This window comes from Roseomonas gilardii, assembly GCF_001941945.1.
Lineage (GTDB): Bacteria > Pseudomonadota > Alphaproteobacteria > Acetobacterales > Acetobacteraceae > Roseomonas.
The window spans coordinates 3,992,501-4,049,687 of sequence record NZ_CP015583.1; the positions used below are offsets into that span (position 1 = coordinate 3,992,501).

Annotated in this window: 48 protein-coding genes (2 of these 48 cut by a window edge); 20 read left to right on the forward strand and 28 right to left on the reverse strand. The window is 72.0% G+C overall.

Annotated features, from left to right (window positions below; all coding sequences use genetic code 11):
- The 5 genes from RGI145_RS18075 to RGI145_RS18095 form a co-directional block, all read right to left on the reverse strand.
- Positions 1-896, reverse strand: the 5' portion of a protein-coding gene (locus tag RGI145_RS18075) for an ABC transporter permease (RefSeq protein WP_075799459.1). 4 nt of this gene lie to the left of the window's left edge; only the first 896 of its 900 coding nucleotides appear in the window; it begins with the start codon at positions 894-896; its stop codon lies beyond the left edge, outside the window.
- Positions 893-1,819, reverse strand: a complete 927-nt coding sequence (locus RGI145_RS18080) for an ABC transporter permease (RefSeq protein ID WP_156878597.1) — start codon at positions 1,817-1,819, stop codon at positions 893-895. Before RGI145_RS18080 ends, RGI145_RS18075 begins: the two co-directional genes overlap by 4 nt.
- 27 nt (positions 1,820-1,846) lie before the next feature.
- Positions 1,847-3,133 (reverse strand): ABC transporter substrate-binding protein, encoded by a 1,287-nt coding sequence (locus RGI145_RS18085; protein ID WP_075799460.1) that lies wholly within the window; start codon positions 3,131-3,133, stop codon positions 1,847-1,849.
- 130 nt (positions 3,134-3,263) lie between these two features.
- The gene (locus RGI145_RS18090) at positions 3,264-4,577 is read right to left on the reverse strand and encodes an ABC transporter substrate-binding protein (RefSeq protein WP_075799461.1); all 1,314 of its coding nucleotides are present in this window, start codon (positions 4,575-4,577) and stop codon (positions 3,264-3,266) included.
- A gap of 110 nt (positions 4,578-4,687) precedes the next feature.
- The gene (locus RGI145_RS18095; protein ID WP_075799462.1) at positions 4,688-5,734 is read right to left on the reverse strand and encodes an ABC transporter ATP-binding protein; all 1,047 of its coding nucleotides are present in this window, start codon (positions 5,732-5,734) and stop codon (positions 4,688-4,690) included.
- A 242-nt stretch (positions 5,735-5,976) separates the two neighbouring features.
- On the opposite strand from RGI145_RS18095, the gene RGI145_RS18100 reads away from it, so the two are divergent.
- The 5 genes from RGI145_RS18100 to ftsY all read left to right on the forward strand — a co-directional run bounded on the left by RGI145_RS18100 (position 5,977) and on the right by ftsY (position 11,599).
- Positions 5,977-8,241 (forward strand): heavy metal translocating P-type ATPase, encoded by a 2,265-nt coding sequence (locus RGI145_RS18100; protein WP_075799463.1) that lies wholly within the window; start codon positions 5,977-5,979, stop codon positions 8,239-8,241.
- Entirely contained in the window at positions 8,228-8,611 is a 384-nt protein-coding gene (locus RGI145_RS18105) for a MerR family transcriptional regulator (RefSeq protein ID WP_075799464.1), read from the forward strand. The genes RGI145_RS18100 and RGI145_RS18105 overlap by 14 nt, the downstream gene beginning before the upstream one ends.
- Positions 8,608-8,805 (forward strand): heavy-metal-associated domain-containing protein, encoded by a 198-nt coding sequence (locus tag RGI145_RS18110; RefSeq protein WP_075799465.1) that lies wholly within the window; start codon positions 8,608-8,610, stop codon positions 8,803-8,805. The genes RGI145_RS18105 and RGI145_RS18110 overlap by 4 nt, the downstream gene beginning before the upstream one ends.
- Positions 8,806-8,940: 135 nt before the next feature.
- Positions 8,941-9,756, forward strand: coding sequence for a diaminopimelate epimerase (gene dapF / locus RGI145_RS18115; RefSeq protein WP_237183126.1), 816 nt, complete (start codon positions 8,941-8,943; stop codon positions 9,754-9,756).
- Positions 9,757-10,711: 955 nt separating this feature from the next.
- Entirely contained in the window at positions 10,712-11,599 is an 888-nt protein-coding gene (gene ftsY / locus RGI145_RS26230) for a signal recognition particle-docking protein FtsY (RefSeq protein ID WP_051418081.1), read from the forward strand.
- A 21-nt stretch (positions 11,600-11,620) separates the two neighbouring features.
- Here ftsY and RGI145_RS18125 read toward each other — a convergent pair whose 3' ends face one another.
- From RGI145_RS18125 to RGI145_RS18150, 6 genes are all read right to left on the reverse strand, one after another.
- On the reverse strand, positions 11,621-12,115 hold the full coding sequence (locus RGI145_RS18125) for a hypothetical protein (RefSeq protein WP_075799466.1): 495 nt from the start codon (positions 12,113-12,115) through the stop codon (positions 11,621-11,623).
- Complete coding sequence (locus RGI145_RS18130) at positions 12,112-12,666, reverse strand: NUDIX hydrolase (RefSeq protein ID WP_075799467.1); 555 nt, start codon at positions 12,664-12,666, stop codon at positions 12,112-12,114. The genes RGI145_RS18125 and RGI145_RS18130 overlap by 4 nt, the downstream gene beginning before the upstream one ends.
- A 76-nt stretch (positions 12,667-12,742) precedes the next feature.
- On the reverse strand, positions 12,743-12,967 hold the full coding sequence (locus RGI145_RS18135; protein WP_037225456.1) for a hypothetical protein: 225 nt from the start codon (positions 12,965-12,967) through the stop codon (positions 12,743-12,745).
- Between the two features lie 150 nt (positions 12,968-13,117).
- On the reverse strand, positions 13,118-14,176 hold the full coding sequence (locus tag RGI145_RS18140; RefSeq protein WP_418314485.1) for an NAD-dependent epimerase/dehydratase family protein: 1,059 nt from the start codon (positions 14,174-14,176) through the stop codon (positions 13,118-13,120).
- A complete protein-coding gene (locus RGI145_RS18145; protein WP_075799469.1) occupies positions 14,173-16,326 on the reverse strand; it encodes a glycosyltransferase family 4 protein in 2,154 nt (717 codons plus the stop codon). Before RGI145_RS18145 ends, RGI145_RS18140 begins: the two co-directional genes overlap by 4 nt.
- A 105-nt stretch (positions 16,327-16,431) precedes the next feature.
- On the reverse strand, positions 16,432-17,721 hold the full coding sequence (locus RGI145_RS18150) for a serine hydrolase domain-containing protein (RefSeq protein WP_075799470.1): 1,290 nt from the start codon (positions 17,719-17,721) through the stop codon (positions 16,432-16,434).
- Between the two features lie 329 nt (positions 17,722-18,050).
- Here RGI145_RS18150 and rpmI point away from each other — a divergent pair, with 329 nt between their 5' ends.
- The 4 genes from rpmI to pheT all read left to right on the forward strand — a co-directional run bounded on the left by rpmI (position 18,051) and on the right by pheT (position 22,453).
- Positions 18,051-18,257, forward strand: a complete 207-nt coding sequence (gene rpmI, locus RGI145_RS18155) for a 50S ribosomal protein L35 (protein WP_019461132.1) — start codon at positions 18,051-18,053, stop codon at positions 18,255-18,257.
- Positions 18,258-18,269: 12 nt separating this feature from the next.
- Positions 18,270-18,632, forward strand: coding sequence for a 50S ribosomal protein L20 (gene rplT / locus RGI145_RS18160; protein ID WP_075799471.1), 363 nt, complete (start codon positions 18,270-18,272; stop codon positions 18,630-18,632).
- Between the two features lie 233 nt (positions 18,633-18,865).
- Entirely contained in the window at positions 18,866-19,951 is a 1,086-nt protein-coding gene (gene pheS / locus RGI145_RS18165) for a phenylalanine--tRNA ligase subunit alpha (protein WP_075799472.1), read from the forward strand.
- A 6-nt stretch (positions 19,952-19,957) separates the two neighbouring features.
- A complete protein-coding gene (gene pheT / locus RGI145_RS18170; protein ID WP_075799473.1) occupies positions 19,958-22,453 on the forward strand; it encodes a phenylalanine--tRNA ligase subunit beta in 2,496 nt (831 codons plus the stop codon).
- A gap of 378 nt (positions 22,454-22,831) precedes the next feature.
- Here pheT and RGI145_RS18175 read toward each other — a convergent pair whose 3' ends face one another.
- A complete protein-coding gene (locus RGI145_RS18175; RefSeq protein WP_075799474.1) occupies positions 22,832-25,105 on the reverse strand; it encodes a type IA DNA topoisomerase in 2,274 nt (757 codons plus the stop codon).
- Between the two features lie 940 nt (positions 25,106-26,045).
- On the opposite strand from RGI145_RS18175, the gene RGI145_RS25850 reads away from it, so the two are divergent.
- From RGI145_RS25850 to RGI145_RS18200, 5 genes are all read left to right on the forward strand, one after another.
- Positions 26,046-26,300 carry a MucR family transcriptional regulator gene (locus RGI145_RS25850; RefSeq protein WP_390889894.1) on the forward strand — a complete coding sequence of 85 codons (255 nt, stop codon included), beginning with the start codon at positions 26,046-26,048 and terminating at the stop codon, positions 26,298-26,300.
- 193 nt (positions 26,301-26,493) lie between these two features.
- On the forward strand, positions 26,494-26,949 hold the full coding sequence (locus tag RGI145_RS18185; protein ID WP_075799476.1) for a hypothetical protein: 456 nt from the start codon (positions 26,494-26,496) through the stop codon (positions 26,947-26,949).
- Between the two features lie 81 nt (positions 26,950-27,030).
- Complete coding sequence (locus RGI145_RS18190; RefSeq protein ID WP_156878598.1) at positions 27,031-27,339, forward strand: hypothetical protein; 309 nt, start codon at positions 27,031-27,033, stop codon at positions 27,337-27,339.
- Positions 27,340-27,591: 252 nt separating this feature from the next.
- Positions 27,592-29,526 (forward strand): acetate--CoA ligase, encoded by a 1,935-nt coding sequence (acs, locus tag RGI145_RS18195; RefSeq protein WP_075800189.1) that lies wholly within the window; start codon positions 27,592-27,594, stop codon positions 29,524-29,526.
- 147 nt (positions 29,527-29,673) lie between these two features.
- Positions 29,674-30,882 (forward strand): MFS transporter, encoded by a 1,209-nt coding sequence (locus RGI145_RS18200; protein WP_075799477.1) that lies wholly within the window; start codon positions 29,674-29,676, stop codon positions 30,880-30,882.
- A gap of 202 nt (positions 30,883-31,084) precedes the next feature.
- Here the strand turns inward: RGI145_RS18200 and RGI145_RS18205 are convergent, their stop codons facing one another.
- Complete coding sequence (locus tag RGI145_RS18205; protein WP_269466554.1) at positions 31,085-31,972, reverse strand: LysR family transcriptional regulator; 888 nt, start codon at positions 31,970-31,972, stop codon at positions 31,085-31,087.
- Positions 31,973-32,066: 94 nt separating this feature from the next.
- Between RGI145_RS18205 and bla the strand changes: the two genes are divergently transcribed.
- The 3 genes from bla to RGI145_RS18220 all read left to right on the forward strand — a co-directional run bounded on the left by bla (position 32,067) and on the right by RGI145_RS18220 (position 36,128).
- Positions 32,067-32,984: a class A beta-lactamase gene (gene bla, locus RGI145_RS18210; RefSeq protein WP_075799479.1), complete on the forward strand. Its 918-nt coding sequence runs from the start codon at positions 32,067-32,069 to the stop codon at positions 32,982-32,984.
- 115 nt (positions 32,985-33,099) lie between these two features.
- Positions 33,100-34,443: an amidase gene (locus tag RGI145_RS18215; RefSeq protein WP_075799480.1), complete on the forward strand. Its 1,344-nt coding sequence runs from the start codon at positions 33,100-33,102 to the stop codon at positions 34,441-34,443.
- Between the two features lie 68 nt (positions 34,444-34,511).
- Positions 34,512-36,128: an ABC transporter substrate-binding protein gene (locus tag RGI145_RS18220; RefSeq protein ID WP_418314486.1), complete on the forward strand. Its 1,617-nt coding sequence runs from the start codon at positions 34,512-34,514 to the stop codon at positions 36,126-36,128.
- A gap of 354 nt (positions 36,129-36,482) precedes the next feature.
- Here RGI145_RS18220 and RGI145_RS18225 read toward each other — a convergent pair whose 3' ends face one another.
- The 6 genes from RGI145_RS18225 to RGI145_RS18250 form a co-directional block, all read right to left on the reverse strand.
- Positions 36,483-37,886: a glycosyltransferase family 4 protein gene (locus tag RGI145_RS18225; protein ID WP_075799482.1), complete on the reverse strand. Its 1,404-nt coding sequence runs from the start codon at positions 37,884-37,886 to the stop codon at positions 36,483-36,485.
- Positions 37,883-40,861: a glycosyltransferase gene (locus RGI145_RS18230; RefSeq protein WP_075799483.1), complete on the reverse strand. Its 2,979-nt coding sequence runs from the start codon at positions 40,859-40,861 to the stop codon at positions 37,883-37,885. Before RGI145_RS18230 ends, RGI145_RS18225 begins: the two co-directional genes overlap by 4 nt.
- Positions 40,862-40,884: 23 nt before the next feature.
- Positions 40,885-41,151, reverse strand: coding sequence for a hypothetical protein (locus tag RGI145_RS18235; RefSeq protein ID WP_075799484.1), 267 nt, complete (start codon positions 41,149-41,151; stop codon positions 40,885-40,887).
- Between the two features lie 193 nt (positions 41,152-41,344).
- On the reverse strand, positions 41,345-42,076 hold the full coding sequence (locus RGI145_RS18240; protein WP_075799485.1) for an ABC transporter ATP-binding protein: 732 nt from the start codon (positions 42,074-42,076) through the stop codon (positions 41,345-41,347).
- An 8-nt stretch (positions 42,077-42,084) separates the two neighbouring features.
- Positions 42,085-42,921 (reverse strand): ABC transporter permease, encoded by an 837-nt coding sequence (locus RGI145_RS18245; protein ID WP_075799486.1) that lies wholly within the window; start codon positions 42,919-42,921, stop codon positions 42,085-42,087.
- A 138-nt stretch (positions 42,922-43,059) separates the two neighbouring features.
- Positions 43,060-43,623 carry an outer membrane lipoprotein gene (locus tag RGI145_RS18250; RefSeq protein ID WP_237183127.1) on the reverse strand — a complete coding sequence of 188 codons (564 nt, stop codon included), beginning with the start codon at positions 43,621-43,623 and terminating at the stop codon, positions 43,060-43,062.
- Positions 43,624-43,901: 278 nt separating this feature from the next.
- Here RGI145_RS18250 and RGI145_RS18255 point away from each other — a divergent pair, with 278 nt between their 5' ends.
- Genes RGI145_RS18255 through RGI145_RS18265 form a run of 3 tightly spaced genes read left to right on the forward strand, consistent with a single transcriptional unit; the run spans position 43,902 to position 46,569 of the window.
- A complete protein-coding gene (locus tag RGI145_RS18255) occupies positions 43,902-45,431 on the forward strand; it encodes a lytic transglycosylase domain-containing protein (protein WP_156878599.1) in 1,530 nt (509 codons plus the stop codon).
- Positions 45,432-45,446: 15 nt separating this feature from the next.
- A complete protein-coding gene (locus RGI145_RS18260; RefSeq protein ID WP_075799489.1) occupies positions 45,447-45,791 on the forward strand; it encodes a hypothetical protein in 345 nt (114 codons plus the stop codon).
- Positions 45,792-45,837: 46 nt separating this feature from the next.
- Positions 45,838-46,569 (forward strand): aspartate/glutamate racemase family protein, encoded by a 732-nt coding sequence (locus RGI145_RS18265; RefSeq protein ID WP_075799490.1) that lies wholly within the window; start codon positions 45,838-45,840, stop codon positions 46,567-46,569.
- An 85-nt stretch (positions 46,570-46,654) separates the two neighbouring features.
- Here the strand turns inward: RGI145_RS18265 and RGI145_RS18270 are convergent, their stop codons facing one another.
- From RGI145_RS18270 to RGI145_RS18310, 9 genes are all read right to left on the reverse strand, one after another.
- Entirely contained in the window at positions 46,655-47,644 is a 990-nt protein-coding gene (locus RGI145_RS18270) for a Bug family tripartite tricarboxylate transporter substrate binding protein (RefSeq protein ID WP_075799491.1), read from the reverse strand.
- Between the two features lie 81 nt (positions 47,645-47,725).
- Positions 47,726-49,348, reverse strand: coding sequence for a benzoylformate decarboxylase (mdlC, locus tag RGI145_RS18275; protein ID WP_075799492.1), 1,623 nt, complete (start codon positions 49,346-49,348; stop codon positions 47,726-47,728).
- Between the two features lie 42 nt (positions 49,349-49,390).
- The gene (locus tag RGI145_RS18280) at positions 49,391-49,933 is read right to left on the reverse strand and encodes a MarR family winged helix-turn-helix transcriptional regulator (protein WP_075799493.1); all 543 of its coding nucleotides are present in this window, start codon (positions 49,931-49,933) and stop codon (positions 49,391-49,393) included.
- A 140-nt stretch (positions 49,934-50,073) separates the two neighbouring features.
- On the reverse strand, positions 50,074-51,558 hold the full coding sequence (locus RGI145_RS18285) for a hypothetical protein (protein WP_075799494.1): 1,485 nt from the start codon (positions 51,556-51,558) through the stop codon (positions 50,074-50,076).
- A gap of 375 nt (positions 51,559-51,933) precedes the next feature.
- A complete protein-coding gene (locus RGI145_RS18290) occupies positions 51,934-53,148 on the reverse strand; it encodes an MFS transporter (RefSeq protein WP_075799495.1) in 1,215 nt (404 codons plus the stop codon).
- Between the two features lie 281 nt (positions 53,149-53,429).
- Entirely contained in the window at positions 53,430-53,804 is a 375-nt protein-coding gene (locus RGI145_RS18295) for a DMT family transporter (RefSeq protein ID WP_075799496.1), read from the reverse strand.
- An 18-nt stretch (positions 53,805-53,822) separates the two neighbouring features.
- Positions 53,823-55,262: a hypothetical protein gene (locus tag RGI145_RS18300; protein ID WP_075799497.1), complete on the reverse strand. Its 1,440-nt coding sequence runs from the start codon at positions 55,260-55,262 to the stop codon at positions 53,823-53,825.
- A gap of 50 nt (positions 55,263-55,312) precedes the next feature.
- Entirely contained in the window at positions 55,313-56,773 is a 1,461-nt protein-coding gene (locus RGI145_RS18305) for a UbiA family prenyltransferase (RefSeq protein ID WP_075799498.1), read from the reverse strand.
- Between the two features lie 276 nt (positions 56,774-57,049).
- Positions 57,050-57,187 carry the final stretch of an acyltransferase family protein gene (locus RGI145_RS18310; protein WP_075799499.1) on the reverse strand. 1,014 nt of this gene lie beyond the right edge of the window, so 138 of the gene's 1,152 nt are visible here — the last part of the coding sequence; its start codon lies off the right edge, out of view; it ends in the stop codon at positions 57,050-57,052.

Sequence of the window (57,187 nt, forward strand, 5' to 3'; positions counted from 1 at the left end):
CCCCTCCTGGCCCGTCGGCTGCGCCGCCGCTGGAGGAGGAGCACCGTCCCCAGAGCCAGCATGATCACCAGCAAGGACATGCCGGTGGTCAGCGTGCCCAGGGCATAGATCTCCGGCGTGGTGACGGTGGTGGTCAGCCCCTGGAGCTCCAGCGGTAGGGTGTTCTGCCCGCCGATCGCCTGGCTGGTCCGGGCCACCTCGTCCCAGGACAGGGTGAAGCCGAACAGCGCCACCCCCACCAGGGAAGGGGCGATGATCGGGATCACCACATGGCGCAGAACCTGCCCCGGGGAGGCGCCCAGGTCGCGCGCCGCCTCCTCATAGGCTGGGTTGAAGCGGTTGAAGACGGCGAAGAGGATCAGCAGTCCGAAGGGCAGCGTCCAGGTCAGGTGCGCCCCCAGGGCGGAGGTATAGAGGCCGGACGCGGTCTGGTAGTCCCGCAGCCAGGCGAAGTCCCAGCGCTCCGCCAGCGCCTTCACCAGGTCGTCGATCAGCCGGAACTCCAGCCCGATCCCCAGGCTGACCACGATGGAGGGCATGATCAGGCTGGCCACCGCCACATAGAACAGGGTGTCCTGCCCCCGGAAGCGCTTGCGGAAGGCCAGCCCCGCCGGCAGCGCCAGCCCCACGGTCAGCAGCATCACCACCAGCCCCAGCCGGAAGGACCGCCCGAAGGCCGCCCAAATATCCACCACCCCCACCCCCTGCCAGAGGCGGGAGAACCAGTAGGTGGAGACCCCGTTCATCGGGAAGGTCAGCCCCCCCTGCGGCCCCTGGAAGCTCAGGACCACGATGGTCAGGATCGGCCCGTAAAGGAACAGGACGAAGAGGGTGAAGAGCGCGGCCAGCCACCAGAAGGCTGCCGGACGCCTCTGCCTGACGGCGGGCCCGCTCACAGCTCGCGCCTCACATCCACCAGCTTGGTCAGGCCCCAGATCATCATCAGCACCACCGCCAGCAGCACCACCGCATTGGCCGCGGCGATGGGGAACTGAAGGTAGCTCATCTGCACCTGGATCACCTTGCCCACCGAGGCGATCTGCTGCCCGCCCATGATGCCGACCGTCACGAAGTCGCCCATCACGATGGTCAGCACGAAGATCGAGCCGATGACGATGCCGGGCTTGCACAGCGGCAGGATGACATGGATCAGGGTCTGCCAGCCGCTCGCCCCGCCATCGCGCGCCGCCTCGATCAGCGAGCGGTCGATGCGCGCCATGGAGTTGAAGATCGGCACCATCATGAACAGCGTGTAGAGATGGACGAAGGCCAGCAGCACCGAGAACTCGGAATAGAGCAGCCAGTCCACCGGCGTGTCCGTCACGCCCAGCGCCATCAGCCCCTGGTTCACCAGCCCGTTGCGGCCCAGTAGCGGCACCCAGGCGATCATGCGGATGACGTTCGAGGTCCAGAACGGCACGGTGCAGAGCAGGAAGAGCCCCATCTGCACCGTGGTCGTGCGGATGTGGAAGGACAGGAAATAGGCGATGCCGAAGCCCAGCAGCAGCGTCGTGCCCCAGGCCAGCAGGCAGAATTTCAGCGTCGAGAGATAGGTCGCGAAGGTGACGCAGAGATCCGGCAGCCTGGCGAGGCAACCCTCGAAGACGTCGCGGTAGTTCTGCAGCGTCAGGTCCGGCGTGATCTGGTACTCGTCATAGGTCCAGAAGGACACCAGGACGGTCAGCACCAGCGGCACGATGAAGAACAGCAGGAAGAGCAGCGCGAAGGGCGCCGCCTGCCAGTAGGCGATGTTGCGTCGGCGCGCGTTCCGGGGCGGCTTCGCCCCGGACAGACCCGCCTCGGGAGCCATGGCGTCCATCACGCCACCCCGCGCGCCGTTGCCGGCTCAGGCCACGATGAACTCATTCCATTTCCTGATCAGATACGCGTTCTCGTCCATGACGGAGTTCCAGCAGGCGACGTTGCCCATGCGCTGCTCGTAGGAGCCGCCGTCGCGCACCGTGCCCGCCTTCTCCACCACCACGCCGGCCGGCGACTTGATGTCCCGCTCCGCCGGCTTGCCCTCCATCCAATAGGCCCATTCATAGGGTTCCATCTGCTGGCGCGCCGTTTCGGGCACGGAGGGGTAGTAGCCCTGGCGCAGCAGCGTGGCGCCGACCCAGCCGGAGAGGAACCAGTTGATGAACTCATAGGCCGCGTCCAGCTTGCGCCCTTCCAGCGTGCGCGGGATGCCGAGGCCCAGGCCCCAGCCGCGATAGCCTTCCTTCAGCGGCTGGAAGACGCAGGGAATGCCCTGCGAGCGCACCTTGGTCACGGCGGGCGACCACATCGACTGGATGACGGTCTCGCCGGAACCCATCAGGTTCACGCTCTCGTTGAAGTCGCTCCAGAAGGCGCGGAACTGCCCCGCCTTCTTCGCCTCCGTCATCAGGCCGAGCGTGGCGTCGATCTCGGCCTTGGTCATGTTGCCCTTGTCGGCATACTTCACCTTGCCGATGGACTCCGCCACCATCGCCGCATCCATGATGCCGACCGAGGGGCTGTTCACCAGCGCCGCCTTGCCCTTGAACTCCGGATTCAGCAGCTCGGCCCAGCTCCCGATCGGCCGGCCGATCAGGTCGGGGCGGATGCCCAGCGTGTCGGCATTGGTGTTGATCGGGATCAGCGACATCCACTCGGTGGGCCCCTGGGCGAAGCCCTTGCTCCGAGCCCCGGTCAGGAAGGCGGTCTTCTTCGGCGCGCTGCCCTGGTCGCCGATCATGTGCCCGGCCACCTCGCCGCGGGTGAAGAGGGGCGCGATCTTCTCCGCCAGCTTCACCCGCTTCACCTCGATGCCGACGATGTTGCCGGAGGGCATGAACTGCCGCACGGCCGCGAAGTCGGTGTCCACCAGGTCGAAGGTGTTCGGCTGGGTCACCACCCGGCGGATGATGTCCTCGTGCACGCCGCTCGTGTACTCGATGGTGATCCCGGTCTCTTCCTTGCAGCGCTGCGCGATGGCCGGGCTCTGGTTCACGCCCAGGCCCAGATAGCGCAGCGTCACCGTGCCCTGCGCATGCACCGCCGGCGCCGCCAGCGGCGTGCCGAGGGCGGCCGCGCCGCCCAGCGCCCCGCGCAATACCGTGCGCCGGCCGATCCCGGTGCCACGCTTGCCCTTGCTCACGTCATCCATGGCAGATCTCCGCAACATCGCGGCGTGTCACCGCGCGCCGATGCCGTGAGAACCAGAGCCCGTCCCCGTTCATCTTGTTGAGGACAGGACGGCCGCGCGGGCCGCCCCGTTCCCGTCCCATGCCGGCCTGTCAGGCGGCGATGAACTCGTTCCACTTGCGGATGAGGTAGGTGTTCTCATCCATCACCGCGTTCCAGCAGGCCACCCGGCCCATGCGCTGCTCGTAGGAGCCGCCGTCGCGCACCGTGCCCGCCTTTTCCAGCAGCGATCCGTCCGGCGCCTTGATGTCCTGGGCCGCCGGCTTGCCCTCCATCCAGTAGGCCCACTCGTAGGGCTCCATGTTGGCCTTGGCCGTGCTGAGCACCGCCGAGTAGTAGCCCTGGCGGTTCAGGAAGGCGCCGGCCCAGCCGGACAGGAACCAGTTGATGAAGTCATAGGTCGCGTCCAGCTTGCGCCCTTCCAGCGTGCGCGGAATGCCGAAGCCCGAGGCCCAGGCGCGGTAGCCCTCGCGCAGCGGCTGGAAGACGCAGGGAATGCCCTGCGAACGCACCTTGGTCACGGCGGGCGACCACATCGACTGGATCACCGTCTCGCCGGAGGCCATCAGGTTGACGCTCTCGTTGAAGTCGCTCCAGAAAGCGCGGAACTGCCCCGCCTTCTTGGCTTCCGTGAGGATGCCGAGCGTCTTGTCGATCTCGGCCTTGGTCATGTTGCCCTTGTCGGCATAGGTGTGGGCGCCCATCGCCTCCACCACCATCGCCGCGTCCATGATGCCGATGGACGGGATGTTCAGGATCGAGGCCTTGCCCTTGAACTCGGGGTTCAGCAGCTCCTTCCAGCTCTCGATCGGGCGCTTGATCAGGTCCGGGCGGATGCCCAGCGTGTCGGCGTTGTAGGTGGTGGGGATCAGGCTCATCCACTCGGTCGGGCCATCGGCGAACTCCTTGGAGTTCCGGCCCTTCATGAACTGCACCTTCTTCGGCGCGGTGCCCTGCTCGCCGATCTTCTTGCCGTCGATCTCACCCTTGGTGAAGACCGGGGTGATGTTGTCGAACTCCTTGATCCGCTTGGCCTCGATGCCCTGCAGGTTGCCCGAGGGGGCGACGCGCTTGGCGGAGAAGTACTCCATGTCCAGCAGGTCGAAGGTGTTGGGCTGCGTCACCGCGCGGCGGATCACGTCATCCGTCACCACCGGGATGTACTCGATGGTGATGCCCAGGTCCTGCTTCACCTTGGCGGCGATCTCGGCGCTCTGGTTCACCGCCGTACCCAGATAGCGCAGCGTCACCGGCTCCTGCGCATGCACCGCCGGGGCGGCCAGGCGGAAGGCACCGGCAGCCGCCAGGCCACCCGCGGCGCCGAACAGCGTGCGGCGGCCCAGCGTGCCAAGGGGTCCATGGAGGGAACCATGGGGGTTCGCCCCGTTCTTCTTGCTCTCGTTCATGAGCCTTGCTCCTCCAGGGCGGGTGCTGCCCGCCTCCGTGTCTGCATCATGGCCATCCGGTCCGCCGGACCAGGGATGGCGGGAAACCGTGCCGCGGCCGGATCGCCCGTTCAGGCCGGCAGCGCCTGGTCATGGGCGGGCACGCGCAGCCGGTGCGCATCCGTGCCGTTCCAGCCGACTGTCACCGCCTCGCCCTGGCTCAGCGGCGCGGCCTCGAAGGCATCGTCGGACAGGATGGCGGTCATCTCCGGCAGCGTGTCGCGATAGGCGCCCTCCCCGGCGAGGCGCAGCTGCACGAAGCTGCCCTGGTACTCGACCATGGCGACCCGCGCCGGCAGCCCCTCCATCCCGTTCTCGCCCGGCAGGCCGCGTGCCACCCGGATCCGGTCGGTCCGCACCGCGAAGGGGCCGCCGCCGCCCGGCAGGTCGATCACATTGTGGCCGCCGATGAAGCGCGCCACGAAGGGCGTCGCGGGGCGGGAGAAGACCGTGCGCGGATCGTCCGCCTGCTCGATCCGCCCGGCATTCATCACCACGGCGAGGTCGGAGAGCGCCATCGCCTCCTCCTGGCTGTGGGTGACATGGATGAAGGTGATGCCGAGCTCGTTCTGCAGCCGCTTCAGCTCCGCCCGCACCTGGATGCGCAGGAAGGGGTCGAGCGCCGAGAGCGGCTCGTCCAGCAGCAGCACAGAAGGCTCCGTCACCAGCGCCCGGGCCAGCGCGACGCGCTGCTGCTGCCCGCCCGAGAGCTGCGCCGGCAGGCGGGCGGCGTATGTCTCCATGTGGACGAGGCGCAGCATGGCCTCCGCCTTCGCCCGCCGCTCCGCCTTGCCCACGCCGCGCATGCGCAGGCCGAAGGCGACATTGTCCAGGCAGTTCAGGTGCGGGAAGAGTGCGTAGCTCTGGAACATCATCGCCGTGCCGCGCGCCGCCGGGGTCAGGCCGCCGACATTGCGCGGGCCGATCAGGATGTCGCCATCGCTGATCTCCTCGTGCCCGGCGATCATGCGCAGCGTGCTGGTCTTGCCGCAGCCGGAGGGGCCGAGCAGGCAGCAATAGCTCCCCGCCGGGATGCGCAGGTCGATCCCGTCCACCGCCACCGCCCCGTTGGGGTAGCGCTTGGTCACCTTCACCAGCTCGACACTCGCCCCGCGCATGAGCCCCCAGACCGATCCATGTCCCCGCCGCGAGGAAGGCAAAGCCCGTGCCACCGCCGGCCGGCCTTCCGCGCGATCCGCCGCCCCATCCCGCCGTGAACCCGGCCATGGGCTCCGCTTCCCCGGCCCCTGGGCAATTTTTGGGCAGTCCGGATGGCAATGAAGCAGACGCAAGGCACGCATGCACCAGTTTCCGAGGAAGTCCTTGACCTTCCCGGAGAGGGAACCCCCACCTCTCCCCTATGCCAGACGACCTTTCCCCCCGCGCGGCAGCCAGCCCCCCGCCGGATAGCAACGCCGCCCCCGCCGGGCCGGGCCTCGACCTGCTGGTGGAGGGGATGAGCTGCGCCTCCTGCGTGCGGCGGGTGGAACGCGCGCTGGCCAAGGTGCCGGGGGTGGAATCGGCCCAGGCCAACTTCGCCACCGGCCATACGCGGGTGCGGCTGCGGCCCGGCACCGACCCCGCCGCGCTGGAGGAGGCGCTGGACAAGGCGGTGGAGAAGGCCGGCTATGCCGTGCTGCATCCGGAGCCGGAGTCCGGCGCCACGCCCCCGCGCCGCGCCGTGGCCTGGCTGCTCCCCGCCCTGGCCGGGCTGCTCGCCCTGCCCTTCCTCGCCGGCATGGTCGGCATGGGGTTGGGCCGGGACTGGATGCCGCCGCCCCTGGCGCAGTTCGTCCTGGCCACGCTGATGCAGTTCGGCATCGGCGCCGGGATCTACCGCAAGGCCTGGGGCGCGGTGCGGAGCCTCACCGGCAACATGGAGCTGCTGGTCGCCATCGGCACCACGGCGGCCTGGGCGCTTTCCACCGTGCTGATGCTGAACGGCGATCATCACCTGTATTTCGAGGCCTCGGCCCTGGTGCTGGCCTTCGTCTCGCTCGGCCGCTTCCTGGAGGAACGCGCCCGCCACGCCGCCGGCGGGGCGGTGGAGACCCTGCTGAAGCTGCGCCCGGACACCGCGACCCGCCTCGATGAGCAAGGTAGGGAGGAGGAAGTCCCCACCGCCCGGCTGCGCCGGGGCGACCGCATCGCCATCCGCCCCGGCGCCCGCATCCCCGCCGATGCCGAGCTGGAGGAAGGCGAGGCCGGGGTGGACGAATCCGCCCTGACCGGCGAATCCCGCGCCGTGTCCAAGAGCCCCGGCGATGCCCTGGCCGCCGGCACGGTGGTGCTGGACGGGCGGCTGGTGGCCCGCGTCACCGCCACGGGCAGGGACACGCGCCTCGCCCGCATCGCCGCGCTGGTGGAGGAGGCGGGCAGCAGCCGCGCACCGATCCAGCGCCTGGCCGACCGGGTGAGCGCGGTCTTCGTGCCGGTGGTGCTGGCGATCGCCCTGGTCACCTTCCTGGGCTGGCTGCTGGCCGGGGCGGCGGCGCAGATGGCGCTGCTGCATGCGGTGGCGGTGCTGGTGGTGGCCTGCCCCTGCGCCCTGGGCCTTGCCACCCCCGCCGCCGTGGTGGCCGGCACGGGCGCCGCGGCCCGCGCCGGCATCCTGCTGCGCGATGCCGAGGCGATCGAGCGCGCACGCGGCCTTTCCGTGGTCGCCTTCGACAAGACCGGCACGCTCACCGAGGGCCGGCCGCGCCTGGCCGCGCTGGTTCCGGTGGCGGGCGTGACGCGGGAGGAGGCGCTGCGCCTCGCCGCGCGGCTGCAGGTGGGCAGCGAGCATCCCCTCGCCCGCGCCGTGCTGGCCGAGGCCGGCGGCACGCCACGGCCGGCGGAATCCTTCCGCGCCCTGCCCGGGCGCGGCGTGGAGGGGGTGGCCGAGGGCCGTCATCTGCGCCTGGGCAGCGACCGGCTGCTGCCGGAAGGGGGCGCGCCGGAGGCCCTGGCCGCCGCCTCGGCGGAACAGGCGAGGCAGGGCTACTCGCAGTCCTGGCTGGTGGAATCCACGCCCGCATCCACCCCTGGGGGCGGGCGCGTGCTGGCCCTGCTGGGATTCGAGGACGCCCCCCGCGCCGGTGCCGCCGAGGCAGTGGCGCGGCTCCAGGCGATGGGCCTGCGCACGGCGATGCTGAGTGGCGACAACGAGGCTGCCGCGACGGCCGCCGCCCGTCGCTTCGGCATCGACGACGTCGCGGCCCGCCTCCTGCCCGAGGACAAGGCGGCGCGCCTCGCCGCCTGGCATGCCGAGGGGCGGCGCGTGGCCATGGTGGGGGACGGGGTGAACGATGCCCCGGCGCTCGCCGCCGCCGATCTCGGCATCGCCATGGGCGGCGGCACCGATGCCGCCTTCGCCGCCGCGCATCTGGCCCTGCTGCGCCCCGACCCGCGCCTCGTACCCGCCGCGCTGTCCGTGCTGCACGCCACCTGGCGCACCATCGCGCAGAACCTCGGCTGGGCCTTCGCGTTCAACACACTGGCCATCCCCGCCGCGGCGCTGGGCGGCCTGTCGCCGGCCCTGGCCGGGGGCGCCATGGCGCTGTCCTCGCTGACCGTGCTCGGCAACGCGCTGCGCCTGACGCGCTGGAAGCCGGAAGGAGAGACCGCTCGTGAACATCGGTGAGGCGGCCGCGGCCAGCGGCCTCAGCGCCAAGGCGATCCGCCGCTACGAGGAGGCCGGGCTGATCCGCCCGCGCCGCCTCGCCAATGGCTACCGCAGCTACAACGAGCGCGACGTCGCCGCCCTGCGCTTCGCCCGCCATGCGCGGGAACTGGCCTTCCCGCTGGTCGAGGTGAAGCGGCTGCTGGCACTCTGGAGCGACGACAGCCGCGCCAGCGCCGATGTCCGCAGCATCGCGCAGGAGCATATCCTGGTGCTGGAGGCCAAGGCCGCCTCGTTGCAGGCCATCGCCGGCAGCCTGCGGCAACTCGTTTCCTGCTGCCGGGGCGATTCCCGCCCCGACTGTCCCATCCTGGAGGAACTTGCGAAGTGATCGAGCTGACCGTGAAGGGCATGGACTGCAACCACTGCGTCCAGGCCGTGACCGAGGCGGTGAAGGGCGTGGACCCCGCCGCCAAGGTCGAGGTGGACCTGCCGACGGGCCGCGTCCGCGCCGAGACCGAAGCCGGCCGCGCCCGCCTCGCCGAGGCGATCCGCGCCGAGGGCTACGAGGTGGCGGAAGGCTGATCCGGGGAACACCCCACGGGCATCCCGGCCCATCCCCGGGGAGGCGGCGCCTTCCCGGTCCGGCCCCCGGCCCCGGGCCGGAAGCGCGATGCCCCAAGGGTTCCGCCGCGCGGCGCGCACGCCTATATCGCTGCCGTGCTTATTCCCTTCCGCAAGATGCACGGACTCGGCAACGACTTCGTCGTGCTCGATGGCCGTGAGCAGCCCCTGCCCCTGACGCCCGCGCGCATCACCGCCATCGGTGACCGCCGCCGGGGGGTCGGCTTCGACCAGCTCGTGGTGCTGGAGCCGGCACCGGAGGGAAGCGACGTCTTCATGCGCATCGCCAACCCGGACGGTTCCGAGGCCGGGGCCTGCGGCAATGCCACGCGCTGCGTCGCCAGCCTGCTGATGGCCGAGACCGGGCGGGACCGCGTCACCATCCGCACCATCTCCGGCGCCCTGCCGGCGGAGGCACTGCCGGACGGGCTGATCCAGGTCGACATGGGCCCGCCGCGCCTCGGCTGGCGGGACGTGCCCTTGGCGCGGGAGGCCGACACGCTGCGCCTGCCGCTCGCCCTCGGCCCGGTGTCGGGACCCGCCGCCTGTTCCATGGGAAACCCGCACGCCACCTTCTTCGTCAAGGATCTGGCGGCGATCGACCCGGCGGAACTCGGCCCGGTGCTGGAGCATGATCCCTGGTTCCCGGAGCGGGCCAATATCGGCTTCGCCCAGGTCCTGGCCCCGGATCATCTCCGCCTCGTGGTCTGGGAGCGCGGGGCCGGGCTGACCCTGGCCTGCGGTTCCGGGGCCTGCGCCACGCTGGTGAACGCGGCGCGGCGCGGGCTGACGGGGCGGGAGGCCACGGTGTCGCTGCCGGGCGGCGACCTGCGGATCGCCTGGCGGGAGGATGGGCATGTGCTGATGACCGGACCGGTCGCCACCGCCTACCGGGGCGAGATCGAGATCTGAGGCGGCCCCGCCGTCCTTCGTTCCAGCGGCCCGGGCACCCGTTCCCGCCCCCATCCTCCGGGGCCGGTCGCCCAGGGCCATCATCGAGACGCCGCCTTCCAGGCCCCGGGGCCAGGGCGGCAGGGGAGGCAGGAATCGCATGGCGCTGAAGAATCTCTGGAACCGGCTGACCGGCCGCGCGCCAGCCACGGAGACCCCGGCGGAAACCCACCATGGCGGGCTGCCGGAACCCTTCGAGCCGCCGCCCCCGGATGCGGCGGGCATCGACGTCTGGTCCAACCCCATCCCCGCCGTGGCCCCGGACGGCGGCGTGCCGCTGGAAGCCCTGGACCCGGCCGCCGCGGCCGAGGAGGAGGTGCAGGCCAGGCTGGCGCAGACCCCGCCGCCTCTGGGCCATCATCCGGACCACGGCCAGCCCACGGCCTTCGCACCGGGAGCGGTGGCACCCGGCAACGTCCCTGGCTCTGCCCCCGCGGTCGCACCGGCCTCCGTTCCGGTGGCCTATGCGCCACCGCCGCCCCCGGCCGTCGCCGTGCCGCCCCCTGCCCAACCCGTGGCCTATGTGCCGCCCGCGCCACCCGCCGCCGTGCCGGTGTCCGCGCCCGCCGCGCCGCCCGCCCCGGTGGTGGCCCCGGCGGTAGCCCTGCCATCCGCCTTCGCGCCGCCCGGCGAGGCCGTCCGTCCCGCCACACCGGTTTCGCCGCCGGTTCCCGGCATCCCGGTGCCACCCGTCCCGCCACCCGCCGTGGCGCGGGCCAGCGACCCGGTGCCGGTGCCGCCTCCGGTCCAGGAGCCGCCACCTCCCATCCCCGTCCCGCCGGACGAGGAGCCGGATGTGGAGGAGCCGCCTCCCGCCGACATCCCCGACCTTCCCCCGGCGGAGGAGCCCGGCACCCCGCCACCGGTCCGCGAGCCGCCCGCCTCGGCCGGCTTCTTCGGGCGGCTCAAGGCGGGGCTGCAGCGTTCCACCCAGCGGCTGACGGAGAACCTCACCGGCCTCTTCACCAAGCGCCCGCTGGACGATGCGGCGCTGGAGGATCTGGAGGACACGCTGATCACGGCGGATCTGGGCGTCGCCGCCTCCCGCCGCATCGTCGAGGGCTTCCGCCGCACCCGTTTCGGCAAGGAGGTGTCCGACGAGGAGGTGAAATCCGCCCTGGCCGGTGAGATCACCGAGATCCTCGCCCCGGTCGCCACCCCGCTGGTGCCGGAGCCCGGCACGAAGCCCTTCGTGGTGCTGATGGTGGGCGTGAACGGCACCGGCAAGACGACCACCATCGCCAAGCTCTCCGAACAGTGGCGTGGCGAGGGCCGGCGGGTGATGCTGGCGGCCGGCGACACCTTCCGCGCCGCCGCGGTGGAACAGCTCCAGGTCTGGGGCGACCGCACCGGCGCCCCCGTGGTGGCCCCGGCCAGGCCCGGCGCCGATGCCGCCGGACTGGCGCACGAGGCGCTGGACCGCGCTGTGGCCGAGGGCATGGACGTGCTGCTGATCGACACCGCCGGGCGGCTGCACAACAAGGCCGGGCTGATGGAGGAGCTGCGCAAGGTGGTGCGTGTCCTGAAGAAGAAGGACCCCGCCGTGCCGCACGCCACCATCCTGGTGCTGGATGCCACCACCGGCCAGAACGCCATCCAGCAGTGCAAGGTGTTCCAGGAGATGGTGGACATCACCGGCCTCGTGGTCACCAAGCTCGACGGCTCGGCCAAGGGCGGCGTCGTGGTGGCCCTCGCCCAGGAATTCGGCCTGCCCGTGCATGCGGTCGGCGTGGGCGAGAAGGCCGCCGACCTCCGCCCCTTCGATCCGCGCGACTTCGCCCGCTCGCTGGTCGGGCTGGCCTGATCCACCCCCTGGCGTCCGCCTTCAGTAGCTGAAGGGAACCCGCAGCCGGGCACCGGGCACGATGTCCCGGAACTGGTCCCTGCGCCGGGACAGGTCGTCCTCGTCGATGCTGGGATTGCTGCCGGGCACGCGCTGCGGCTCGAACAGATCGGGGCCGAAGGACGGGCGGTTGTCGGCGCCCTGGTCGCGCGGACGCGGCGCCTCCATGTTGCGGTTCGGCATCGGCGCGATGTCGTAGGGCCGGCTCGCGGCGGGCGGCGGGGCTGGCGGCGGCGGTGGCGCCTCCTGCTGCGCGGGTGGCGTCGCCTGCCGCCTCGGCGCGCGGCGCGGCGGCGGCTTCCGGCGCGGCGCGGCGGGGGGCTGGGTGGCGGAAGGCCGTTCGGGCGCGGCTCCGCTGGCGGCCGGCGGCGCGGCCCCGCCCTCGGGCGCCTGGGTCCGGCCGGGCACGGGCAGCGCGAGCACCGGCAGGATGAGCAGGAGAAGCGGCAGGATGCCCCGCGTGGCGTCCCTCATCATGCGGCCTCTCCCGGCGGCAGGCCGGCCGTGCCGCGCGGGTCCTCCGGCGGATTCTGGAGCGCCATGGGCAAGGGCCCCAGCCGCGTCGCGTGCCAGCTCCGCAGCGCCCAGCGCACCGAGGGAAAGGCGAGCTCGTCCCAGGGGATCTCCGTCCAGCCGAAGCGGCGGACCTCCAGACTTTCGGGCCCCGCCGCGAAGCCCGGCTCCTCCAGGCGTGCCCGAAAAAGGATCTGCACCTGACCGATCCGGGCGATCGAATAGACCGCCAGGATGCCCTCCAGGGCGATCCGGGCCCGCGCTTCCTCCCAGGCCTCGCGCGCCGCCCCTTCGGCCGCCGTCTCGCCCAGTTCCATGTAGCCGGCCGGGATGGTCCAGAAGCCCCGCCGGGGCTCGATGGCCCGGCGGCAGAGCAGCACCGAATCCCCGTCCAGCGCCACCACCGCCCCGACCACGATCTTCGGGTTCTCATAGGCGATGAAGCCGCAATCGGCGCAGGTCAGGCGGTCGTGCTCATCGCCCTCGTGTCGGATGCGTTCGAAGCGGCCACTCATGGCGCAATCATGTGGCCCGGCCCCGGCCTCGGCAAGGCAGGTGGGACGTCACGCCGGAAGCTGTGTTGGTTGGCCCCTAGACCCGCAGGTCGAGCAGGCTGCCGCGCGGCGGCGTCCCGCCCTGGGGCGAAGCGGCACCGCCACCTGCCTCCACGCCGCGCGGTTCCGCCATCCGCCGCTGTGCCGGGGCGGCCTGTTCCACGCCGGCGCCACGGCCGGGGGAAACCGCCGAGACGCTCGCAGCGGGTTCGCCACGGGTGAGGCTTTGCGAGAAGGCGGCCAGGGAATTGAACGCGATCATGCGCAGGATCGTCGCCGACAGATCCGAAGAATCGGTGAACGGCGGGGACCGGCGGTGCTGGGGACGTGCAGGGGAGATCCGCATTCCCCCGGATCGCCCAGGGGCTCGTTAACGTTCCAGCAACCGCAAGATGTATTTTTGAGACTACGCTCAGGAATTGATCCGATGGTACTGCCGGTACCAGTCCACGAAGCGCCCCAGCCCCTCCTCCAGCGGCGTGCGCGGCGCGAAGCCCACGGCCGCCTTCAGCGCCGAGACATCGGCCCAGGTACGCTCCACGTCGCCCGGCTGCATCGGCACCGGGCGGCGCAGCGCCGTGCGGCCGGTGTGCCGCTCCAGGATGTCGATCATCTCGCCCACCGGGACGGGCGTGTGGTTGCCGATGTTGAAGACGCGGTGCGGTGCCTCGGGCACCGGGCGGCCGGGCTCGCCGGGGGCGGCGGGTGGCTGCGGCAGCAGGCGGGCGATGGCCTCCACCACCTCGTCCACATAGGTGAAGTCGCGCCACACCTGCCCGTGGTTGAAGACCCTGATCTCCCGGTTCTCGTAGAGCGCCTGGGTGAAGCCCCAATAGGCCATGTCCGGCCGTCCCCAGGGGCCATAGACGGTGAAGAAGCGCAGCCCCGTCAGCGGCAGGGCGAAGAGATGCGCGTAGGAATGCGCCATCAGCTCGTTGGCCCGCTTGGTCGCGGCATAGAGCGAGGAGGGCCGGTCCACCGGATCGTCCTCGCGGAACGGCACCCGCGTGCTGGCGCCATAAACGGAGGAGGAGGAGGCATAGACGAGATGGCGCACCGGATGCGCCCGGGCCGCCTCCAGCACCTCCAGGAACCCGTCCAGGTTGGCCCGCCCATAGGCGCGCGGCGCCTGCAGCGAATAGCGGACCCCCGCCTGGGCAGCGAGATGCGCCACCATGTCGGGCGCGAAGCCCGACCAGTGCCGCGCCAGCAGGCCGGGCTCGGCAAGATCGGCCTCGGCGAAGCGGAAGCGCGGATGGTCGAGCATCGCCGTCAGACGCGCCCGCTTCAGCGCCGGGTCGTAATAGGGGTTCAGGTCGTCGAGGCCGAGGACCTCCGCCCCTTCCTCCAGCAGCCGGCGCGACAGATGCGCGCCGACAAAGCCCGCCGCCCCGGTAACGAGGATGCGCGCCCCGGCCAGGGTCCCGACCAGGGTCCCGGTCAGGGCGGGCGGCGCGCCCTCCCCGCTCACGCCGCCAGTTCCCGCAGGCGCTGGCCCTCGATCCAGCCCAGCCGCCCGGCGAGGTCGTCCTCCCGGCACAGCATCACCCGCACCAGCGCGGCGCCGAGGACGCGCTCGTCGCCCTCCGGATGGACGGGCGTGCTCTCGATATCGGCGCGCAGCAGGCCGCAGCCCTCCGGCATCGCCAGGCGCAGCGCGCAGCCACCCTGGGAACCGCCCTCCAGATGGAGGCTGCCGGAGGCGAGCTCCATGCCCTCCGCCTCGGCCCGCAGGCGCACCTCGCCGCCGCCGGGGGGCGCCACCAGCTCCACATACAGGCGCCAGGGCGCGGCCGGGCCCGGCGGCACCGGCAGGCGCAGCGTCGCCGCCCCACCTTTGGTCCAAACGCCCCAATCCTCCGGCATGTGCCAGTTCGGCCCGTCGCGGAGGACCTGCCGCACCGCCATGGCCGCGTCCGGCCGCATCTCGTCGCCCAGCACCATGCGATAGGGCTGGCCGGGTTGCAGCGTCAGCCTTTCCTCCAGCGGCGGCGTGGCACGGGTGGCCATGGCCCGGAGATGGCCGAAGGCCTCGTCGCGCAGATCTTCCCAGCGCCGCAGCCCGGCATGCTGGCGCACCGCCGCCTCGCGCTCCGCCAGGAAGGCGGGGTCGGCGATCAGGCGCTCCAGCTTCGCCGCCAGGTCCGGCTCGTGCTGCGGGGCGAAGTACACCGCCGCGGGGCCGCCGGCTTCCGGCAGGGCGGAATGCTCGGGGATCACGGGCACCTTGCCATGGGCGAGGCTCTCGGTGACCGGCAGGCCCCAGCCCTCGTGGAAGGAGTTGTACACGGTGAAGCGGCAGCCGGCGTAGAGCGCGGCCAGGGCAGCATCCGAGACGCCATGCAGCAGCACGACATGGCGCCGCAGCTCGGCGCTGTTGGCCAGCAGTTCCAGCGCCCCCTGGGCGTGCCAGCCGGGCTGGCCGACGCAGACGAGGCGCGGCACCCGGCCCGCGCCCAGGCGGCGGATCAGCGAGAGCCAGGCGCGGAAGACCAGGAGATGGTCCTTGCGGCTCTCGATCGTGCCGACGAAGAGGGCATAGGGCTGGCCGGGGCGGAAGCCGCGCAGCCCTTCCAGCGCCAGCGGGTCGGGCTCGGTGCCGTCCGACATCGGGTCGGCGTCGAGGCGCACCACCTCCATCGGCAGGTCCAGCCCCGGCAGCAGGCGGTCGAGCTGCGCCCGCCCGTCGCGCCGCGTGCATTCGGAATTGCACAGGAAGCCATGGGCATGCACGCCGACCGCGGCGAACCAGCGGGCATAGTCGCGCACCATCTGTTCCTGGCAGTGCTCCGGCACCACCAGCGGCACGCAGTCGTGCAGGAAGGGGATGTAGCGGATGCGCCGGTCGCGCTGCGCCGCGCGCAGGCCCCGGAAATAGTCCGGCAGGCCCCAGGAGTTGCCCAGGTTCACCAGCAGGCCGCCAAGGGGGAAGAGGTGGCGCGGCGCCTGGGCCAGGGCCTCGTCCACCCGTTCCAGCGCGGCGATCCAGGCGGGGTCGTCGGTCTCGGCGCCAGTGTGGGAGGCCTCGATCACCCCGCGCAGGGCGGCGGCGGGCACGGCGCGCCAGCAGGCCTCCCGCAGGTCATAGGAGACATAGGCGATGCGGGCCTCCGCCGGGTTGCCGCCGCGCAGTGTGGCACCGACGATGCCGCACTGGACGCGCTGGATGCCCGTGGGCGTGCGCTTGCCGCGGAAATAGTCGAGCAGGTCGGTGACGTCGAAGGCGACATCCAGCCCCGCCGCACCCTGGGCATCCGCGCGGGAGGAAGGCCGCGTCTCGGACGGCGCGTGCCACGCGCCATCACCGGAGAAATCGCCATCAACCACAGGTTGTGAGATGGCAGGGCGGCCCAGGCGGCGCAGCGTGGCGACGATCTGGCGCTGGATCTCCGGGTCGCGCGGGCTGAGGGATTCGGCCTCGCGGAAACTGTCGAGCGCCTCCTCCGGCAGATCCGCCGCCAGCAGGCAGAGGCCCCGTTGCAGCATCAGCGGCCAGGCATCCGGCTGGTGACGGATCACGCCCGCATAGGCTTCCGCCGCGGCCAGCCAGTCCCCCGCATCGCGCCTGGCATCCGCCTCCGCCAGAAGCGCCGCCGCCCCGTTCGCCCGATCGCCCGACATCCGGTTCTCCGCCCTTGTGGCACAACCTATGCGTATGGCGAGCCGCCCCTTCGCGCTAGGGGGAAGTGGCGCCGCAGCCTCCGGCGGGGCCGTGGCGCCCCCCGGTCAGGGCAGGGTGCCGTAGACCGCCTCCCGCACCTCGTTGCCGGCCGGGCCGCCATTCACACCGGTCTGCGTCATGACGACCGTGACGATGCGGTTGGCCGGGTCCACGAAGAAGCCGGTGCCGTAGATGCCGCCCCAGCCATAGGTGCCCAGGCCCTGCCTGGTCTTCGCCGCCGCCGGGTCGGTCAGCACGGAGAAGCCGTAGCCGAAGTCATAGCCCGCGCCGCGCAGGTTGATCGGATAGCCCCCGGTCTGCGGCTTCGCCATCTCCGCCACCGTTTCCGGCTTCAGGATCCGTACCCCGTCCAGTTCCCCGCCGTTCAGCAGCATGCGGGCGAAGCGGGCATAGTCGCCGATCGTGGCCGTCGCCCCCGCCCCGCCGGAGGGATAGGCGGTGGCGCTGAAGGCCCGCTCCGGGTCCGCCGTCCAGGTCCCGCCCGAGAGCGGATAGGGCACGGTCTGCGGGCTGGCCATCGGGCGCAGCACGCCCGCGGGGTCGGGATACATCGCCGTGACCATGCGCGGCCGGGCGGATTCCGGGACATGGAAGGCGAAGCTTTCGAGCTTCAGCGGCGCGGCGATGTTGCGGATGATGTACTGGTCGAGCGGCATCCCGCCCGCCCGCTCCACGATGGCGCCCAGCACGTCGGTGGAAAGGGAATAGCGCCAGCCGCTGCCCGGCTGGATCGCCAGCGGCGCCCGGGCGAGGCGGCTCATGTTGTCGCGCAGCGTCCGGTCCGGCGCGGCCAGCCCGTCATCCACGCCCAGGCGCCGGTATTCCTCCACCACGCCGGGGATGTTCAGGAAGGTGTAGCTGAAGCCCGAGGTGTGCCGCAGCAGGTCGCGCACCGTCGGCTGGCGCTGCGCGGGCACGGTGCGGCCCTCCCCCGCCACCACCCGCAACCGGCGGAACTCCGGCAGCCAGCGCCCGATGGGGTCGTCGAGCCCGATCTTTCCCTGCTCCACCAGTTGCATCGCCGCGACCGAGGTGAAGGGCTTTGTCATGCTGGCCAGGCGGAACAGGCTGTCGGGCCGCAGCGCCTCCCCGCCACCCGGGGTCCGCGTGCCGGCGCTGCCGCTGTAGAGCACCTCGCCATTGTCGCGCACCACCAGGGCGGCGATCGCGCCCACCTTGCCGCTTTCCACCTGCTGGCGCAGCGCCGTGTCGAGCGTGGCCTGCCGGGCCGGCGGCGCCGCGGTCTGGGGGGCGGCGCAGGCGAACAGCGCCAGGCTGGGCAGCAGGGCGAAGGCAAGGGCTCGCCGGCGCGGCAGGGGATGCCGTTGGGACATGGTTCCTCCGATTCTTCTCGTTCGCCCCCTTGGGGGGGCAGGGGGAGGATGGGCCGCGCGCCTTTCCCGGCACAAGGCCGGGGGAGGGTTTCATTCCCGAACCAACACGAAGCCGGCCGGCGCCCGACAGCCATGCGGCCGGTGGCGGCAACAGCCCCTTGCCCCCGTCCCGCCGCCCCGCTATAGGCCGCCCCTCTCCGCGCGTCCGGGCCGTGTTGGGCTGCCCGGCCGTGGAAGCGCGTCCCCACCGCATGGTGTGGTGCCTGCCTGGGCCGGATTTCCGGCGTGGGCTTCCGGGATGCGCCGGCCTGAACCACAGGAGGTCCGAAATGCCCAAGATGAAGACCAAGTCCGCGGTCAAGAAGCGGTTCAAGATCACGGCGACGGGCAAGGTGCTCGCCGGCCCGGGCAAGAAGCGCCACAACCTGTCCGCCCGTCCGCAGAAGGCCAAGCGCCAGAACCGCGGTACCCAGGTGCTGCGGCACCAGGACGGCCTGACGGTGAAGCAGTGGGCCCCCTACGGGCTGGATCGGTAAGGGAGCGCACAGATGGCTCGTGTCAAGCGCGGCGTCACCGCCCACGCCCGTCACAAGAAGGTCCTCAAGCTCGCCAAGGGCTATGTCGGCCGTTCCTCCACCGCCTACCGTCCCGCGCTCGAGCGGGTCGAGAAGGCGCTGCAGTACGCCTACCGCGACCGCCGCAACAAGAAGCGCGAGTTCCGCGGCCTGTGGATCCAGCGCATCAACGCGGCGTGCCGCGAGCACGGCGTCGTTTATTCCCGCTTCATCGCGGGGCTGAAGGCCTCCGGCATCGAGCTGGACCGCAAGGTCCTGGCGGCGATCGCCTATGAGGACGCGGCCGGCTTTGGCGCCCTGGTCGAGAAGGCCAAGGCGTCCCTGCCCGCGGCGTAAGCAGCCGCATACCGGGGACACCGGCCGGGCTCAGGCCCGCCGGCACCCCGATCCGGATTTTCGGCAGATGGGGCCGCCTTCGCCTCTCGGGACACCCCCGGGAGCGAGGCGGCCCTTTTTGCTTTGACCCGTTGCTTTGACCCATTGCTTTGACTGGGACCGGTTCGCGGCCATGGGCCGCCCGCCCGCCGCGGCCGGTTCCGCGAACAGCCATTCCCCCTCGGGAGATCGAGATGTCGGACGACCTCGCCGCGCTGCAATCGGAGACGGAGGCCGCCATCGCGGCGGCCGCCGACCTGCGCGCGCTGGATGCGGTGCGCGTGGGCGCGCTGGGCAAGAGCGGCCAGGTGACCGCGCTGCTGAAGGGGCTGGGCGCCGTGCCCGCCGAGGAGCGCAAGGCGCGCGGCGCCGCCGTCAACGCGGTGCGGCAGGCGGTCGAGCGCGCGCTCGAAGCCCGCAAATCCGTGCTGGAGGAAGCGGCGCTGGAGGCGAAGCTCGCCGCCGAGCGCCTCGACGTCTCGCTGCCGGCCCGCCCGCACCCGCCGGCCGGGGCGGAAAGCGGCGCGATCCACCCCATCGCCCGCACGGTGGAGGAGCTGACCGCGCTGTTCGGTGCCATGGGCTTCGCCGTGGCCGAGGGGCCGGACATCGAGAGCGACTGGTACAACTTCAACGCCCTGAACATCCCCGGCCACCATCCGGCGCGGCAGGACCAGGACACCTTCTACCTGCCCCCCGCCCATGGCGCGGGCTTCGAGACGGTGCTGCGCACGCATACCTCGCCGGTGCAGGCGCGGACCATGCTGTCGCAGGAACCGCCGATCCGCGTGATCGTGCCGGGCCGCACCTACCGCGCCGACCATGACGCCACGCACTCCCCGATGTTTCATCAGGTGGAGGGGCTGGTGATCGGGCGCGACATCACGCTGGGCCACCTCAAGGGCTGCCTGATCGACTTCCTGCGCGCCTTCTTCGGAATCGCCGAGCTGCCGGTGCGCTTCCGTGCCTCCTACTTCCCCTTCACCGAGCCCTCGATGGAGGTGGATATCGGCTGGGACCGCAAGACCGGCGAGCTGGGCCGGGGCTCCGACTGGCTGGAGATCCTGGGCTCCGGCATGGTGCATCCCAAGGTGCTCGCCAATTGCGGTATCGACCCGCGCCAGTGGCAGGGCTTCGCCTTCGGCATGGGGATCGAGCGCATCACCATGCTCAAGCACGGCATCGCCGACCTGCGCCCCTTCTACGAAAGCGATGTCCGCTGGCTGCGCCATTACGGCGCGCCGGTGCTCTCCCCCTATACCCTCCATGATGCGGGCTGACCGGCGATGAAGTTCACCCTGTCCTGGCTGCGCGACCACCTGGAGACCGAGGCTTCGGTCGAGCGGATCGCCACCACCCTCTCCGCCATCGGGCTGGAGGTGGAAAGCGTCGAGAACCGCGCCGACGCGCTGGCGCCCTTCCGCATCGGCTATGTGGTCGAGGCCGTGCAGCACCCGAATGCCGACCGGCTGCGCGCCTGCAAGGTCGATGTCGGGGACGGCACGATCCGTTCCGTGGTCTGCGGCGCGCCCAATGCCCGCACCGGCATGAAGGCAGTGGTGGCGCTGCCCGGCGCCTATGTGCCCGGCACCGGCATCACGCTGAAGGCGGGCGAGATCCGTGGCGTGAAGAGCGAGGCCATGATGTGTTCCGCGCGCGAGCTGGGGCTCGGCCAGGACCATGACGGCATCCTGGACCTGCCCGCCGACGCGCCGGTCGGCGAGGTCTATGCCAGGTGGCTCGGCATGGACGATCCGGTCTTCGACATCAGCGTCACGCCGAACCGGGGCGACGCGCTCTCCGTGCGCGGCGTGGCGCGCGACCTCGCCGCCGCGGGCCTCGGCACGCTGAAGCCCTGGAAGCCGGAGCCGGTGGCGGGGCGCTTCCCCTCGCCGCTGCGCTGGGCGATCGAGGATGCCGAGGGCTGCCCCTGGGTGCTCGGGCGCTCCGTGCGCGGCCTGCGCAACGGCCCCTCGCCGCAATGGCTGCAGGACCGGCTGACCGCCATCGGCCTGCGCCCGATCTCGGCGCTGGTGGACGTGACCAACTGGTTCACCTTCGACCTCGGCCGGCCGCTGCATGTCTTCGATGCGCGCAAGGTGGCGGGCGAGGTGCTGACCCTGCGCCGGGCGCGCGAGGGCGAGAGCTATCTCGCCCTGAACGGCAAGGAGATCGCCGTCACGCCGGAGGATCTCGTGATCACGGATGCGGAGGGGGTGGAGAGCCTCGCCGGCATCATGGGCGGCGAGCATTCCGGCTGCGACGCGGACACCACCGAGTGCTTCATCGAATGCGCGCTGTTCGACCCGGTGCGGGTCGCGCTCTCCGGCCGCCGCCACGGGCTGCATTCCGATGCCCGCGCCCGCTTCGAGCGCGGCGTGGACCCGGCCCTGCTGCCGGATGCGCTGGAGGCCGCGACGCGGCTGATCCAGGAGCTCTGCGGCGGCGAGGCGAGCGAGGTGGTCGCCGCCGGCGCCGAGCCGGCGTGGCGACGCGAGGCCAGCCTGCGCTTCGAGCGCATCCGGGGCCTCGGCAACTCCGCCATCACGGCGGATGAGGCCGTGGCCTCGCTGGAGCGGCTGGGCTTCGCCACGGTGGCGCGCGACGCGGAGAGCGTGACGGTCGCCGTCCCGTCCTGGCGCAACGACATCGCCTCCTCGGCCTCCGCCTATCGCGCGGGGGGCACCGATCTCGACCAGTTCGCCGCCCTGGCCCCGGAGCGCGCGGCGCTGGCCGCCGAGGGCGTGGAGCGGATCGAGGCCGAGTGCGACCTGCTGGAGGAGGTGCTTCGCCTGCCCGGGCTGGACGCCATCCCGGCGGTGTCGCTGCCCGTCTCCTCGCCCGTGCCGCTGCCCTCGCTGACCCCGGCGCAGTCGCGCGCCGTGCTGGCCCGCCGCGTGCTCGCCGCGCGCGGGGCGCTGGACTGCGTGAGCATGGGCTTCCTGGCGCATGAGGTGGCGACACTGTTCGGCGAGGCGCCGGAATCGCTGCGGCTGCTGAACCCGATCGCCTCCGACCTCGACCAGATGCGTCCGACCCCGGTGGCCAGCCTGCTGCTCGCCGCCGGGCGCAACGCGGCGCGGGGCTATCCGGACGTGGCGCTGAGCGAGGTGGGCGGTGCCTATCGCGACCCCTCGCCCGCCGGGCAGCTCGCCGTGGCCGCCGCGCTGCGTGCCGGTGCCACGCCGCGCCACTGGAGCGAGCCTTCCCGTCCGGTGGACGCGATGGATGCCAAGGGCGACGCGCTCGCCGTGCTCGGCACCCTGGGCGCGCCGCTGGCCGGGATCACGGTGACGGCGGATGCGCCGGGCTACTATCACCCCGGACGTTCCGGCGTGCTGCGCCAGGGGCCGAAGGTGGTGCTCGCCCAGTTCGGCGAGATCCACCCGAAGGTGCTGGCGGCGCTGGACATCGGCGGCCCCGTGGTGGCCTGCGAGGTCTTCCTCGACGCCATCCCCGAGCCCAAGCGGCGCAAGAAGTCCGCCCCCGCCCTCTCCGCCCTGCAGCCGGTGCGGCGCGACTTCGCCTTCCTGGTGGATGCCTCGGTCCCGGCCGAGAACGTGCTGCGCGCCGCGCGCGGCGCCGAGCGGAACCTGATCGCCGATGCCGCGATCTTCGACCGCTATGCGGGCGATAGGCTGCCGGAAGGCAAGGTCTCGCTGGCGGTCGAGGTAACCCTCCAGCCGCGCGACGCCTCCCTCACCGATGCCGAGATCGAGGCCGTGGCGGCCAAGGTTGTGGCGGCGGTGACCAAGGCCACCGGAGCCGTACTCCGGGGCTGAGGCGCCGCCGCGGCTTCAGCCCGCCGTGGGAGAGGCGCCGCCTCTCCCACACCCTCTCCGCCGGGGACCGAAGCCGGTCCCCGGACCCCGGGCTTGAGTTGGCACCTGTGGTGGCCGTCAGCCTGACGCCCGATCCCCGGGACGCAGGTGGATCAGCGGGGCTCCCGAGAAAGAAGATCACCACCTCCGCGCTGGCGGCATCCGTAGTCGCCGGAGAGTGTCGCTCTCCGGCGCGATCCGGCCACAGCAAAAGCCGACGAACCGGGTTCAGGACCCGCAGCGTCCTGGCGGATGGGAAGCCAAAGGGAAAGTTCTGGGGGTGAAGACGGAGCCTTTCCCCCAAGCGCAACGGCATCCATGGCGCAATGGCCGGAAAGCTCAGGCCGGCGCCGCATCCTCCCGGGCCGTAGTACGCCGCCGTGCCGGGGTACGGCCTGCGCCTGCCTTCCGGGGCCGTCCCTTGCCCGGGCCCGCGGCCTTCGCCCGGCCCGGCTTCTTTCCCTGCTGCCCGTCGATCCAGGCGGAGATGGCGGCGGCGCTCGCCTGCACCTCCTCCGGCAGGGCCACGCCGCGCTGTTCCGCCAGCTTCCGTGCGAAGCCGAGTTGCGCCGGGCTAGGTGCGCGGACGGTTCCTGCCTCGCCGCCCTCCCGGCGCGGCGCATGTTCGTCGAGGAAGGCGCGACAGGCCGTGGCGGAGCGTGTGTAGCCCTTGGGCGGTGTGATCCCCTTGCGCTTTGCCAGGCTGGCCACGAAGCGCGCCATGGCCGGCGTGGGCGCGCCCTTTCCGCCGCCTGCCGCGTCACCAATGGCCAGGAGCGGTGCCTCGCCGGCAGCCGCACGCTCGGTCAGGCGCGCGATGATCCGGCTGGCCTGGGCGCAGACGGCGTCGATGGCGCCCATCATCTCCTGCTGCCCGACCAGCACCTCGTCCAGCAGGCGTTCGAGCTGCGCCGTCACGCCAGGATCGACCAGAGCCGGATCGGCCTGCTCCAGCACGGCGAAGAGTTGCAGCCCGCGTTCGGTCGGCACGATGTGCTTGCCGTCGATGCGCAGGAAGTCCTGTGCCTTCAGCCCACGGATGATCTCGGCCCGCGTCGCCGGCGTGCCGATGCCCTTGGCCTCCTTCAGCCGGTCCTGCAGCGCCTCGTCCTCGACGAAGCGCCAGGCGTTCTGCATCGCCTCGATCAGCGTGCCCTCGTTGTAGCGCGGCGGCGGGCGCGTCTCCTTCGCCTCCACCTTCGCCTCGCTCAAGGTCGTTGCCTCGCCGTTGCGCAGAGCGGGGAGGAGCTGGGCGTCCTCGCCCTTCTCCTCGGCGGGCACCCATTCGGGGAAGGCGGCGCGCCAGCCCATCTCCAGCGGCTGCCGCCCCACGGCGCGGAAGACATGCAGGCTCCCGGGGCCCTTCACGTCGATCGTGGCGGTGGTCTGGCGGTAACGGAAATCCGGCATCATCGCCGCCAGATAGGCGCGCGCGATCACGTCGAAGAGCTTGCGCTCATCCGCCGAAAGGCGCGGCCAGGCCTCGCGCAGCCGCTCCACCGTGTTGACGTTGGGGATCACCGCATGGTGGCTCGCCCCGGCCAGCCCCTTGTCGTGGAAGGCCCCGCTGGCGCCGCGCCGGACCAGCGGCGGCTGCGGCACGGGAATGCCGCTCCAGGCGCGTCCTTCCTGCAACGCCGCCACGATGCGCGGCACGTCGGGGATCAGGCTTTCCGGCAGATAGCGCGTCTCGGCGCGGGGATAGGTGATGACCTTCTTGCCCTCGCCGTCATAGAGCTCCTGCGCCACCTCCAGCGTGCGCGCCGCCGACCAGCCGAAGCGCGAGCCGCAGAGGCGTTGCAGCGAGGGCAAGTCGTGCAGGCGCGGCGGCGATTGCCGCTTCTCCTCGACCTTTACCGCGAGCGGCCCCTGGAAGCCCTCGGCCAGGGCGGCGATGGCCTCGGCCTCCTCGCGCTTCAGGATGCGCTCCTTCGGCGCGTGGCGCATGCGCAGCCGCCCGGCCTCGACGGCGGCGGTCGCCACCACCTCGAAATAGCTCTGCGGCACGAAGTCGCGGATCTCGATCTCCCGCCGGCAGACGATGGCCAGCGTCGGCGTCTTCACCCGCCCCACGCCGATCACCGCCCGGGCGCCTTTCGCCAGCGTCACCGTAGCGGTGCGGGTGAGGGAGAGGTTGTAGATCTGGTCCGCCTGCCGCCGCGCCACCGCCGCCGCGTAAAGCCGCGCATGCTCCGCATTGGGCCGGGCATGGGCGAAGGCGTCGCGGATGGTCTGCGGGTCCTGCGCGGTGAACATCACCCGCATCACCGTGCCGCGATAGCCATAGTGCTCCAGGATCTCCTGCCCGATCAGCTGCCCCTCGCGGTCGCAGTCGGTGGCCAGCCAGACGCGCTTCGCGGAACGCAGGGCCGCGCGGATCGCCTGCAGCTTGGAGGCCTTGTTCCCGCCCGTGGCGGGGCGCGTGCCATAGAGCGACTCCGGCCGCAGCAGCACGGGGCTCCAGCGCTTCCAGGCCGGATTCGCCTCCTCGGGCTCCACAAGGTCGAAGAGATGCCCTTCCGCCGGCAGCACGGCGCCGTAACGTTGGCCCACCGCGGCGCGGATATCCTTGGCCTGGCTGGTCTTCTCGGCGATGACGATCTGCTCGGCCATGTTGCTTCGAGGAGAGATCCGGAACAAAACTGGAACCGGAATGCCAGAGCGGAAGCGACGGCGCCAGATTCAAATTTATCGCCACAGGGTCTATAGCCTTGCCATGACGTGATCGGCCGGGCGGCCGAACGGCCTTCCTGGCATGGTCCGGGGCCATCCCACCCGCCGAAGAAACCAAACCGAGAAGAGTCGTCCTTTGCAATTGACGCCCGAGCAAGCCGGGATCGCCCGGGCCTGCGGATGCCAGATCGTGCCTGCCACCGAGGAGCAGATCTGGCGCCTGCCGCGGGAACACCGGATCTTCCGCCTGGATGGCGCCGCCGTGGTGGTCCGCCGGCCCGATGGCTTCCTGGAAACCACCGGCACGCTGCGCCTGCTGCTGGAGCAGCACGCGCGTGCCCAGGATCTGGCCGAGGCGGCGCACGCCATGCCGCCCGCTCCGCCCCTTGACCCGCCCCCTGTCTCATCCGCTTCCGCGCCGCCGGTTCCCGGGCCGGAGTCGCCGCCTTCCCGGGCCGCCGGGCCGGAACGGGCGCCGCGGCGGGCGCCCCGGGGGGAATCCGGCGGCATGCGTCGTGACCTGCCGTTCGAGCCCCCCCGTCCCGAGCCCGGAGCTTCCGGGCCAGCGCCACGGTCCCGCTCGCGCCCGGCGCCCACCGAAGCCGCCGGGGGATTCCCCGGCGGGGAGGCGGGGACCGGAGATCCTGTGCCACAGCCAGGGCTGCGTGAGGCTCCGCCAGACGTTTCCCCGGATCGCCCTTCCGCCATGCCGGAGGCAGCGGCCGGAACTTCTGGGGAGCGCACCGGCAATTCCGCTGGAAACCCGCCTGGGGGCTTCGCCCGGCCGGTTCCAGCTACGGATGCCCCAGCCCCGGCGGCCACCCCCACGGCCGACAGTGAACGCGGGGAAGGGCCCCTGGAGCCGCGTCCTGAACCGGCCGTGCCGATCGCCGAGAGCGTGACGCCCGGCTATCTGATCTGCCTGGAGGACGGAAGGCAGGTGAAGATGCTCACGCGCCACCTCAAGGCCGCCTATGGAATGACCCCGGACCAGTACCGGGCCCGCTGGGGCCTGCCGCCCGATTACCCGATGGTCGCCCCCGATTCGGCCGAGCGTCGGGCCGCCGCCCGGATGCCGCGCGCCACCGGACGCGGCCGTGCCGGCGGGGTGGAGGAAGGGGCCGTGGAGGAATAGCGCGGGACGCGCCTCGCCGGCTCCGGGCGGGGCAGCGTCCTGATCGCCGGGGCTGGCGGGCCCCATGTTTCACGCTGTCACTCCGGCCATGAAGCCGCCGCGCCCGCCTCAGAGATTCCCTGGAGGTGCCCGAGACCTGCCTCCTGGCGGGTGTCCTCTTCCTTCTGCGCTCACCAGCCCAGAGGAGGCCCCATTGCGCAAGACGTTCCGTGCCAGCCTGCTGTTCTCCGCCCTGCTGCTCGGTTCCGCCGGCATGGCCATGGCCCAGGGGAATGTGCCAAGGGAAGTGCCGGGGGGAGTGCTGGGGGGAGTCCAGGGAGCGGCGCAGGAGCCGGCATCCGCCGCCGCCTCCGGGCCTGCCGTCACGGCCCCCGCACAGCCTCAGCCCGGATCGCAGCCCCGGGCGCATGCCGCCGTCGCCGGACATGCCGAGGCCCCGGGCCATAAGGCCGCCGGCACGGCCAACACCACGAAGGCGGAAGGCCATGCCGCCGCGACGAAGCACCTCCGTTCCGGTAAGGCCGGCTCTTCCTCCCATGCGGCGGAGCGGGCTCCGGAGGCCAGCGCCGGCAAGGCATCCGGGCAGGTCGCCCGCAGCCAGCCGGGCACCGGCCCCGCCACGGAGCCTCCCGCCACCCGCGTGAACTGAACCCCCGGGCCGGCGCCGCCATGGGAGGCCGCGCCGGCCCTTTTCCACCCACCTCTCCCGCAGAAGGATCGAAGACGTCCCATGCGCCAACTGCTCTACGCCGCCCTGCTGGCCCCGCTGCTTTCCGTGACCGCCCTCGCGGCCGGGACGGCGCAGGCGGCGCCCGTCCCGGTGTCCGTGGCGCCGGAGGCGCGGCCCGCCGGCCTTCTGCATCCGGCCCAGTACTACGCCCCGCCGCCGCCCCGCTGGCACAGGCCGCCGTCGCACCGCTGGCGTCCCCCGCCGCCGCCCCGGCACTGGCACCGTCCGCCCCCGCCGCCTCCGCACTGGCGCCGCCCGCCGCCGCCGCGCTACGGCTACGCGCCCCCGCCCCGGCACTACTGGCGCTGATCCACGGTTTCCCACCGGATGAAGGCCCCGGATGGGTCGCAGGCTGGGCATCCGGAAGCGTGGCCCGGAGGCCCTGCCGCTGCGTTGCGACAAGTTTTGATGCCGGAATGGCGCAATTCTGCGCCATTCCATCGGGCGCCAGCGGACGGGAGGACGGGCCACTCCACCGCATCGCTTGACGGCGCCGTCGCCTCACGTCCCAATTCGCTGCAAACGCCTCCAACGGGGCGCCTGGATGTTGGGAGTGAAATGATGGGCGACGACACACTGATCGCTGTGAAGCCGGAGATCGCGGCCAAGGCCCATGTCGATGCGGCAAAGCGCCAGGCCATGGCCGATGCCGCGAAGAACGACCCGGACGGTTTCTGGCACGGCCAGATGGACCGCATCGCCTGGATGCGCGAGCCGACGAAGATCAAGAACACCTCCTTCACCGGCGACGTCTCCATCCGCTGGTTCGAGGACGGCATCCTCAACGCCTCCGTCTCCTGCCTGGACCGGCACCTGGAAAGCCGGGGCGACCAGACCGCCTTCATCTGGGAAGGCGACGACCCGAACAGCGACGCCCGTGTCACCTACCGCGAACTGCACGAGCGCGTCTGCCGCCTGGGCAACGCGATGCGCGAGCTCGGCGTGAAGAAGGGCGACCGCGTCACCATCTACCTGCCCATGGTAGTCGAGGCCGCGGTGGCGATGCTCGCCTGCGCCCGCATCGGCGCCATCCATTCCGTGGTCTTCGGCGGCTTCTCGGCCGACAGCCTCGCCAGCCGCATCCAGGACTGCGAGAGCACGCTGCTGCTCACCGCCGACGAGGGCCGGCGCGGCGGGCGCCGCGTGCCGCTCAAGACCAATGCCGACGAGGCGCTGAAGAGCTGCCCGACCATCCGGAACGTGATCGTCGCGCGCATCACCGGCGGCGACGTGCCGATGCAGGAAGGCCGCGACCATTCCTGGGAGGCGCTGACCGCCAGGGCCGCGCCGCAATGCGAGCCGGAGCCGATGGAGGCGGAGGACCCGCTCTTCATCCTCTACACCAGCGGTTCCACCGGCAAGCCGAAGGGCGTGCTGCACACCACCGGCGGCTACATGGTCTGGGCGTCCTTCACCCATGACCTGGTCTTCGACTACCGCCCGGGCGAGGTGTACTGGTGCACCGCCGATGTCGGCTGGGTCACCGGCCACACCTATATCGTCTATGGCCCGCTGGCGAACGGCGCGACCTCGCTGATCTTCGAGGGCGTGCCGTCCTGGCCCGACAACAGCCGCTTCTGGCAGGTCATCGACAAGCACAAGGTCAACATCTTCTACACCGCGCCCACCGCCCTTCGCGCGCTGATGCGCGACGGCGACGCGCCGGTGAAGAAGACCTCCCGCAAGTCGCTGCGCATCCTGGGCAGCGTCGGGGAGCCGATCAATCCCGAGGCCTGGCTCTGGTATTACCGCGTCGTCGGCGAGGAACGCTGCCCGATCGTCGATACCTGGTGGCAGACCGAGACCGGCGGCATCCTGATCGCGCCGCTGCCGGGCGCGGTCGCGCAGAAGCCGGGTTCCGCCACCCTGCCGCTGCCCGGCGTGCAGCCGGCGCTGGTGGATGGCGACGGCAACCTCCTGGAAGGGGCGACCGAGGGCAACCTCGTGATCACCGACAGCTGGCCCGGCCAGATGCGCACCGTCTTCCGCGACCACGAACGCTTCATCCAGACCTACTTCTCGACCTTCAAGGGCACCTACTTCACCGGCGACGGCGCGCGGCGGGACGAGGACGGCTACTACTGGATCACCGGCCGCGTGGACGACGTGATCAACGTCTCCGGCCACCGCATGGGCACGGCGGAGATCGAGAGCGCGCTGGTCGCCCATCCCAAGGTGGCGGAGGCCGCCGTGGTCGGAATGCCGCACGACATCAAGGGCCAGGGCATCTACGCCTATGTCACCCTGAATGCCGACGAACAGCCGACCGAGGCGCTGCGCAAGGAGCTCGTCATCTGGGTGCGCAAGGAGATCGGCCCCTTCGCCGCGCCGGACGCCATCCACTGGGCGCCGGGCCTGCCGAAGACGCGCTCGGGCAAGATCATGCGCCGCATCCTGCGCAAGATCGCCGCGAACGAGATCGACGGGCTGGGCGACACCTCCACCCTCGCCGATCCGACCGTGGTGCAGGACCTGATCGAGACCCGCGTCGGCTGAGACCCCGCCCCGGGGGCGGGGCGACCGCCCCCGGGAAGACCGGCCTCCGGAAATCCGCGCCCCGTGCGCGGCGGGAGCCGGTCTCCCGCCCTCTTTCCCCTCCTGGGCGGTTGCGTGCGCCGCCGCTCTGCGCAGGATGGCCGGCGCATGCCAGACACCCCATCCGCTGCCCCAGCGACCCTTTCCGCCACACAGGTCGGCCATCTGGTCTTCGTCCTGGGCCTCGCCGGCTTCTCCTCTGCCCTGACCACCCGGGCGCTGGACCCGCTGCTGGTGAGCGTCGCGGCGGATTTCAACACCACCGTCGAGCGCACGGCCCTGCTCGCCTCGGCCTTCGCCCTGCCCTATGCGCTGATCCAGCCCATCCTGGGCCCCATCGGCGATGCGCTGGGCAAGCGGCTGGTCATGATCCTCTGCGCCAGCCTGCTGGTCCTGGCGCTCGCCTTCGGCGCGCTGGCCACCAGCCTGCCCATGCTCTTCGTGGCGCGCGTCCTGGCCGGCGCGGCGGCGGGCGGCATCACCCCGCTGGCGCTCGCCACCTTCGGCGACAGCGTGCCGATGGAGGAGCGGCAGGTGGCGATGAGCCGCTTCATGGCCTGGACCATCGGCGGGCAGGTCGCGGGCGGCGCGCTCTCGGGCTTCCTGGCGGGCTATCTCGGCTGGCGCGGCATCCTCGCGGCCTGCAGCCTGGTGGTGCTGGCGGGCGCGGTGGTGCTGTGGCGGGACAGCCGGCGCTATCCGGCCCCGCCCGCCCGGCGCTTCGACCTTTCCGTCGCGCTGAACCACTACAAGGGCATCCTGTCCAACCCCAGGGCGCTGCGCCTTTTCTCTGGCGTGGCGGCGGAAGGGCTGCTGGTCTTCAGCATGTTCCCCTTCCTCGCCGCGCTGCTCGCCCTGCGCGGCCTCGGCGGCACGGCGGAGGCGGGGATGGCGCTCGGCATCTTCGGCCTGGGCGGCTTCGCCTATGCCAGCCTGGCGCCGCTGCTGGTTCGCACCACCGGCCAGGCGAACATGATGCGCCTCGGCGGCCTGCTGGCCGGCTGCGGCCTGCTGCTGGTCGGCCTGGCCGGAGCGCTGGTCATGGTGCTGGCGGGAACGCTGCTGCTCGGCCTCGGCTATTTCATGCTGCACAACAGCATCCAGGTCCGCGTCACCGAGGTCGCGCCCAAGGCGCGCGGCTCCGCCATGGCGCTGCATGCCTGCAGCTTCTTTCTCGGCCAGTCGCTGGGGCCGGCGGTCTTCGGCGTCGCCCAGGCCCGGATCGGCACCTTGCCCAGCCTTGCCGTCTGCGCCGCCGGGATCGTCCTGGTCGGGTTCTGGCTGGCCCATGCCCGCCGCCCGGTGCGGCAGGCCTAGATCTGTCGGCGCCGAACGGCACGCCACCGGAGGCGTCTGCCTTTAGGGTTTTAGCATTTTAGGATTTTAGGCCTTTATTTGGCCGAATGAGTGGTGGTCACCTTCGGAGAAGTTGGGTCCATGTCAGGGTGATTTCAGGATATAATTCCTATATCCCGCGATGGGCCTGAAAGCAAGGAAGGCTTGCGGACCGCCGGCCGCATCACGCCGGCCGCGCCACCTCCTCCAGCAGCCATTCCCGGAACGCCGCCAGGGCCGCCGTCTCGGCGCGGGACTTCAGCCGGGTCAGCCAGTATTCGCCGAGCGTGACCTCGGTGGCGAAGGGCCGCACCAGCCGTCCGGCGCGCAGGTCATGCTCGAACATCCGCGCCGGCAACAGGGCGACGCCCACGCCCTGTACCGCCGCCTCCGCCATGGTCAGCGAGGAATCGAAGACGAAGCCCCGGATCGCCGGTGGCGGCAGGCCCGCCGCGGCGAACCAGCACTCCCATTCATCGGTGCGGTAGGAGCGCAGCAGCACCTCCGGCAGCAGGTCCGCCGGTTGGTGCAGCCGCCAGGCCAGGGCCGGGGCGCAGAGCGGCGAGAGCGGCGCCGCCAGCAGACGCACCGCCTCCGTCCCGTGCCAGGCGCCGTCGCCGAAGCGGATGGCGCCGTCCAGCCCCTCACCGGCGAGGTCCACGCGGTTGTTGTTGGTCAGCAGGCGCAGGTCCACGAAGGGATGCGCTGCGCGGAAGCGGGACAGGCGCGGCAGCAGCCAGCCGGTGACGAAGGTGCCCACCGCGCCGAGCGTCAGCACCTCCCGCAGGCGGCCGCCCGCGAAGCGTTCCAGCGTGCCGGAGATCCGCCGGAAGGCCTCGGTCAGCACCGGCAGCAGCGCCTCGCCCTCCTCGGTCAGGGCGAGGCCGCGCGGCAGGCGGCGGAACAGGGTCACGCCCAAGATTTCCTCAAGGCTCTTCACCTGATGGCTGACCGCCGCCTGGGTGACGCGCAGCTCCAGCCCAGCCCGCGTCAGGCTCAGGTGGCGGGCGGAGGCCTCGAAGGCCCGCAATGCGTTGAGCGGAAGCTGAGAGGGCAGCATGGACGGACCCATTAGTTTTTCTTGGGGCTTTCGCGAGAAACGATCGTTTGCCGGGCTCTGGCGCCCTGCGCAATCTCCGCCCGCCAGCACAGAGGGAAACGGGCATATGATCGGCAGGCGGATGGGCATGGGTGCCGTGGCGGCGCTGGGTCTGGGCATGGCGGCGGGGGCTTCCGGGGCCCAGGCGGCCCCAGGCGCCGGGACGGGAGAGGCGGGGGGCGGCTTTGGCACGCTGCCGGCGGCTTTCGCAGGCATCGAGCGGCGGGTCGGCGGGCGCCTCGGCGTGGCCGTGCTCGACACCACCACCGGCCAGCGGGCGGGTTATCGCGAGACGGAGCGCTTTCCCCTCACCAGCACCTTCAAGCTCCTGGCGGCGGCCGCCGTCCTGGCCCGGGCCGATGCCGGGCAGGCGCGGCTGGAGCAGCGCATCCGCTACGGGCGGGAGAAGCTGGTGACCTACTCTCCCGAAACGGAGAAGCATGCCGGGGAGGAAGGCATGACCCTGGCCGCGATCTGCGAGGCCGCGATCACGCTGAGCGACAACACCGCCGGCAACCTGATGCTGGAGCAGCTCGGCGGCCCCGCGGGCCTGACCGCCTGGCTGCGCTCCATCGGCGACGAGGTGACGCGGCTCGACCGCTGGGAGACCGCGCTGAACGAGGCGAAGCCGGGCGATCCGCGTGACACCACCAGCCCGGCGGCGATGCTGGCGAGCCTCCAGAGGGTGACACTGGGCGAGGCGCTGTCGGACAAGGCGCAGGCGCATCTGAGCGGCTGGCTGCGCGCCAGCAGGACCGGCGACAAGCGTCTGCGCGCCGGGCTGCCGGCCGGCTGGCAGGCGGGCGAGAAGACCGGCGCGGGCGAGAGGGGCACCAACAACGATACCGGCCTGCTCTGGCCGCCAGGGGGAGGCGCGCCGATCCTGGTGGCCGCCTATTCCACCGGCAGCACGGCGCCGGGCACGGAACGCGATGCGGCCCTGGCCGAGGTCGCCACGGCCATCGTCGCGGCAAAGGGCCACTGAAGCGGGCATCCGGCCCATGATCCGGCGGAACCCCCGGCCAGCCGTGGCGCGGGGCCCCCGGCACGCCGCTTGCAGAACCGGCGGCCGACATCTTCTCCCGCCGAGGGGCCCGCCCATGCCGCAGCCACGTCTCCGCCCGTATCTTTCGCGCATCCAGGGCTTCGCCGCCGGCCGGGATTCGCCCCGCGCGGTGCTGGAGGAATGCCTGGAGGCCCTGGAAGGTTGGGAGCCGCGGATCGGCGCCTTCACCGCGCTGGGCGTCGAGGCGGCGCGGCGGGCCGCCGACGGCGCCACGCTGCGCTGGCGGGACGGCCGGGCGCTTTCCCCCATCGACGGCATGCCCGTCGGCATCAAGGACACGATCGAGACGGAGGACCTGCCCACCGGCATGGGCTCCCCCCTCTATGACGGCTACCAGCCGCGTTTCGACGCCGCGAGCGTGCAGGGGCTGCGCGAGGCCGGTGCCGTCATCCTGGGCAAGACGGTGACCACGGAATTCGCCTCCACCGAGCCACGCGGCACCCGCAACCCCTGGGATACGGAGCGCACGCCGGGCGGCAGCAGCAGCGGTTCCGCCGCCGCCGTGGCGGCGGGCGAGGTCTGCGGCGCGCTGGGCACGCAGGTGGTGGGCTCCATCCTGCGACCCTCCGGCTTCTGCGGCGCCTATGGCTTCAAGCCCGGCGTCGGCGGGCTGAACCGTGGTGGCAGCCTGGACTTCCTGAGCCAGAGCTGCACCGGCCCGATCGCCGCCAGCCTGGAGGATTGCTGGGCCATGGCCATCGCCATCGCCGAGCGGGTCGGCGGCGATCCGGGCTATCCCGGCCTGGGCGGGCCGAAGGCGCCCCCGCCCGCGCGCCGGCCGGAACGACTCGCCCTGCTGCGCACCGCCGGCTGGACGGTGCTGGAGCCGCAGGCGCAGGCGGCGCTGGAGGCGGCGCTGGAGAGCCTGCGGCGCGCCGGGGTCGAGATCCTCGACGCCGCCACCTGCCCGGAACTGGCGGCGGTGGAGGACGCGGTGGCCCCGGCCATGGAGATCGTCACCCGCATCAATGCCTGGGAATGGCTCTGGCCGCTCGGCAGCTACATGCGCCGCGACCCCGCCGGGCTCAGCCAGGCCACGCATCGCCGCTGGGAGATGGCGCGCAGCATGACCCGCGCCGACTACGCCATGATGCTGGACCGGCGCCAGGCGGCGCGCGAGACCTTCGCCCGCCTTGCCGCGCGCTGCGATGCCGTGGTCAGCCTCACCGCCCCGGGCGCCGCGCCGGTCGGGCTGGGCTCCACCGGCAACCCCGTCTTCGTCGCGCCCGGCTCGATGCTCGGCGTGCCCGCCCTGGCCCTGCCATGCCTGACGGCGGGCGGCCTGCCGCTTGGCCTCCAGCTCCTGGGCTTCCGCGATGCCGACGCGACACTCTTCGGTCATGCGGCCTGGGTGGACAGGGCGCTTTCCGCCGCCTGAACCGGCGCGGGGGACGCTGCCCCGGCCATGGCGGGGGGCTGGCACATCGCTTGCTGTGCCGGATGCGGATGACGACAGGACCCAGAGCCTTGCTCCAGCGACGCCACCTCCTCCAGCTCGGCGCCGCCCTGGCCGCGCCGGGCCTCGCCGCCCCGCGCATCGCCCAGGCCGCCTCGCAGCGCGTGCTGAAATTCGTGCCGCAGGCCGACCTCACCGTGCTGGACCCGATCTGGACCACGGCCACGGTGACGCGCAACCACGCCTTCCTGGTGTTCGACACGCTCTATGGCCTGGACACGAATTTCCGCCCGCATCCGCAGATGGCGGAAGGCCATACGGTGGAGGCGGACGGGCGCGTCTGGAACATCCGCCTGCGGCCCGGCCTGATGTTCCATGACGGCACGCCGGTCCTGGCGCGGGACTGCGTGGCCAGCCTGCAGCGCTGGGGCAAGCGCGACGCCTTCGGCCAGAGCCTCATGGCGGTGACCGAGGCGCTGGAGGCGCCGGACGACCGGACCATCCGCTTCCGGCTGAAGCGGCCCTTTCCGCTGTTGGTGGATGCGCTGGCCAAGTCCACCGCCACGGTGCCGGTGATCATGCCGGAGCGGCTGGCGAAGACCGATGCCTTCACCCAGGTCCCCGAGATCGTCGGCAGCGGCCCCTATCGCTTCGTGCCGGGCGAGCGCCTGACCGGGGCGCGCGTGGTTTACGAGAAGTTCGCCGGCTACAAGCCGCGCGAGAGCGGCGAGCCCTCCTGGACCTCGGGGCCCAAGCAGGCGCATTTCGAGCGCGTCGAATGGAACATCCTGCCCGACGCGGCCACGGCGGCGGCGGCCCTGCAGAGCGGCGAGGTGGACTGGTGGGAAAGCCTCTCGCCCGACCTCGCGCCCATGCTGCGGCGGGACCGCAACCTGCAGTTCCAGCCGCAGGACCCGACCGGCTCCATCGGCATCCTGCGCTTCAACCACCTGCAGCCGCCTTTCGACAATCCGGCGATCCGCCGCGCCGTGCTGGGCGCGGTCAGCCAGGCGGACTACATGTCCGCCGTCGCCGGGTCCGACACTTCGCTCTGGCGCACCGGCGTCGGTGTCTTCACCCCTGGCACGCCCATGGCGACGGATGTCGGGATGGAGGTGCTGAACGCGCCCCGCGACATGGAGAAGGTGAAGCGCGACCTCGCCGCCGCCGGCTACAAGGGCGAGAAGGTGGTGATCCTGGGCGTCAGCGACCTCGCCGTGCTGAAGGCGGAGACCGATGTCGGCGCCGACATGTTCCAGCGCATGGGCATGAACGTCGATTTCCAGACCGCCGACTGGGGCACGGTGGTCACGCGCCGCGCCAACAGGGGCCCCGTCTCCCAGGGCGGCTGGAACGTCCACTACACCGGGTTCAACGGCATCGACTTCGTCAACCCGGTCGGCCACCTGCCGCTGCGGGGCAATGGCGACGGCGCCTGGTTCGGCTGGCCCCGCTCGTCCCGGCTGGAGGAGTTGCGCGACGCCTGGATGTTCTCGGAGAGCCTGGAGCAGCAGAAGTCGATCGCGGTGGAGATGCAGCGGCAGGCCTGGCAGGACGTGCCCTATATCCCCCTCGGCCAGTATTTCGTGCTCCAGGGCTACCGTCGCGACCTTGCCGGCATGATGCCCGCCTTCCCGGTCTTCTGGAACGTCCGGCGCGGCGCCTGAAGGGTCCTGCGGTCCGCTCTCCCCGGGGGAAGGCTCTGCCTTCGCCCCCGGCCCCCATCCGCCAGGACGCTACGCGCCCTGGACCTCATTCGTTGGCCCTCGCTGCGGCCGGGTCGCGCCCGAGAGCCATGCTCTCCGGCGGTTGCGGGCGCCGCCAGCGCGGAGAGGGCTATTTTCTTCTTCAGGAGCCCCGCCGATCCACCTGTGCCCAGGGGCCAGGCGTTGGACTGACGGCTACCGCCAGCGCCAACTCAGGCCCGGGGTCTGGGGACCGGCTTCGGTCCCCGGCGGAGTGGGGGTCTCGGGGGCGAGGCGGCGCCTTGCCCCCGGGGGTGGGGACGGAGCCGCGCCCGATCAGCCCAGCGCCGCCAGCACGGCGGCGGCGGTGTCGGACCAGGGCACCGGGCGGAAGCCCTCGCGGATCTCGGCTTCCATGGCGGCGAGATGTTCCGGGTTCTCGATCAGCGCCCGGGCGGCGACGGTGGCGCCGGTGGCGTTGTCCGGGTCGAGATAGGCGCAGAAGCGCCCCCCGGCCTCCGGCACCGAGGCGCGGTCGGAGGCGAGGCAGACCCGGCCGAAGCTCAGGCTTTCCGTCACCGGCAGGCCCCAGCCTTCGTAGAAGGAGGGAAAGACGGTGAAGCGGCAGTCGCGGTAGAGCAGGCGCAGGTCGGAATCGCTCGGCGAGCCGGCCAGGACCAGCTTGCCGCCGAGATTCGCCGTGTTGCGGATCTGGCCGAGCAGGTCCTGCACCAGCCAGCCGGCCCCGCCGGCGAAGACCAGGCGCGGCACCTCCCGCTCCGGCATCTCCTCCAGCAGCCGCCGCCAGACGCGGAAGGCGAGGGCGTGGTTCTTGCGGGCCTCGATCGTGGACACGAAGAGCACATAGCCCGGATCGCCCGGTGGTGGCGGCACGGCGGGTCCGGCCCGGCGCGCGGCGCCGAAGCCGGTGCCGATGGGAAAGGCGGTGATGCGCGGCGCCGGGGCGATGCCCTGCTCCGCCACCCATGCCGCCGTGTCGCGCGCCGTGGCCTCGGAGATGGCGAGCACATGGTCCACCTGCGGCAGGGTGCGGCGCAGCCAGGGGCCGAAGACCCGCATCAGCCCCGGATCGGTCCACTCCGGGTATTTCACCGCGATCAGGTCATAAAGGATCAGGGCGATGCGCAGACCGACACGCGCCTTCATCCGCCCCAGCACCGGGCCGTAATCCGGATGCGCCCAGGGCGCGCCGGGGATCAGCAGCGTGTCGCCCGGCGCAGGCTCCACGGCCGCGCGCTCCGGTGCCTTGGCAGCGCCCGGCGCCCCGCGCCGGCCCAGCGCGCCGGTGGCCCCCCGCAGGGCACGGCCGAGTTCCGAGGCGACCGAGGATTGTGCCACGGTGGCACGGGCCAGCGGGATCCGGATCTCGCTCGGCAGCCAGCCCGCCGCCTGCCGGAGCAGCCCGCGCCGGGCCTCCTCCACGGGCGCCGCGATATGTTCCGCCACCACCGCATGCCCGTCGCGGCCCGGCGGCGGTGCGTCATCGCCGCCGGAAAGCCGGGCATAGAGCGCCTCCAGCTCCGCCCATTCCACCGCGCGCAGCCCCTCGCGCGGCGGCACGGCGCGGCAGAAGCGCACGCCGGGATGCGGCGCCAGGGCGCGGCAAAGCTCGAAGGCGAGGCGCTGGATGCCGGACAGCCGGTTGCGGATCGCGGCATAGTCCAGCAGGTCGCCGACCTCGACCCAGAGCACCGGCGATGGGGTGGTGCCGGCGCTCATGACGGAAGCAGGGCCTGGAACCAGACGGGCAGAATGGCCCCGGCCGCCGGAACCGCCGTGCCGGCCGCGTCGCGCGCCGCCAGGATGCAACCGCGCCGCTCCAGCGCCCGCAGCGCCGATTGCCGGTCCATGGGCAGCGGGTCGGCCGAGGGGCGCAACAGCAGGTCGCCCGGCGCGGGGGGAAGCACCCCCGGCCTCAGATGGGCGAAGCGCTGCCCGAGCAGCTCGAAGGCGGCCTCGGGCGCCGTTCGGTAGGTGCCGGGCGGCGCGGGTGGCAACGGATGCGCGGCGCGAGAAGCGTCGCCATCCTCCACCGGCACCTCGAAGCGGACGGGCTCCACGCGCAGCGTCGGGGGGTGCGCCAGCAGCAGGCGCTCCAGCTCCGCCATGTCCGGCCAGCCTTCCGTCACGTCCAGGAACAGGAAGGGGGGGCGGCGCGGTGGAAAATTGGCGGTGCTGGCCCGGGCGACGGCGGCCCAGTCCCCCGCGCTGCCGGGCGGCAGCAGGGCGCCGCGGAAGGGATCGCCCAGGCGGAGGAAGGCATCGGGCCGGGCATGGAACGCCTCGATCGCCTCGCGATAGGCCAGCCCGATCCGTTCCGGGGACAGCGTCTCCCGCACCCATTCCCGCGCCCGCGCACCGAGCTGCCGGCCCGAGGCGGGGTCCTGCAGCAGCTCCTGCAGCACGACGCGCAGATCTCCGTCCTCGAAGCGTTCGGGAATGGTGCGGAGGCAGTCATCCGGCACCTGCGACATGGTGCCATGGCGGTTCACCACCACGGGCAGGCCCGCCGCGAGGCAGTCGATCAGGGCCCCGGAGGTCTCGCCGCGCGAATGGTCGCGCAACTGGACCGCGATATCGGCCGCCGCCATCCAGTCGGCATAGGCCTGGGGCGAGACCCGCCCGGTCAGCCGCAGGGTGGCGCTTTCGCGCGGAAGGTCGAGCTGCTCCACCGCCTCGCCCACCAGCGCCAGAAGCGGGCGCTGCCCCTCCCCGCGCAGGCCGTGACAGGCCGCCACCAGGCGGTCCGGCAGCTTGCTGGCGGCCAGGATGCCGAAGCTGGCGATGACCGGGAGATCCGGCGCCAGCCCCAGGCGCCGGCGGGCGGCGGCCCGGTCGCCCTTTGGCGGGATCCGCCGCAGATGCGGGATGATGGCGGGCTCCCCCGCCGTGGCCGCGTCATAATGCCGCTGCGTCCATTCCACGGCGTGGCGCGAGTGCTGGATCACGCCGATGGTGTCGCGCAGCACCGGCAGGCTGCAGGGCCAGGCGCGGGTCGCGGCGATCTCGCCCTCGCGCAGCCAGGTCGCGACGGCGGGCCAGCCGTGGGAGGCATGCAGCGCCGCGACGAAACGCTCCCGGTCGCCGTTCCTGTAGGCCTGCCAGAGCGCATGGCCGGACAGGAAGGAATCGTGCAGCGTCGCCACCCCCGGCTGCTCCGCCAGCAGGCCCCGGTACTGGAAGTCGTGGAGATCGGAATTGCCGAGCTGGTAGAGCACCCGGTCGAAGCGTTCCCCCAGGCTCCGGAAGGTGGCGGCATCCAGCACCGGAAAAGCGCCGCGCAGCCGCTCGTCCTCGGTATGGCCGCTCTCGCAGACCAGGGTGACGTCGTAATGGCGCGCCAGGGCCGGGGCGAGTTCGCGCGTGTAGTCGGCGATGCCGGTCGGCTGTGGCGGCAGGGGCGAGACCAGGGCGAGGCGTGGCAGGCGCCGCCCGGGCACGAGATGGGCGGGGCGGTCCCGGAGGCGCGGGGATTCCAGCAGGGCCTCCAGCGCCGACCAGCTCCGTGCCGCGGTATCCGCCCAGCCGAAGCGTGCCGCCTGGGCCGGGGCATGGGCCAGGAGCCGCGCGCGGAAACCGGGCTCCGCCAGGGCGCGCGACATCACCCGGGCGATATCCGCCGGATCGTGGGGGTCGAACAGGGCCTCCTCCAGCCCGATCACTTCCGGCAGGCTGCCCGCGCGGCTGCCGATCGCGGGGGCGCCGCAGGCCATGGCCTCCAGCACCGGCAGGCCGAAACCCTCGTAGAAGGACGGCAGGACCGAGAGGCTGCAGGCCGCGTAGAGCGCCGGCAGGTCCGCCTCCGGCACGAAGCGGATCAGCGCCGCTTCCTCCGCCCCGAGGCCGGCCGCCTTGCGGGCCAGGACGAATTCCCCGGGGTCCGTGGCGCCGACGATCACCAGCTGGTGCCGGGCCCGCAGCGCCGGCGGCAGCAGCGCCTGGGCCCGCAGCAGCCCGGCCTCGTTCTTCCGCGGGTCGCCGCCGCCGACGAAGAGCACGAAGCCGTCGCGCAGCCCGTAGCGGCCGAGCAGCGCCTGCCGCTCCGCCGCGTCCATCCGCTGCGGGCCGAAGACCGGGCTGTATCCGGCGCGGATGTTGACCACCTGGTCGCCGGGCAGGGCGAGCTGCTCCATGGCGTCCTGCCGGCTGGCCTCGGAGATGGCGAGCAGCAGATCGGCCTCGGCCATCTCGTGCAGGCAGCGGAAGTACCAGTCCTTCAGCCGCTGCGCCCCCGCCCAGGGGCCGTCGAGATAGTCCTGCCGCTGGATCAGCGGGATCAGGTCATAGCAGATCGCGGCCGTGGCCGGCCGCGCCCGGTCAGGCGGCCAGCGCGCGATCACGTCGTCGGACGAACCCTCGAAGAGGCTGGTCGCCAGCAGCAGGTCCGGCGCCAGCGCGGCAATGGCCTCGGCCCGCAGGATCTCGCCCGCCGCGCGGCGGGCGGGACGGGGCTCGGTGACATCCGGCGCGCCTTCGGGGCCCCACCAGCGGTGGAAGGCGGAATCCGGCAGCAGGTCGCCGAAGGCTTCCCGCAGCGCGTCGCCGCCATCGCCCAGCGTGCCGTTGAGCAGGAGATGCACCTCGTGCCCCCGCGCCTCCCGCGCCAGGGAAAGCGCCAGGTCGCGCGAGTAGCGCCCGATGCCGCGCAGGCGGCTCGTGCCCTGGGCACCCTGCATGTCGATCAACAGTCGCATCGGTCTTCCGCCAGTTGCCGCGTTCAGATCCCGCCATGCCTCGCCGCGAGGCGAAGGAAGACGGAGCGTTCCGCATCGGACAGGTCCGGTGGCGGCTGCAGCGGCACGCCTTGCGCGGAGGAGTGGGCGGGAAGCGCCAGCCCCGGTTCGGAAAGCCGCTCATAGGCGATGAAGCGATGGACCAGCCTGGCTTTCAGCCCCGGGCTCAGGGCCGCGAGGCGCAGGCCGATCATGCGCGCGACGGGGATCGACCGGTAGACATGCACGCCCTTCCGGAAGCCCTGGCGCAACTGCCGTTTCGAGGGTTCCGGAAGATCCCGCAATGGCGCCAGCAAGGACCGTTTCAGCGGTTTGTCGTTTCGTTCGCCCATCGGGCGAGAGCGATAACGGCAGCGGCCAGGGGAGGCAACACGGCGGGGAGACAAAGACACGCGACGGGCCGGCCCGCCCGCGGATGCTGCCGGATCGGATACGGGACGGGCCTCAGGCCGCGCCCAGGATCTCGTCCACCGTGCCGTCGGCGGTGATGCGCCCGGCCTCCAGCCGGATGGCGCGGTTGCACCAGCGGCGCACCACGTTGAAGTCGTGCGTGGCGATGACCATGATCTCCGCCTTGTCCACCAGCCCCGCCAGCCGTTCCTCGGCCTTGCGCATGAAGTCCGCGTCGCCCGCCGAGAACCATTCGTCCATCAGCAGGATGTCGGGGTTCATGGTGGTGGCCATGGCGAAGGAAAGGCGGATGCTCATGCCGGCGGAATAGCCGCGGATCGGCACGTCCAGGAACTCGTCCAGGCCGGAGAAGGCTGCCGCCTCGCGCTCCAGCTCCGCGATCTCGGCCTCGCTCAGGCCGCGGAACAGCCCGCGCAGGCGGATGTTCTCCCGCCCCGTGGAATCGGGGTCCATGCCGGCCGCCGGATCGATCAGCGAGCCGATCTCCCCATCCACCCGCAGCGACCCGCCGACCGGTTCGTAGATCCCGGCCAGGGTCCGCAGCAGCGTGGTCTTGCCGGCGCCGTTGTGCCCGACCAGCGCCACGCGCTCGCCCGGCTGGATGGTGAAGGTGAGGTCCCGCAGGGCGTTCACCACCACGCGGTTGGACTCGTCCGTGCTCACCCGCACCGCCGCCTTGGCCAGCAGCCGCTTCTTCAGCGAGCGGGAAGCGACGTGGTAGAGCGGGAACTCGATGTTGAGCCCCTGGGCCTCGATGATAGCCATTGTCGTCGTCAGACCCAGAAGGCGAGGCGGCCGCGGAAGCGGACGAAGAAGCCCAGGGCCAGCCCCGTGGCGGCCAGGGTGTAGAGGATGGCGCCGGCCCAGGCCATCGGCGCCCCGCCGCCATCCACCAGCGGGCCGCGCAGCACTTCGAGCAGGTCGTAGAAGGGGTTCAGCGGCAGCCAGGCCTGGGCCGCGGGGCTCAGCAGGTCGGCCTTCCAGATCACTGGGCTCATGAAGAAGGCGAGCTGCATGATGTTGGTCACGATCGGCCCGACATCGCGGAACCGGGCGCAGATCATGCCCAGGAAGACCGAGGCCGCCAGGGCGTTGACGAAGAAGATCAGCAGCCCGGGGATGAGCAGCACGACCTCCGGCCCCGGCCAGCGGTTGAAGATCGCCAGCACGATGAAGAGCAGGGGGATGTTGTGCGCCGCCGTCAGCACGTTGCGGAACACGCAGCGCAACGCATGCACGGAGAAGGGCAGGCGCATCTGCCGGATCACGCCCTCGGCGCCCGTCAGGGCCGAGCAGGCATCCAGCACCAGGTTGTTGATCGTGTTCCAGGCCACGAGGCTGACCGCCAGGTGCGGCAGGTAGTCGCGCAGGCTGATGCCGAGGAGGCGGGAATAGAGCAGCCCCAGCCCCACCAGCATCGCGGCGGTGGAAAGGGTCAGCCAGAAGGGCCCGATCACCGAGCCCCGGTAGCGGTTGCGCAGGTCGAGTCGCGCCAGCGCCCAGCTCAGCCGCCAGGTCTGCAGGCCGGAGGTCAGGTCCTCCATGGCGCGGGCGAAGCGTCGTGGATTGCTCGCGTCGATCTGGAAGGCGGGCGACGGCTGGGCGGTCATGGCGGGCGTGCCTATACGAAGCCGGGAGGCGCCACAACCTGTCTTGCGGGCAGGGCGGCCCCGCCTTGCCCGCCGGAGCCCGTGTTACCGGGGAAGGGGGGATGGCGCCGCCTCCCCACCCCCGGTGCCCCCGCCCTCCTACTTGGGCGCGTAGGCGCCGACCGGCGCGGCGGAAATGCCGGCCGGCGGCGGGGCGCCGATCGCCCGGCCGATGCGCACCTGGTCGGGGCCATGGGTGATGAAGACCCGGTCGCCGACCTGGAGGTTGTCCTCGTTGGTCTGCACCACGGCGATGTCGCCGCCATTGTCCTGCTGGATGATGAACTCGATGGCCTGGCCGGTGCCGGTGCCGCGCTCGATCGCATTGCCGGCGAGCCCGCCCAGCACCGCGCCGCCCAGCCCGCCCAGCACGTTGCTGCGCCAGTCGCCGCCGATGAAGGAGCCGGCCACGCCACCCGCGACCGCGCCCGCCGCGGTGCCCACGCCGCTGCGGCCGCTCTGGACCGTCACCGGGCGCGTGCCCTTGACCACGCCATAGGTCACGGCCGCCGGCACGCCCATGGTCGCGCTGCTGTAAGTCGCGCCCGTGTTCTGCGGCGCGCAGGCGGACAGGCCTCCGGCCAGGGCCAGTGAAACGAGGCAGAGCCGAAGAGCAGCCGAAGACGAACGCTGCGCCCGGGAATGGCTTGTTATACGACGCATGAGGCGTTCCTTTCGGAATTGCGAAGAGTCTTCTACGCGGAATGTGGCGAGAAGGGGGCGCCAACGTGACGTGGATCGCACAGCGGCGCCAGCCCACGACATGCAACGTAGAGTCTCCACTTGCTTCATGCCCGAGCTTCCGTTAGCCCTTTTCGTCGCAGGCACCGTCTGCACCGCGGCTTCCGGCCGTTTCGTCAGCGTGGGGGCGCCGACGATCGGCCCATCCGGAAGACCCGCGGGAGTACCGAGGTTGGGGGGATTGGGGGATGCTTCCTCGCGTGTTTGATCGGCGCGGCCTGACCGCGCGCGTGCGGGGAGCGATGACGCTGTCGCTTCTGGCCTGTGTCGCCGCCTGTGGCAGCCAGCAGGTCGCGACCAGCTCGTCCCGCCACATCTACGATTCCTCCTCCAACTATCACCGCCCCGCCTCCTACGATCCGCCCGGCCCGTCCAACGATCCCTGGGGGCCCTATATCCGCGATGCCTCCAAGCGATTCGACGTGCCGGAGCGCTGGATTCGCGAGGTGATGCGCCAGGAGAGCGCGGGCCGGACCACGGCCACCAGCCCGGTGGGCGCCATGGGCCTGATGCAGGTGATGCCCGGCACCTATGCCGAGCTCGCCTCCCGCTACGGGTTCGGGAACGACCCCTACCACCCCTATGACAGCATCATGGCCGGCGCCGCCTATATCCGGGAGATGTACGAGCTCTACGGCAGCCCGGCCTTCCTCGCCGCCTACAATGCCGGTCCCCGCCGCCTGGAGGACTATCTCTGGGGCGGCAAGGGCCTGCCCGCCGAGACCCGCAACTACGTCGCCCGGATCGGGCCGCGGATCGTGGACGCCCATCCGTCCCACCGCGCGCCGCCGGAGGTCTATGCCGCCGCCGACATCCCGCTGCGCATCCCGGCCGGGCCGCGCCGCGGCGACACCGCCACCATGCTGGCGCTGCGCGACCAGCGGCGCGCCGTCGATCCGGGCGTGAAGGTCGCGACCCTGCCGCCCGGCCCGGTGATCCGCATGGAGCCCATCCCCGACGGCTCGACCAGCATCGCCTCGGCCCCGCCGCCGGCCCCGGTGCAGGTGGCCAGCCTGGGCAACGGCCCGGTCATCGCCATGGAACCGATCCCGGACGGCTCCACCCGTTCCTCCTCCGGCTCCTACGCCCCGCAGGGCACCGTCGTCGCCATGGCGCCGATCCCGGATGGCTCGACCGGCCCCGCCCCCTCCTCCCGCTTCGGCGGCAACGTGGTGGCGATGGACCCGATCCCCGACGGCTCGACCACGCCGCGCAGCGAGGCCCCCTCGACGACCTCCCGGATCGAGACCGCCTTCAGCCGCCAGGAGATCCTGCCGACGCCGCCGGCCTTCGCCGCTGGCGCCCGTGCCGCCGAGCCCGCCGGCCGTGCCAAGGCGCCTCGCAGCGCTCCGGTGGAACTCGCCGAGGCCGCCGCGCCGCGCCGCGCCGTGCCGCCCCAGTCGCTGAGCCTCGTCGGCACCGCCCATGCCGGCACCCTGTCGCGCCCCGGCCTGAGCACGGCCACCGCCGCGCCGGGCACCGGGAGCTGGGCCGTGCAGGTCGGCGCCTATGCCAGCGAGAGCCAGGCCCGCACCGCCGCCAACCAGGCCCGCTCCAAGATCCCGGCGAATGGCGTGCGCGTCGCCGTGCAGCCGGTGATGCAGGGCAAGACCGTGCTCTATCGCGCCCGTGTCATGGGCCTGTCGCGCGACGGCGCCCAGAACGCCTGCGAGAAGCTGCGCAGCGGCCGCGGCGCCTGCATGACCCTGTCGCCCGACTCCCAGAGCTGAGCGAAGGCATCCGGCGTGACCGACGCTGCCGCGCCGGTCACGCCGGATGGCCGCTATCTCGTGGTGCGCGGCCGGCTCTGGCGCCGCACCGATCCCAACCTTCCTGAATCCGAACGCGAGGCGCTGGTCCAGGCCCTGATGCGCGCCCGCCGCGCCGTGCGCGAGGCCGGCCGGCAAGGCGATGCGGAGGCGCTGCGCGCCGCGCGGCGGGCGGTGGACGAGGCCAAGCACGGGTTGGGCGAGCGCGGCCCGGTCTGGTGGCGCGACGGCACCCCTGACTACAACCGCCATCTGGCGCGCAACACGCCCTATGCCGACTGGTACGCCGCCCTTGAAAAGGCCGCGCCGGAGCAGGGCTGAACGGCCCCTTCGCAAATCCGCCCTTGCGGGGCATCCTTCCCGGCCGATGCGCCTCCTCCTCCTCAATGGCAACACCGACTCGGCCATGACCGAGCGCCTGCGCCACCACGCCACCGGCTGGCTGGCCCGGCAGGAGCGGAGGGATGTCGAGCTGGTCCCCTGCACCGCCCGCTTCGGCGCCCGCTACATCGCCACCCGCGCCGCCGTGGCCGTGGCCGGGCACGCGGTGCTGGAGGCCATCGCGGAGCAGGACCGGGCGGTGGACCGCATCGCCATCGCCTGCTTCGGCGAGCCGGGTTTCCTGGCGGCGCGCGAGATCGCCCGCGTTCCCGTGCGCGGCATGGCCGAGGCCAGCATCGCCGCCGCCCTCGCCCTGGCTCCCGGGGCCCGGATCGCCCTGCTGACCGGCGGCGAGGCCTGGGTGCCCATGCTGCGGGAACACGCCTTCGCCCTGGGCCACGGGGCGGACCGCATCCTGGTCCGCGCCGTGCCGCCCGCCGGCGACGCCCTGGCGCGCGACCCGGACGGCGCGGCAAGGCTGCTGGCCCGGGCGGCGGAGGCCGTTATCGCGGAGGGGGCCGGCGTGGTGGTCCTGGGCGGCGCCGGGCTGGCGGGGCTTGCCCCGGCCGTGTCGGCGCACCTACCCGTGCCGGTGCTGGACAGCCTCGACTGCCTGATGGAGGCCAGCCTGGGCGAACCCCTGCCGCCCCTGCCCACACCGCCAGCCGCCCCGTCATCCGGCCTTTCCACGGCGCTCTCCGAACGCCTCGGCGGCTGATCCGGGTCCTCTCCGCGCGCCGCGCTTCGTGGCGGCCGCGGGGAAAGGCGGTGCCAGGGGGATGGCACCAGGGCGTGCGGCCCTCCTACTCCGCGCGGATGCCGGCGGCGCGGATCACCGGCTCCAGCGTGCTGCGCTCCTGCTCCACCACCTCGGCGAACTGCGCCGGGGTGCCGCCGCCGATCTGCGCCCCCTGTTCCACGAAGCGCCCGCCGATCTCCGGGTCGTGCAGCGCCGCCGTGACCAGCTCCGCCACGCGCCCGGTGATGGCGGGCGGCGTGCCCGCCGGCGCCGCCATGCCGAAGGCGGTGCCGAAGACGAAGTCCACGCCCTGCTCGCGCATGGTGGGGACCTCCGGCAGTTGCGGCAGGCGCTGCGGGCTGGCCACCGCCAGCGGGCGCACGCCATGGCCGCGGATCTGGCCCAGGATGTTCGGCACGTTGTCGATGACCATGTCGATGTTGCCGGCGACGAGATCCGTCACCGCCGGGGCCGCGCCGCGATAGGGGATGTGCTGGATGTCCACGCCGGTGCGCTGCTTGAACAGTTCCAGCGCCAGATGGAGGCTGCTGCCCGCCCCGGCGGAGCCGGCGGTGAGCCGGCCCGGCGATGCCTTCGCCGCCGCGATCACCTCTCCCACATTGCGCCAGGGACGCGCGTTGGCGACGCAGAAGACCTTCGGCGTATGGGCCAGCAGCACGATCGGCGCGAAGGCGGTCCGCGTGTCATAGGGCATGCTGCGATAGATGTACTGGTTGACCGCGAGGGGCCCGAGCGCGCTGGCCAGCAGCGTGTGGCCATCCGGCGGCGACTTCGCCACCACGTCGGCGCCGATATTGCCGCCCGCGCCGGCGCGGTTCTCCACCACCACCGGCTGGCCGAGCTGCGCCGTCATCCGCTGCGTCACGGCGCGGGCCAGCGTGTCCACCAGCCCGCCGGGCGGGAAGGGCACGATGACGCGCACCGGCTTGGTCGGCCAGGGGGCGGCGGCCGCATCCTGGGCCTGGGCCCTCCCCAGCATGGGCAGGGCGAGGCTGCCGAGGGCGAGCCCCCGGCGGGTGACGATCCCGGACATGGATTTCCTCCTCGTGAAACGCCGCCCCGCTTCTTCCGGCGGGCGGTCTGGGTTCCGGGTTTCCGGCGGGCCGTTCCCCGGTCAGGACTTGTGGTAGAGGGTGGGGATCGCCGGATCGACCGCGACCTCCACCAGCATCGGCCCTTCGGCATGGCAGGCGGCGTGCAGCGCCTCGTCCAGCGCGGCGGGATGCGTCACGCGCTGCCCGGGACAACCCAGCCCGCGCGCCAGATCGACGAAGCCGATGCCCGGCAGGTCGATGCCCGGCACGTCGCGCACCTGCATCACCTGGCTGAAGGAGCGCATGGCGCCGTAGCCGCCGTTGTTGATCACCACCACGGCCAGCGGCAGCCGGTGCTGCACGGCGGTCCAGAGCGCCTGGAAGGAATACATCGCCGAACCGTCGCCAATCAGGCAGACCACGCGCTGCCCCGGCTTTGCCAGCGCGATGCCGACCGCCGCCGGCAGGGAATAGCCGAGCCCGCCGCTCGCCATGGTGAAGAAGCTGCCCCAGCGGTTGCGCGGCATCTGCGCCTGGATCGCCGGTCGGTGCGAGGGCGCCTCTTCCACCAGCACCGCATCCGCCGGCATGGCGGCCTGGAGGCGGTGCAGCAGCCAGGCGGCGGGGATCGGTTCGGCGGGCGTGGGCGGCGCCGGGCGCGGACGCGGGGCCGGCAGGGTGCGCTCCGTCGCCGGCAGGGCGGCGGCCAGCGCCGGCAGGCCGAGGCGCAGGCTGCCCAGGATGGCGGTGCCGGCGGGGGCGGAGGCAGCGGCCTCCCCATCCATGGTGAACTGGAAGAGGGGGATGCCGCTGCGGAAGAAGGGCGCGTCGCCCTCGATGTGGAAGGTGAAGACCGGCGCCCCCGCCACCAGCACGAGGTCATGGGCCATCAGCCTGTCGGAGACCGCCTGGGGTGCCGCGGGCAGGAAGCCGGCGAAGAGCGGATGCTCCTCCGGGAAGGCGATGCGCGAGGCGAAGGGCGCGGTCATCACCGGCGCGCCGAGACGCTCGGCGAGGGCGACCAGCGCCTCGCCCGCGCCCTCGGCATCCACCTCCGACCCGGCCACGATCAACGGGCGACGCGCCGCCGCGATGGCCTGCGCGGCCGCCGCGATGGCGGCGGGGTCGGGCGCCATCTCCGACGACAGGCGGCGTGGCTGTACCGGTTGGCAGGCGGCCGACCAGTCATCGGCGGGGATGGAGACGAAGCAGGGGCCGAAAGGGCGCTGCATGGCGATGCGGTGCGCCTGGGCGATGGCCGCCGGCACATCCGCCGCCCGCGCCGGCTCGATGCTGAACTTCACATAGGGCCGGGGGAACTGCGCCGCGTCGGTGGCGCCGAGGAAGGGCAGGTTCGGCAGCAGCGAGCGCGCCTGCTGCCCCGCCGTCACCACCAGCGGCGTCTGGTTGCGCCAGGCGGTGAAGAGGTTGCCCAGCGCATGGCCCACCCCGGCGGCGGAATGCAGGTTGACGAAGGCGGCCCGCCCCGTGGCCCGGGCATGGCCGTCCGCCATGCCGACCACGCTCGCTTCCTGCAGGCCCAGGACGTAGCGGAAATCCGCCGGCCAGCGATCGAGCAGGCCGAGTTCGGTGGAGCCGGGATTGCCGAAGACCGTGGTCATGCCGAGGTCGCGCAGCAGGTCGAGCACCGCCTGCCGCACGGTGGTCGTGGTGCCGGAATAGGCGGACAAATGGGCGGACATGGGGTGGCGTTTCCTCCTCGTGTTCTTCTCTGTTTGCCGGCCTCAGCCGATCCCGGCGGCGATGCGCCGCAGGATGGCCAGGAACATCGCCCGCTGCTCCGGCCCGACCAGCGCATCGAGCGCCGCGTCATGCGCCGCCGCATGGCCCGAAAGCGCCCGCAGCACGGCCTCTCCCTCCGCCGTGACGAAGAGGGCATAGCTGCGCCGGTCCCGCGGCGCGCGGCGGCGCTGGATCAGGCCGCGCTTCTCCAGGTCGGCCAGGGCCGGGGTCAGGGTGGACTTGTCGCGCCCCGCCGCGGCGCTGAGCGCCGTCTGCGACAGGCCGGAATTCGCCGCGATGATGCGCAGGATCGCGAAGCGGCCGGGCCGCAGGTCGCTCTGCCCGGTGCGGCGCGCGAAGGCGGCGAAGGAGGCCTCCTGCGCCAGCCGCAGGTTGAAGCCGAGCATCTCCTCCAGCCCGCCCAGGCCGGTCTCGCCATCCGGGCGGCCAGGGGGCGGGGGAGCGGGCGGCGAATCCCCGGAGGTGGCGGCCTCCTCCTCCGCAGGCATGGGCGCACCGGGCCGCGAGGCTCGCAGCGGGGCCATGAAGGTCGCTCCTTTCCCTGGGCGGCGGGCTCTGGCGGCCTGCCTGCCGGGCCCACGGGTCCGGGGCCTTATTGGTAGGATATCCAACCTTTCACCGGAAGGACAAGCGAAATGCGGCGAGGGCCGCCTTTCCCCGGCCGCTATCCCGCCCGCCGGAAGCGGAGCCAGCGCATGCCCGGCCCGACCCCCAGCGCCGCCTGCCGCCCCCGCGCGCCGTCCGAGAGCGTGACCCCGTCCTGCCGCCAGGAGCCGTCCCGCAGCGCATCGCCCAGCGCCACCGCCTCCATCCCCCCGGCGACGGAGACGGTGATCCGGCGGGGCCGGGGCGGCTCCAGCCGGCGCTTGGCCACCACGTCGTAGAGCGGCGCGCCGAGCTGCATCCCGTAGAAGAAGGTCCCGGCGGAATCCTGCAGCAGGCAGGTCACCACGCCGTCCGTGACCTCCTCCGCCCAGGGGTTGGACAGGTCGCCGGACAGGGCGAGGTCGAGCGTGGCGGGCATGAAGCCCGACGCTTCCCGCCCATCGTCGCGCAGCAGCGCCAGGGTGTTGCGCAGGGCGTGGAAGCCGGGCTTGCGGCTGCCATCGCCGCGCACCAGGCCGAAATGCGCCTCGTTGGAGCGCCCGCGCGACAGCGGCTCGTCCAGCAGCTCGTAGAAGTACCAGCGCTCCAGCCCGTTCTTCAGGCAGTAGGCGCCGTAGCCGGTCATGTAGAGGGCGGCGATGTCCTCGGGGCAGGGGTGGTTGCCCTCGTCCAGCCCGGTCGGGTCGGTGTTGTAGCCGAGCTCCGTCGCCCAGAAGGGCTTGCCCGGTGCCAGCGGGTTGGCGGCATAGGTGGCGCCGTAGCGCAGGCTGCCATAGCGCAGCGTCTCGCCCCCCCGCGTCAGCGGCGCGCCCTGTCCCCGCAGCCAGGGCGGCCGCCCGCCCGGATAGGGGTGGAAGGTGCCGCGGTCGTTGAAGGGAATGGACCCGGCGATGCGCCAGGACTGGCGGACGTCGATCACCGTCGGCGCCCCGATCGGCAGGGTGGCGAAGCGCGGATCGGCATCCCGCGCCGCCCGTAGCTCCCGCTGCCAGCGCACCGCCTCGGCATCGCCGTCGCGGTTCTGGCGGCGCATGAAGCCCTGGTACCAGCCATCGATCTCGTTGGAGCCCTCGAACCCGTCCACCGCACCGGGCACCAGCTTGCGCGCGATGGCGATGCACCGGGCGGCCGGGAAGTCGTTCGCCCCGGCATGGCTCAGCAGCGTGATGCCGTGCCGCTCCTGCAGCGTGTTCACCCAGCCGATCGGCGCGGGCCGGTCGGGCAGGGAGCCACGGATGCGGCGGATGCCCAGCTCCGCCAGCGCGGGCCGGACACGGCCCTCGAAATCCTCGTAGTCGCGGCTGTTCTGCAGATGCACGTTGATGCCGTGCCCGCCGTGGAAATCCGCCACGCGCAGGGCGGTGACGCGCCCCTGCATCGGCTGCGGCGGGGACAGGGGGCCGGCATAAAGGTCCCGCTCCCGCTCCGCCCTGGCATCCCGGGTGGCGGGTGCGGCGATCAGGCCCGACAGGGCCAGCCCCGCCAGATGGCGGCGGGCGATGGGGGTGGCGATGGGTCGTCTCCCTCCTGGCATGAGGGCCATGCTCCCGACCGCATCTCTGGCGTCAAGCCTCGTGGCGCCGGGCCTGGCTTCCGGCGTCGCCCTGTCCCGGAGGAAGGCTCCGCCTTCCCCCAGACCCCCATCCGCCAGGACGCTGCGCGCCCTGGACCCCGTTCGTTGGTTCCTGCTGACGCCGGATCGCGCCGGAGAGCATCGCTCTCCGGCGGACTGCAGGTGCCATCAGCGCGGAGATGGTGATTTTCTTTCTCGGGAGCCCCCCGCAGGCTGACCTTGCCACCCAGCGCCAACTCAAGGTGGGGTCTGGGGGAATACTATTCCCCCAGCGGTGGGGGTTCCGGGGGCAGGCGGAGCCTCCCCCGGGGCTGGACGCGAGCGAGGTGCGGCAGCCCCGGCCCCCTACTCTGCCCGGTGCCGCTCCACATTTGGCAGCAGGATGGTGAGGATGCCGAGCAGGGGCAGGAAGGAGCAGAGGTGGTAGACGAAGGTGATGCCCCTCGCATCCGCCAGGATGCCGAGCAGGGCGGAGCCGAGGCCGCCCATGCCGAAGGCGAAGCCGAAGAACAGGCCGGAGATCACGCCGACACGGCCCGGCACGAGTTCCTGCGCATAGACCAGGATCGCCGAGAAGGCCGAGGCCAGGATCAGGCCGATCAGCACGGTGAGCACCGCCGTCCAGAACAGGTTCACGTAAGGCAGCGCCAGGGTGAAGGGCAGGATGCCGAGGATGGAGCCCCAGATCACCACCTTGCGCCCGAAGCGGTCCCCCACCGGGCCGCCCACCACGGTTCCGACCGCGACGGCGCCAAGAAAGAGGAAGAGATAGACCTGTGCGTCCTGGATGTTCAGGCCGAAGGTCTGCATCAGGTAGAAGGTGTAGTAGCTCGTCAGGCTGGCCATGTAGATGTACTTCGAGAAGACCAGGATGCCGAGCACGGTGATGGCCATCATGACCTTCTGCCGCGGCAGGACCGCATGCGGCGGGGTAGCGTGGCCGGGCGCGCGGCGGCGGCTGAGCATCTGACCGTGCGCCCAGCCACCGATCCACCAGAGCAGCGTCATGGCGAGCAGCGCGGCCAGCGAGAACCAGGCGACGCTGCCCTGTCCGCGCGGCAGGACGATATAGGCGGCCAGCAGCGGGCCGATCGCTGAGCCGGCATTGCCGCCAACCTGGAAGATGGACTGCGCCAGCCCGTGCCGCCCGCCCGAGGCGATGCGGGCGATGCGCGAGGAATCCGGGTGGAAGACCGAGGAGCCCATGCCGACCATGGCGGCCGCGCAGAGCAGCGACCAGTAGTGGTCTGCCGTGGCGAGCAGCAGCAGGCCGCAGAAGGTGAAGCCCATGGCGACTGGCAGAGAGCGGGGCTGTGGCTTGCGGTCGGTGTACCAGCCCACGGCGGGCTGCAGCAGCGAGGCGGTGAGCTGGAAGGTGAAAGCGAGGAAGCCGATCTGGGTGAAGCTGAGCCCGTAGCTTGCCTTCAGCACGGGAAAGAGCGCCGCGAGCAGCGACTGCATCATGTCGTTGAGCAGGTGGCAGAGGCTGAGCGCCGCCAGCACGGTGAAGGCGGTCTGGCTCGCGGCGGGCCGTTCGGCGGCAAGGCTGCCCTGGCTCATATGGCGTTTCCCCTCGGTCAGCCGATTCCGGACAGGCCGGACCGGTCCTTCTGGAGGCCGGAAAGGCCGGTGCGGCCGGCAGGAAGCCATCAGGAATCGCATGGGCCATGCCGTCCAAGCCCAGGTTTTTCCGCAGCCCAGACCCTCGGGTGCGGCCTTTTCAGGCGGCCGGGCCTCGATGCCGGACCGGGAGGCCGGTCAGGGCCGGGCCAGCGGGCGACGGATGCCCGGCTCTACCGATGGGGGACGGGCACGGCCCGCCCCGCCCGGGAGATGGCCGTTCAGCTGACGGCGACGCAGGCGACGCCGGCAAGGATCAGGGACAGGCCGCCGATCCGCAGCATGTTGATCGGCTCACCCAGCAGGAAATAGCCGGCGCACATGGTCAGCACAAAGCCCAGGGCGACGCAGGGATAGGCCTGGGACAGGTTCATGCGCGACAGGACGAGGAGCCAGACCACCGCGCTCAGCCCGAAGCAGGTCAGGCCGCCCAGGACCCAGGGCGAAGTGATGATGGAAGCGACCGTATCGACCGGCTGGCGCCGGCTCAGCGCGAGCTGAACCGGCTCCGAGGACATGCCGATCTTGAGCACCACCTGGGAGAAGGTGGCGAGGGCGATGCTGCTGATCAGCAGGAAGTAGGTGGAGATGGGCATGCGCGTTCCGTCTGATCCTCAGTGCTTGTTGCCATGCAGGATCGGGTTGAGGGGCTTCTGCATGATGCTGTTGGCCTCGGCGATGTTGCTGCGCAGCTCGGTGACGTTGCTGATGCCGCCGAGGATGACGAAGGCCAGGGCCGCGACCACCGCCAGGCGGCGTGCCGGGGTGAAGAAGGCGAAGGCGGCCAGGGCCAGCAGCGCCGGGAAGAAGTCCGCGGCGTAGAGGAAGGTGATCTCGCCATAGACGAGGTGCAGGGCGATCTGGCCGAGGAGGAAGGCGCCGATCGCCATCGCGGCGGCGCGCCCGGGCCGGTGCAGGATGGCGCCCCAGACGCCGCAGGCCAGCAGCACGATCCAGGCGAGCATGCCGCCCAGCCCGGCCCAGCCCTGGTCCAGCACCGGGGAATGCTGGTTGTTGAGGATGTTGTACACCCGCTCCTCGATGAAGGGGACGTGCGCCTTCACATACTGGTAGAACCAGTCCTGCGAGGCGCCCGCATCGGGGCGGCGCACCATGACGCTTTCGAGGATGCCGTCCTGCACGGGCTCGACGCGCACATGAGCGGTGACGGCGCTGTAGAGCAGGATCGAGCGCAGCACGGAGAGCGGGGTCTCGCCCCTGGCTTCCTCGGCCTTGGAGAATTCGCTGCGCTCGGCGCGCAGGAACTCCGATTCCTGCTTGAGCACACGGGGCTGGAAGAAGACGCCCGCATCCTCGAAGGTGACGCGCTGTACCATGGCGAGGCCGGCGATCATCGCGAAGGCCAGCAGGCTCACCGCGATGCTGCGGCGCAGACCGAGCCGGAAGAAGGCCGCGGCCAGACCGAAGCTCCAGTTGGTGGTGGTGATGGCCAGTGTCGCGGCGGAGGCCAGGGCCCAGGGCAGCATGCCCCGGTTGCGCCAACTGGTGACGGCCCAGAGCATGATGCTCGTGCCCAGGGCCGCGAAGGGATAGGTCTCGACGATCGCGAACCAGTAGAGATAGGTCGCGCTGGCGAGCAGCCCGGCCGTGAGCAGGCTGGCGATGGGCAGGCTCAGCGTCAGGCCGCGCATCGAGAGGTAGAAGAGCGCGGCGCTCAGCCCCCCGGCACCCGCCACCAGCGCCTTGGCCGCGGCGACCGGGGTCAGGCCGAGGAGCAGGAGCAGGTTGGTCAGCGGGACCATCAGGATCGAGAAGATCGGGTGCACCGAGGAACGGTGCGATCCGCGCATATCCAGCATGTTGCCCAGGACCCGCGGCTGGTCCGCCTGGAACCAGATGTTGATCCATTCCATCTGGTAGAAGCTATGGGCGAACTGCGCCGAGGCCCACCAGGACAGGCTGGCGCCGAGCAGGGCCCAGCCCGTCGCCACCAGGCTGTCCGTCACGCCGGAAGACGCGGCGGTCTCCCGGGCCAGGGTGCCCGCCTCCCCGGGGAAGCGGGCCGCGATCGAGCGGCTCGGCTGGATGAACATGCGGGGCTTTCCTTAAGGGCGTCGGGAGAGGGCGTGCTTCCGGGGCGGGATCAGAAGGTGGCGGCCAGGACGATGCCGACCGAGGCCACCAGGACGTAGCGGCTGACGCGGTCGCGCAGGGCGAAGACGATGGGGTCGTCGTGCATCAGCCGGCGATGGGCCATCAGCAGCACCCGGCCGAACCAGAACATCAGCACGGGGCAGAGCAGCCAGAGCAGCTGCGGATGGTTGTAGAGCGAGTGCACCGCGTCGCTGGACAGGTAGAGGGTGAGGATGATGATGGCGTTGAAGCCGCTGGAGGCCGCCAGCGCCGCGACGATCGGCAGGTCGCCGGTCTTGTAGTTGCGGTTCGAGGGATCGGGCAGGGCGCGGTCGAGCAGGGTCGAGAGCTCGATGTAGCGCTTGACCAGGGCCAGGGCCATGAAGATGAAGAGCGAGAAGGCGATCAGCCATTCCGAGATGGCCACGTTGATCGCCACCGCGCCGCCCACCACGCGGAAGGCGTAGAGCAGCGCCAGCGCCACGGCATCCACCAGCATCTTCCGCTTCAGCACCAGCGAATAGGCGGTGGTGAGGGCGAAGTAGCCGAGCAGCACGGCCAGGAAGGCCGGTGATACCGCGATGGCCACGGCCAGGGAGGCGAGGAAGAGGATCGGCACGGCCAGGATGCCGTCCATCAGCGGGATCATGCCGCTGGCCAGGGGGCGGCGGCGCTTGGTCAGGTGCGCGCGGTCGGCCGCGAGGTCCAGCAGGTCGTTCAGGAGATAGACGCTGGAGGCGCAGAGGGAGAAGGCCAGCAGGGCCAGGATGCTCTGCAGCAGCGCCTCGGGCGTGAAGGCATGGGCCGTCAGCAGCGGCACGAAGACCAGGGCGTTCTTCGCGTACTGGTGCACGCGCATCAGCTTCAGCCAGGTCTTGAGGCTGGCGCGGGCGGAGGGCAGGTGCTCCGCATCCGGGTGGATGGCGGCGAGGCGCCGGCCGACGCGCGGCGAGGTGCGGATCGCCAGGGCATGCCCGGCCTCCGCCCAGACGGGCAGATCGGCGGTGTCGTTGCCGATATAGTCGAAGCCGCCATGGCCGAAGCGTTCGGCCAGCGCCTGGGCCTTGGCCGCGCCGGCGAGGTTGTTGGTGGCGTCGGAGGCGAGCCAGCCGTCGAAGAGGCCGAGATGGCCGGCGATCGCCTCGACCAGCCGGGCATTGCTGGCGGAGGCCAGCCAGACCGGGCGACCCTGGGCGCGGGCCTGCCGGATGCGGTCGAGCACCACCTCGTCATAGGGCAGCGTCGCCGGATCGAGATCCGCGGTCTCGGCCAGCAGGTGCTTCAGCGCCGCCTTGCCGGCGGCGAGGGCGCGCAGGAGACGGAAGCCCGAGAGAGGCCGCCGCCCGAGTTCGGCGAAGGCTGTCTCGATCAGGAGATCGGAGCGGATCAGCGTCCCATCAAGATCAACGACCAGGGGCCGGGCAGCGGACGCTGCCGCGGGCGCTGCCAGCAACTCTACTGCCACATCCATGGGACCCACTCCTTAATGTCACGAGGCTCCTAATTGGTGCAGGGCAGCAATGAGAAGTAAAGCACAAAATAGAGACAATTTGGTTTTTTTAGGTCTTGCGCGGAAAATGGGGCCGTCACGGAGGGTTTTTTGGGATGATTCGCAGTGTCAGGGAATGAATTTCTCCCAATGGTTGAAAAACACTGATGGTGCTTCCGTTAAGGGAGCACTCCCGTGCCACGAGTCCCTTCACGGCCGGGAGGGGCCCTCAGGGCGCCCTCGTCGGGGGGGCCGCTGTCAGATCACACCGCCGGAACGGCGCAGCAGGCTCAGCCCCGCCTCCGGCGTCTCGTCGCCCCGCTTCCGCCGGAGGAGTTCCTGGAGCGCCCGCCGCAGCAGGGGTTCCGCCAGGCTGGCCACGGCCAGGGCCGCCAG

What these genes read in the sequence shown, in the direction of transcription:
- RGI145_RS18080 (WP_156878597.1), bottom strand. Translation starts at nt 1,819, where the DNA reads ATGGACGCCATGGCTCCCGAGGCGGGTCTGTCCGGGGCGAAGCCGCCC.
- RGI145_RS18085 (WP_075799460.1), bottom strand. Translation starts at nt 3,133, where the DNA reads ATGGATGACGTGAGCAAGGGCAAGCGTGGCACCGGGATCGGCCGGCGC.
- RGI145_RS18090 (WP_075799461.1), bottom strand. Translation starts at nt 4,577, where the DNA reads ATGAACGAGAGCAAGAAGAACGGGGCGAACCCCCATGGTTCCCTCCAT.
- RGI145_RS18095 (WP_075799462.1), bottom strand. Translation starts at nt 5,734, where the DNA reads ATGCGCGGGGCGAGTGTCGAGCTGGTGAAGGTGACCAAGCGCTACCCC.
- RGI145_RS18100 (WP_075799463.1), top strand. Translation starts at nt 5,977, where the DNA reads ATGCCAGACGACCTTTCCCCCCGCGCGGCAGCCAGCCCCCCGCCGGAT.
- RGI145_RS18125 (WP_075799466.1), bottom strand. Translation starts at nt 12,115, where the DNA reads ATGATGAGGGACGCCACGCGGGGCATCCTGCCGCTTCTCCTGCTCATC.
- RGI145_RS18130 (WP_075799467.1), bottom strand. Translation starts at nt 12,666, where the DNA reads ATGAGTGGCCGCTTCGAACGCATCCGACACGAGGGCGATGAGCACGAC.
- RGI145_RS18135 (WP_037225456.1), bottom strand. Translation starts at nt 12,967, where the DNA reads ATGATCGCGTTCAATTCCCTGGCCGCCTTCTCGCAAAGCCTCACCCGT.
- RGI145_RS18145 (WP_075799469.1), bottom strand. Translation starts at nt 16,326, where the DNA reads ATGTCGGGCGATCGGGCGAACGGGGCGGCGGCGCTTCTGGCGGAGGCG.
- RGI145_RS18150 (WP_075799470.1), bottom strand. Translation starts at nt 17,721, where the DNA reads ATGTCCCAACGGCATCCCCTGCCGCGCCGGCGAGCCCTTGCCTTCGCC.
- rpmI (WP_019461132.1), top strand. Translation starts at nt 18,051, where the DNA reads ATGCCCAAGATGAAGACCAAGTCCGCGGTCAAGAAGCGGTTCAAGATC.
- rplT (WP_075799471.1), top strand. Translation starts at nt 18,270, where the DNA reads ATGGCTCGTGTCAAGCGCGGCGTCACCGCCCACGCCCGTCACAAGAAG.
- pheS (WP_075799472.1), top strand. Translation starts at nt 18,866, where the DNA reads ATGTCGGACGACCTCGCCGCGCTGCAATCGGAGACGGAGGCCGCCATC.
- pheT (WP_075799473.1), top strand. Translation starts at nt 19,958, where the DNA reads ATGAAGTTCACCCTGTCCTGGCTGCGCGACCACCTGGAGACCGAGGCT.
- RGI145_RS18175 (WP_075799474.1), bottom strand. Translation starts at nt 25,105, where the DNA reads ATGGCCGAGCAGATCGTCATCGCCGAGAAGACCAGCCAGGCCAAGGAT.
- RGI145_RS18190 (WP_156878598.1), top strand. Translation starts at nt 27,031, where the DNA reads ATGCGCCAACTGCTCTACGCCGCCCTGCTGGCCCCGCTGCTTTCCGTG.
- acs (WP_075800189.1), top strand. Translation starts at nt 27,592, where the DNA reads ATGGGCGACGACACACTGATCGCTGTGAAGCCGGAGATCGCGGCCAAG.
- RGI145_RS18200 (WP_075799477.1), top strand. Translation starts at nt 29,674, where the DNA reads ATGCCAGACACCCCATCCGCTGCCCCAGCGACCCTTTCCGCCACACAG.
- RGI145_RS18205 (WP_269466554.1), bottom strand. Translation starts at nt 31,972, where the DNA reads ATGGGTCCGTCCATGCTGCCCTCTCAGCTTCCGCTCAACGCATTGCGG.
- bla (WP_075799479.1), top strand. Translation starts at nt 32,067, where the DNA reads ATGATCGGCAGGCGGATGGGCATGGGTGCCGTGGCGGCGCTGGGTCTG.
- RGI145_RS18215 (WP_075799480.1), top strand. Translation starts at nt 33,100, where the DNA reads ATGCCGCAGCCACGTCTCCGCCCGTATCTTTCGCGCATCCAGGGCTTC.
- RGI145_RS18220 (WP_418314486.1), top strand. Translation starts at nt 34,512, where the DNA reads ATGACGACAGGACCCAGAGCCTTGCTCCAGCGACGCCACCTCCTCCAG.
- RGI145_RS18225 (WP_075799482.1), bottom strand. Translation starts at nt 37,886, where the DNA reads ATGAGCGCCGGCACCACCCCATCGCCGGTGCTCTGGGTCGAGGTCGGC.
- RGI145_RS18230 (WP_075799483.1), bottom strand. Translation starts at nt 40,861, where the DNA reads ATGCGACTGTTGATCGACATGCAGGGTGCCCAGGGCACGAGCCGCCTG.
- RGI145_RS18240 (WP_075799485.1), bottom strand. Translation starts at nt 42,076, where the DNA reads ATGGCTATCATCGAGGCCCAGGGGCTCAACATCGAGTTCCCGCTCTAC.
- RGI145_RS18245 (WP_075799486.1), bottom strand. Translation starts at nt 42,921, where the DNA reads ATGACCGCCCAGCCGTCGCCCGCCTTCCAGATCGACGCGAGCAATCCA.
- RGI145_RS18250 (WP_237183127.1), bottom strand. Translation starts at nt 43,623, where the DNA reads ATGCGTCGTATAACAAGCCATTCCCGGGCGCAGCGTTCGTCTTCGGCT.
- RGI145_RS18265 (WP_075799490.1), top strand. Translation starts at nt 45,838, where the DNA reads ATGCGCCTCCTCCTCCTCAATGGCAACACCGACTCGGCCATGACCGAG.
- RGI145_RS18270 (WP_075799491.1), bottom strand. Translation starts at nt 47,644, where the DNA reads ATGTCCGGGATCGTCACCCGCCGGGGGCTCGCCCTCGGCAGCCTCGCC.
- mdlC (WP_075799492.1), bottom strand. Translation starts at nt 49,348, where the DNA reads ATGTCCGCCCATTTGTCCGCCTATTCCGGCACCACGACCACCGTGCGG.
- RGI145_RS18280 (WP_075799493.1), bottom strand. Translation starts at nt 49,933, where the DNA reads ATGGCCCCGCTGCGAGCCTCGCGGCCCGGTGCGCCCATGCCTGCGGAG.
- RGI145_RS18285 (WP_075799494.1), bottom strand. Translation starts at nt 51,558, where the DNA reads ATGGCCCTCATGCCAGGAGGGAGACGACCCATCGCCACCCCCATCGCC.
- RGI145_RS18290 (WP_075799495.1), bottom strand. Translation starts at nt 53,148, where the DNA reads ATGAGCCAGGGCAGCCTTGCCGCCGAACGGCCCGCCGCGAGCCAGACC.
- RGI145_RS18295 (WP_075799496.1), bottom strand. Translation starts at nt 53,804, where the DNA reads ATGCCCATCTCCACCTACTTCCTGCTGATCAGCAGCATCGCCCTCGCC.
- RGI145_RS18300 (WP_075799497.1), bottom strand. Translation starts at nt 55,262, where the DNA reads ATGTTCATCCAGCCGAGCCGCTCGATCGCGGCCCGCTTCCCCGGGGAG.
- RGI145_RS18305 (WP_075799498.1), bottom strand. Translation starts at nt 56,773, where the DNA reads ATGGATGTGGCAGTAGAGTTGCTGGCAGCGCCCGCGGCAGCGTCCGCT.